The following is a 57,671-nucleotide window of genomic DNA, read 5'->3' as shown; positions in this document are numbered from 1 at the left end:
AACGCTGCGCAGTCTGCTTCTGTTCACTGTTGTGATAAAAAATGGCAGGCCGATACTGTGGGCCTCTATCAACAAACGAGCCTTGATCATCTGTCGGATCAATGTGGCGGAAAAAATGATCCAATACATTTTCGTAGCTGACAACTTGCGGATCAAAGGTCACTTGAATCACTTCAATGTGGCCCGATTTTCCTGATGAGACTTGTTTATAGGTAGGGTTTTCAAGGCTGCCACCCGCATAACCAGAGACAACGCTAATGACACCGTTGAGTTTTTCAAGATCAGATTCTGTACACCAAAAACAGCCCCCAGCTAATGTCGCGATTTGCTGATTACCAATGCTGGGCATGGTTTTAGGCTGAGTTTCTGCTTGGCTAAATAGCGAAAACAGAATAGGAACAATAAGTGCTATTGAGAATATAAAGGGAGTAAAACGTTTCATAACCGACCTTACTTATTTTTTATTGATACTGGTAAAGAACGGTGAAAAGCGCAAAAAATTACAGAGAAAGAAAACAAATAGCGTGAAGAAAACCTTTCTGAGCCCGAAGATTTGTGCTCAGAAAGGTTAATTTCGAACAATAATATCAGGTTAGGCCGATGATATTTCCTTTAGAATCAATGTCTAAATACATGAAGGCGGGTTTTTCAGGAAGACCCGGCATGGTCATCACGTTGCCGCATAGCGCATAGATAAAGCCAGCACCCGCACAGAGCTTTAATTCGCGAATCGGTACATCAAAACCTTTTGGTGCGCCTTTAATCGCAGCGTTGGTTGAAATTGAAAGTGGCGTCTTCGCCAAACAGACAGCAAGCTTCCCGTAACCTTGCTCTTGCATGTTGTGCATTTGACGTCGTGCTTTATCACTAAAAGTGACGCTTGCCGCGCCATAGCCCTTTTTCGCTACGGCGTTGATCTTATCTTCGATCGTCTGCTGTGCTTGGTATAACGGTGTGAACGTACTCACTTTTTGACACTGCTTAATGACTTTGGAAGCAAGCTCAGTCGTCCCTTCGCCTCCAAGAGCAAAACCTTCACTCAGTGCAACCTCTACCTGGTAGGGTAGTGCGTGAATCATCATTGCGAGCTGCTCAAGCTCTTCTTGGCTGTCTTGTGGAAAGCGGTTAATGGCAATTACGGCGGGTATTCCATACTTACCCACATTTTCAATATGCCATTTGAGATTTTCAAAACCGGACACCAACGCGGCATGGTCTGGCTGAAATAGAGTGTCGGGAACTGGCTGGCCGGGACGCAATTCATACAGACCAGAGTTCGCTTTTAAGCCGCGAAGTGTGGTGACGATAACGGCGCAATCTGGCGCTTTCCCAGATGTCGCTGCTTTAATATTGCACGCCTTTTCAAATCCCATATCAGAGCCAAAGCCGCCTTCTGTTACAGTAAATTCGGCTAACCTTGTGGCGATGTCATCAGCGATAATAGAAGAGTTACCGTGCGCGATATTGGCAAAAGGCCCGGCGTGAATCAGTGTCGGTACGCCTTCTAACGTTTGCATTAATGTAGGTTCAATCGCCTCTTTCATACTGACAGCCATCGCCCCAGCGACTTGTAAATCTTCGGTGGTAATCGGTGTACCATGGTGACTATAGGCGACGACAATCCGCCCAATCCGTTGACGCAGATCGTTTAAGTTTTTGGCTAATGCAAGAATCGCCATCAGCTCAGAAGCCGCTGAAATATCAAAACCATCTTCACGCTCAAAGCCATTGATTGATTTATCCGTTTCATTTCGGCCAACGGTAACCATGCGCAATGCGCGATCGTTGTGATCCATCACTCGCTTCCAAACCACATTATTCGGGTCGATACGCAGTGCTTTCATTGCGGTGCGTTGCTCGAAATCGTCATAACCAAGGCGCTGTTCGTGATAGATCCGGGCATCTATCGCCGCTGCCGCTAGGTTATGCGCCGCTGTGACGGCGTGGATATCGCCAGTGAGATGCAAATTGAGCTCTTCCATTGGTGCCACTTGTGAATAACCGCCGCCAGCGGCTCCGCCCTTAACACCAAAGATTGGTCCCATTGAGGGTTGACGAATACATGCCATCACCGAATGACCCAATTTTGCCATTCCTTGTGATAGGCCGATGGTCGTGACGGTTTTTCCTTCCCCTAATGGCGTTGGAGTAATGGCAGTCACAAGGATTAACTTTCCAACCGTTTGTGTTTGCAAACGTTCAAGGCAACTTAATGAAATTTTCGCCTTAAAGCGGCCTTGGCTGTGGAATTCGCTGGCGGTGAATCCTGCTTTGTTAGCGATAGCCTCTATGGAGGTTAATGAAGTGGCGCGGCAAATTTCAATATCAGGCAGCATAAAACCCTCATTATTTAGTATTGTACGGGTTGGGAAAACGTTTGCGTCGCGATAATAACGTCAAAAAATGGGTTGTAAAGTTATTTAATGAGTGGATTATAAACTAATGTCTGAGCTTTTAGCTCGATTCTTCGTTCTCTTTTGTGTCATTGTCGTTGGGCTCTTTATGGTGATCATCTTCAAGTTGATCACTATCTTGTTGATCATAATGCTTGACGACAAAGGGGGTTAACATAACGGAAGAGGGAAGAAAACGTTTCATATGGATTTCCTTGTTTGTTAGTAACTGAACATATGGTATTGAAACTCGGCTTACACTGCTTTAGCTCTGACGGCCTTTACTCTATAATGCGGCGTTTTTACTAGGCCAACCTTACCTCACTGCGGATATTTTATGATTTCAAAAAACCAACTGAAACTACTTCGTGCTTTAGGCCAAAAGAAACAGCGCAAGGCTCATGGCCTGTTTTTAGTGCAAGGCGAAAAGAACGTATTGGAATTGATTAACAGCCAACTGACGGTGAAGCAGGTTTTTGCCACTGCGGAGTTTATCGCACAAAACCGCGTTGAGCTTAGTGTTTTTGAATGCATTGAGGCCACATTAGATGACTTAACCAAAGCCAGCACCTTGGTGAGCAATAATGCGGCAATCGCCGTCGTTGAGATCCCCGAAGTGACGGTGCCTGAAGCGAAAGGATTGATGATCGCTCTCGATGGTGTTTCTGACCCCGGTAATTTAGGGACGATTATTCGTGTTGCTGATTGGTATGGCATTAAACACATTGTCGCTAGCCACGATTGCGCCGATCCATACAATCCCAAGACCATCAGTGCCACCATGGGTAGCTTTGGGCGTGTTACGGTGAGCCAAGTGGATTTGAGTGCTTATTTACAGAGTTCAAATCTACCTGTTTATGGGGCTTTTTTAGAAGGTGAGAGCGTACATCATACGAAATTTGCAGCAGAAGGGATTTTATTGATGGGCAGTGAATCGCATGGTATTCGTGCCGAAGCGGCTCAATATGTCACCGACAAAATCACCATTCCCGCCTTCGGGGGAGCAGAGTCACTTAACGTAGCAATGGCTACGGGTATTATTTTGGATAACCTGCGCCGCCAACATCACTAGATCAAACCAAGATCACTCGGTCAATAAGTAAAGCTTAAAAGTTGTTGCTTTGGATTGTCGTCAAAAAGCGTGATAACGGATGCCGTGTTTGCGCTTTTTTTATAACGCTAGTTATAAAAAGAAAAGACTACTTCTCTAACATCCCCAGTTTGTTTGGCACGCCATTCCATTTTTCAGCATCATCCATGGCTGGTTTGACTTCGGTTTGCACCGGCCATATATCGGCAAGCTCAGCATTGAGTTCGATGTAAATCTTCTGATCTTCTGGGAGTTCATCTTCTTGAAAGATAGCTTGAGCTGCACATTCAGGAACACATAAACCGCAATCAATGCATTCAATGGGGTTGATCACCATAAAATTGGGGCCTTCGTGAAAGGCATCTGCAGGGCATACCGCGACACAGTCAGTAAATTTACATTGGATGCAATTATCCGTTACGACAAACGCCATGATGATCAGCTCTTAGTTAGTCAAAAATGAAGAATGGGGATAATACGCATCCCAAGTTAAATTTCAACATCCAACGCTATGAATATCTAGCGTAACGTGTGATGAATTCGGGATTTAGTATGACAGATAACGCTATTTCCCGTAAAATGCGCGCCATTGTGAGCGGGCCGCTTGCGGCTTTGGCTAAGACACCGACTAAAACGAGACACCGACATGATACGTTTAACCGAAATTAAACTTCCTTTGGACCACGAGGAAGGGGCAATTTTTGCTGCTATTACTGAAAAACTTGGTATTGCTGATGAACAAGTTCTTTCATTCAATATGTTTAAACGTGGCTACGATGCTCGTAAGAAAACGAAAATCATGCTGATTTACACGCTAGATGTGAGCGTGGAGAATGAAACAGAGTTGCTTGCTCAGTTTGCTGATGATCCGCATGTGAAAGTGACGCCGGATATGGAGTACAAATTCGTTGCTCAAGCGCCAGCGAATCTTACTGAGCGCCCAGTGGTGATAGGCTTTGGCCCTTGTGGTCTATTCGCAGGACTGATTCTTGCTCAAATGGGGTTTAACCCAATCATTGTCGAGCGTGGTAAAGAAGTGCGCGAACGCACCAAAGATACCTTTGGTTTTTGGCGTAAACGTACATTGAATACTGAATCTAACGTGCAGTTTGGCGAAGGTGGAGCGGGAACTTTTTCTGATGGAAAACTCTATAGCCAAGTGAAAGATCCTAACTTCTATGGTCGTAAGGTCACTACAGAATTTGTCGCTGCGGGCGCACCTGCTGAAATCATGTACGTGAGCAAACCGCACATTGGCACGTTCAAATTGGTGACCATGATTGAAAAAATGCGTGCCAAAATTATCGAATTAGGCGGTGAAATTCGTTTTAGTACTCGTGTTGATGACATTCACATCGAAGAAGGGCAAATTACCGGGCTTACGCTGTCAAATGGTGAAGAAATTAAAACGCGTCATGTTGTCCTTGCGGTCGGTCATAGCGCACGTGATACCTTTGAAATGCTGCATGAACGTGGCGTTTATATGGAAGCCAAACCCTTTTCAGTAGGGTTCCGTATTGAACATAAACAATCAATGATTGATGAAGCGCGTTTTGGTTCGAATGCGGGTAACCCCATTCTTGGCGCGGCGGACTACAAATTGGTTCACCACTGTAAGAATGGCCGCACTGTTTATAGCTTCTGCATGTGCCCCGGTGGCACGGTAGTGGCGGCTACTTCTGAAGAGGGGCGCGTTGTGACCAATGGCATGAGCCAATATTCTCGCGCAGAACGTAATGCTAACAGTGCGATTGTGGTGGGTATTGATCCTGAACGTGATTATCCCGGTGATCCGCTAGCGGGCGTGCGCTTCCAACGTGAGCTTGAATCAAGAGCTTATCAACTTGGCGGCGAAAACTACGATGCGCCAGCACAAAAAATTGGTGACTTTTTACAAGGTCGTGATCCGAGTGCGTTAGGTGATGTCGAACCCTCTTTTACACCCGGCATCAAGTTGACAGATATTTCAAAAGCGTTGCCTGATTTTGCTATTGAAGCCATTCGTGAAGCGATCCCAGCGTTTGATAAGCAGATCAAAGGATTTGCCTCTGAGGATGGTTTGTTAACTGGAGTAGAAACTCGCACGTCATCACCCATTTGCATTAAACGGGGTAAAGATTTCCAAAGCATCAACCTGAAAGGCTTTTATCCGGCAGGTGAAGGTGCAGGTTATGCGGGCGGGATTTTATCAGCAGGCATTGATGGTATTAAAGCGGCCGAAGCATTGGCGCTTTCTATGGTTAACGAAGCTGAAAAAGCATCATAATTTGCAATATTAAGCATAAGAAAAGGCTCATTGGAGCCTTTTTTATTACAGGGACGATTAGATTCGTTATCAAATTGAATTTTAAAAGTTTCTTCTGATAGAGATTATCATTTAACTAAAAACAATCTAAACTAGCCCGAACATTATGAGGAGAGATCATGAAGTACGACTGGATTTTATTTGACGCTGACGAGACCTTGTTTCATTTTGATGCTTTCAAAGGTATGCAGCTGATGTTTGAGCGCAAAGGAGTGTTGTTTACTGAGCAAGATTTTGCGCAGTACCAAGAAGTTAACAAACCACTGTGGGTCGACTACCAAAATGGTGATATCACGGCGGCGCAGTTGAAGCATACTCGTTTTGCAGAGTGGGCAGAAAAGCTCGCGACGACAACCACGGAATTAAACAGCGCGTTTCTTGAAGCCATGGCTGATATTTGTACTCCACTACCAGGAGCAAAAGAGTTATTGGATGCCCTTACAGGTCGAGCGAAACTTGGCATCATTACTAATGGTTTTACCGAACTTCAAGCGATTCGTTTGCAAAGAACGGGGATGAGTGAATACTTTGACCACGTGATTATTTCAGAAGAGGTTGGTGTAGCGAAACCTGATCACGGGATTTTTGCCTACGCGTTAGACAAAATGGGCAACCCTGCTAAAAATCGTGTATTGATGGTAGGAGATAACCCGCATTCCGATATTCTAGGTGGCTTGAATTTTGGTATTGAGACCTGTTGGCTAAACTCTACTGGCGCAAGTGCTGTTGAGGGTATTGAGCCACACTACCATGTGCGTTCATTGCACGAGCTTAAAGATATTTTGGTCGCATAATTATTTACAATGATGTGGCTTGGGGTGTGGAGTGATGATATCGACCTCCACACCAACAAATCGATTCGTTAGCGGTTGAATTCACCGTCACGCTCAGGTTGATAAACTACATCAAGAATCTCAATCACTCTTTCTCTACCACCTGGCATTGGCCAACTGAGCTGTTGACCAACAGCTAGGCCCAACAATGCACTGCCTACTGGGGCAAAAACAGAGATATCTTGACTGCTTTTCACTTCATGCGGATACACAAGATTTTTTTCGATCACTTCATCACTGTCGATAAACTTGAAGCGTACGGTCGAATTCATGCTCACCACATTATTTGGCATCTCTTGTGGGGCGACAATGGTGGCTCTATCCAACTCAGCCTCGAGCTTTTCTAACTCTGGCGTTAGTTTAGGCATGCCATCCAGTAATGCGGATATTCTGTCCATATCAAGGCTTGAAACTAAGACAGGTGCTAAGTTTGACATTTTTAATACTCCAAAAAGAAATACCGCCCAAAAGCTAGGCGGTATAAAAATTAACGTCAATGTTATTGCGATTCAGGCTATGACATTAATCTTGTTCGACATAGAATGCAAATAATACGGTATCAGTTTGTTATGAATTTAGCATGCACGTATTTAGGCTGGGAGTGGATGTTGTGCAGTACGTAAAAATTAAAGATGTGATTGTTGAACAAATCGATGCTGGCATGCTTGCCCCTCGTCAAAAATTACCCCCTGAACGAAAACTTGCAGAGTCGTTTAATACCACACGCGTTACCCTGCGTGAGGCTTTGTCTCTGTTGGAAGCGGATGGCAAGATCTACCGAGAAGATCGGCGAGGTTGGTTTATTTCTCCCGAGCCGATACGTTACGACCCAACCCAAACTCTGAATTTTACCAACATGGCTTTAGCACAAAACCGAGTACCAAAAACGGAACTGATGATGGCAAAAGCGCTATTAGCCAATAAACAAGCATCGCTCTTATTGGGATTGAAGCCGTTTTCGGATGTTTACCAAATTGATCGTGTGCGTTATTTAGAAGATCGCCCCGTGGTCTATGTGACGAATTACGTGCGCCCTGAATTGTTTCCCAACTTGCTGACTTTCGATTTGTCTCAATCACTGACGGATATTTATCGCGACCATTTTGCCGTGGAGTATCAAACAGTCCGTTATCGAATTACCACTAGCTCTTTGCTTGGTCATATGGCGCAAGCGCTACGCGCTACATCAGGCACTCCGGCGATGGTCGTTGAGCGCATTAATTATAATCAACAGGGTGAACTGATCGATTGTGGCATCGAATACTGGCGACATGACGCGATTTGTATTGAGTCGTTAGCCAAGCTAACCGTGGCCCGCTGAGGCTATGTCCGTTAAAACTAGGTCCGTTAAAGCTAGGTCTGTTAAAGCTATGTTCGTTGAAAATTGAGCGCATTCAATGAAAAAGGCGACCTCTATTAAGTCACCTTTTTACTGTGTTGTTGCTGTTTATGACTGAGTTTGTGCATCCGTTTGTTTGAGCTGTTTATGCCCATCTTCACTGACGCCACGTTTCCAGTAGCTGCTGATATAAATATAGTCTTTCGCTATCTCTTTTTCATTGCGAAAATACTCTCTTAGCGCGCGCATGGTATCAAATTCACACGCACACCATACCGAGCCATTCTCACCCAGCCAATTTTTCTCGATAACCGAAGTCGCCAAATTGGTGCTGCTGTCTTTCACTACCCAAGAGATCTCTATGTTCTCCGGAGCCTGTAGTGCCTGTTTGTCATCCACATGCTCAATTTCAATTACTGCATAACCTTTTGCATCACGCGGTAAGCGTTTTAATTGAGCTGCAAGGGCAGGGATCGCGGTCATGTCAGCGGCTAAGAAAAACCATTTCCCATTGGGATTCAACCCTTGAGCTTTACCTGGGCCAGCGATTGAAATCGTATCGCCAATGGCCGTATGCATCGCCCATCTGACTGCAAATCCACACTGCTTATCTTCCGCCTCATGCCGTACAAAATCGATTTCAATGCGGTTGTTGGTCGCATCAAAACTTCGAATGGTATAAGTGCGCATTATTGGGCGCTGATCAGGGGTTAACCGTGACAAATCAGTGCCACCATCTTCACTAAACAACAGCTTGATATAATCGCCTTCGTTTTCAAGTGTAAAATGCTCAATTGAGTCACCCTGTAACGTAATGCGTTGCAGGGAAGGCGAAATCTGCTGACTACCCACAACCGTGAGTGGATAGAAAGAGCGTTTAGGTTCTGTTTCTTTTTTCATTATTCTCTAGATTACCGTTTTGTCTTTTGTAGGTATAACCTTAAACTGAGTGCTCAATTGATTCAATGATAATAACTATCATTTACGTTATTTTACTTTGAAGAGATGGGAATATGTAACTTTGCAGATAAAAAGCCCCATACGCATAATGGTATGAGGCTTAATAATGCTCACATTTTGCTGATGTTTAAACTTCGTTAGGTGCAACTTCTGCAAGTTCATCCCGTTCGTTCATTTTTGATGCTTCAAGCATTTTTCGAACAACCAATGAAGCAACGATGGCCACTGCTACCATCACTACGGCTAAGATCGTGAGCATTTTAAAGTAGTCGCCATAAACGCTTTGGACGATATGCTGACTGATCACTTGACCTTTTTCTAATGCGATGGAGGTTGAGAACACCGCACCCACAATGCCACTTAAGGCGATGGCGACTGAAAAGAGGCTAACCGAAAAGTTTTCGATGTGCTTGGGAGCCACTGACAAAATGAAGGCTACTACTAAACTACCAACAATGACTTCCGCAAAAGCTTGGAAGAAGTGGATCATCAAAAAGACTTCTGGTCTGATGACAACATCAGCACCAATATTCATGACTGCCATGGTTAAGATGCCAAATGCAATGGCGGTAAAGATGAATGCAAAGCCAATTTTAGTGGCTGTTGAAAAATTAATGCCTCGCTTTTCCAGTGAAGAGAAAGTCATAGCAATGACAGGCCCAGCAACAATGCACCACAGTGGGTTCATCGCCATTGATGCTTCAGGAGCGATTGGGATTAATCCAAATAAGTCACCACGCATCGTATTGATGGTTACCATGGTCATGGAGGTCATCATTTGCCCGTAATAGACAAAGAAACAGGTGGTGAGCACCGTCATGATAAGAATAGTGCCCATTTTCAAGGTATCGGATCGATTCGCTTTAAACATCAAAAAGATGAAGTAAAAAATGGCAGCCGCACCAATGGCATAAACGATGTTTTGACCGATGTCCATATTAGAAAACATGAAGAAAACTAGCCCAACCATCGCGCACGATACTGCACAAAAGGCGAGCCAGTTTTTCACGCTTACGGGAGCTTGATCAATCTCAGCTGCAGCATTCACTAATGATTTGTTAAACACAATTAAAGTGGCAAAGGCGAACGCTGCCAAAATGGCTGAGAGCATAAAGCTACCGTGAAAACCGATCACTAAAACAAACATCGGGAATAAATATTGGCCAAGTAATGCCCCCACATTGTTTACCGAATAATTGACAGGGTAACAGTTTTCAAAATGTTCTTGGGAGCTAAAAGTGCGTTTATATAAACTGGGGTAAGAAGGAGACATTAATCCGCGTGCGTAGCTCGCTAAAGCGATGCCTGCTAATGCCATCGCGACGTTGGTTGTTGAGGCACCCAGCACCAGTAGTGTGTAACCAAGAGCAAAAGCGCCGTAGGCAATGGTTAATGAACGATAAGCGCCAAGGAACTTATCGGCAATAAAACCACCAGCGATCGCAAAAAGGGGGCCAATGGATGAAAATGCTCCTACCACCATCATGGTATCGGCTTCGTTATAATCCAAATCTTCTAGAAAAAAACGGGTTAGGATAACCATTACCCCGTAAAATGATAAGCCAAACATCATTTGGCAGAACATCATTGATTTATTGAGTTTATTCCACATATTAATCTCTCCATGCAGTGGATATTTAGAGTTTATTCCTGTGGATTTTATCATTGGTAGTTATAAATAAATTGAAACAATTATCGCAGAAACCTTACTTTATACACGAGCATTTCTAATGCGTGGCTATCGTTTGAGTAATGTTTAAAAAGTGATTGTTTATTTTATTTTTTGACTCAAGCACTATGCACATGTAGGAGTATTTACGTGTTACCAAACCATACGTTTTAATACTGCTGCTTTCTTGATGTCGATTGCTATGACACAAGTTTTATGGTGGCTGGAATGGAGAGAGAAAAATAACGATGGTAGCCGAGCATCTTTATATCGTATTAGGTAAACGACTTGTTGATCAGCAATTAACATTAGAAGGGCGTAGCCGTGTTGATGGCCTCGTTAAGGCGTTACAACGTCATGACATCGATCATAGTGTCATTGCTTTATGCGGTGGGCTCACGCTAGGGCAACAGATTTCTGAAGCGAAGGCTATGTATCATTACCTTCAATCGGAGCTTACTCGGCTCAATGTGTCACTTTCGAATAACCGCATTTTGCTGGAAGAGTACTCAACCAGCACGGTAGAAAATATCGAAAACGTCGCGTTAGAGCTGCAAAAAAACGGTGACATTGACACACAAAAAACATTACCTGTCACTTTCATTTCTAACGACTATCACTTGCAGCGTATTTTTGAAATTCAGCAACTAATGGATGAACAAGGGTTACTGCGAGTGCTAAAACAACGCTGTGAAATGATGGGGATCACGCTGGCTATTTCACCGGATCTGCACGATCACCTAGCGGTGAAATACCCTTATACGTATTTAGCCGCGGAACTGTTTCTATTGGTCGATCAACTAACGACTTACCGTGTCTATCTTGAAGGTGTTGTGGCTGGCTCATTTTTGCGCGATCTCACGCAAGTGAGAGCCATTCCTTACCAAATAGCATATGAGGCTATTTTAGCGATCAACCATAAAATCGCAGACAACCCAAAGTGGGTTTTTGTTCGCTGTCTTACGGATTTATTGATGCAGTGTATCAATGCCACAAAGGGGGCGTTAAATGTCAGTGAGATTCAACCCTATCTCATTTTGTTCGACAGCAACTTAACGTTATTGAATCGATATCTTGATCCTGAAAACCCGTGCGTCGGACGCTGGTGGCGTCAGGGATAGTAACAAGCGAAATAGATGAATCAAAGAGACCCCGCAATGCGGGGTCTTTGCTTTTTAGTCAAGCGACTTATTTCCTGACCAAAAACCGTTTTGAACAAAACAACGTGTTAAGCCGTTTCTAACGTACGCTCTTTGACCACGCTTAGACGCTCGCCATAAATTGGACGTAGTGCTGCCAGTACATGGTTACGAGTTAGCATACCGACAAACTTGCCATCTTCAAGGACGGGGAGATTTTGTGGTTTGTTCACTTTCATGCTTTTTGCGCGCTCTTCTAAAGAGAGTGAGCTAAAACGGGTAGCAATACCCATGCTGCTAGTAGGGTATAACTGTTCTTTATCGATGCATAAAAACTCGGCGATATCAATCAGACGGTCAGATGCATCGATGGCGATAACATCGCGGCTCATAAGATCCACCACTTTTTGCCCTTCGGTAGGGAGGTAGTCTTGGCACCATAAATCCACCATGACATCGTGAGCTGAGAAAAATCCGACCAAACGACCAGCCACATCAACCACAGGAGCACTATCGAGCTGGTTATCCAGCAACATATCAATCGCTACTGCGGTTGGCATTTCCACGCCTAGAGTTACAGGTTGGGTGTTCATAATGTCTTTAACTGTAATTGTTTTATTCATTTTCGTTTCCTTCACTGACGTAATTGTTGCTGTTTCCGTAATAGTGCTAATGTTTGCGGCTTTAAGTTGTGGACGGCGGAAAATAGACCAGTTGGCGAGACCAACCAACACAGCACCGCCGACAATATTGCCCAAAGTCACTGGGATAAGGTTTGCCACCACAAATTGATGAATGTTCAAATCTGCGTAATGAGTGGCACTGATACCGATCTGCTGCCAGAAGCTCTCTGGTGCAAAGTTTTGAATCACAATGCCTAAAGGGACCATAAACATGTTGGCTACGCAGTGCTCGAAACCGCTAGAGACGAACATCGCCACAGGCAAAATTGTCATTGCGGCTTTGGTCATTGCATTGGCAGAGCTAAACGTTAACCAAATCGCAAGACAAACCAGTAAGTTACATAGCACCCCAAGAGAAAATGCTTGAACAGGTGTATGGTGTAGTTTGTGCTGCGCGATGTTCAGCGCATTCAACCCCCATTGACCATCATCCAACTGATAGAGACCAGCCCCAGTAACTAAAAGCAGTAAGAACATGGCACCAATGAAGTTACCGATATAAACCTTGCCCCAAATGGATAACATTTTGCTAAAGCTGATTTGTTTATTGGCCCAAGAAATGCTCGACAATACGGAACTGGTGAACAGTTCACCGCCACAAATCACGATTAAAATCAGCCCCATGCTAAAGGCTAAACCACCCGCTAAACGACTGAGCCCCCAACCTGCGTTAGCACTGCCTGTCGTGACAGTGATGTAGAACAAAAATGCTAAGCCGATAAAAGCACCTGCCATAATGGCAAGGCTCAGTGTCATACCGCTACTTTTCTTGGCTTTGCTTAATGCAAATTTCTCGGCTTCTGCCATCATCTCAATCGGTGAGAACAGCTGTTTATTTTCAGAGTAGGCTGCTGACATACACGCTCCCAAAGCTCAATTTCATAATTACCTCCCAAGTTCAAACAAAGCGTCATGCCTTGCTTCCCATACAGACTAACGAACGAGTCATGAAGTAGTAAAATTGATAATTTTTAGATTACTCATCAAATGAATTGATATGAATAAATGAAAGAGTAGAATGAAACCGTTTGCGCATATTAACTCCCTTGAAATTAAAGGTGTGGCGCGCAGTAGATGAAAGCTAAATAGGAAAAGCAGTGCGGTATTCACTCAAACAATTAGCAGTTTTCGATGCTGTTGCCGATAGTGGCAGCGTCAGTCAAGCTGCGGATAAATTAGCGTTAACTCAATCCGCGACCAGTATGTCGCTAGCACAATTGGAAAAAATGTTAGGTCGCCCTTTGTTCGAAAGACAAGGAAAGCAGATGGCATTAACTCATTGGGGAATGTGGCTTAGGCCGAAAGCGAAGCGTTTATTACAAGATGCTCAGCAGATCGAAATGGGCTTTTATGATCAGCACTTGCTTAGCGGTGAAATCAGTATGGGAGCCAGCCAGACCCCTGCCGAGCACCTCGTTCCAGACCTTATCAGCATTCTTGATAACGATTTCCCAGAGATGCGTATTGAGCTTGGTGTGAAAAGCACCAAAGGGGTGATCGATGGCATCCTCGACTACAAATATGACCTTGGTATCATTGAAGGTCGATGCGATGATAACCGTATTTCCCAAGAAGTGTGGTGTCGAGATCACCTAACAGTGATAGCTTCGGCTCATCATCCTTTTGCCAAATGTAAAACGGTGAGTCTTGCACAGCTTGAACAAGCCAAATGGGTGTTAAGAGAACACGGTTCTGGCACTCGAAATATTTTTGATAGCTCGATTCACCATCTTATTTCCGATTTAGATGTGTGGCGAGAGTACGAACATGTTCCTGTGCTACGCAGTATGGTTGCGAATGGTCCGTACTTAACTTGTTTACCTTACCTCGATGTAGAACGCTTTATTGAGAATGGCCAACTGGTAGCGCTCAATGTGCCTGATCTGAATATGGAAAGAACGTTGTCGTTTATTTGGCGAGCAGATATGGCTGAAAACCCGTTGGTTGAGTGCATTAAGCGTGAAGGACTGCGCATGATGAAAGGACGACCAAGCGTACTTTAAGCTTGTTAATCTTGGTTATGATTTACTTTGTTACTTCTCAATATGGGGTGTGATAAGTGAAGCTATTGAGTGTTCGCATTTAGCATCATGTCACACACCCTCATCACCTAATCTAACGCTCATGCTCGATTAAAAAGCACTTCAAATGTGTTGATTTATCGTTTGCGTCAACATTTCAATGAAATAAGTGAAATCATTGCATTTATTTCATGACTTAGGTCACTAGTCATCCGTGGTTGAAGCTTTTAATATCGGCACTTGATTTATTGATGTCGCTATAGCAACGGCTTGTTAAATGACAGGCAGATAGCGGCTAAATGAGGGCGCTATGAGCACACTATTTGCAATTTCACTAACGACAGGCATTCTTTCTGGTGTTTGGGGCTGGATAGCCGTTTCGTTAGGCTTACTATCATGGGCTGGCTTTTTAGGATGTACGAGTTATTTTGCCTCTCCAACCGAGGGTATTAAAGGTCTTGCAGAAAGTTTGATAACTAATATCAGTGGCGTTTTTTGGGCAATGGTCATTATTCATTCATCCAGTTTGGTGAGCTTGGATATTTTGGGTTACGTTGTCACTGCGGTAGTGGCATTTTTAATGTGCATTCAAGCGTCGAAAGCGTGGCTTGGTTATATCCCTGGAACCTTTATTGGCGCTTGTGCCACTTTTGCTGCGGGTGGTGATTGGCAACTGGTTATTCCATCACTTCTATTCGGTGGCATTTTTGGCTTTGCGATGAAAACAAGTGGTATGTGGTTGCATCAACGATCTAACCAGCCAACGCTGAGCGACAGCGCAACTGTTGAAACGCGTTCTAAATCCTCAACTTGTTAATTTATGTTTAAGACTAATGCTGGTGAAATCTGCATTGGTAAAGGTTACCCCCAATTGATCCGTATCGATTCATCAAAATTGTTGATATACCCATTCAATATAAGATTAGTCACATATAGCGAAATGGAAATGATACGAGGCACACAATCATGTGTGCCTTTTTTTACGTGTGGCCATTGGCCATCGTAATCACGCGTTTTAGTGTCCAGCGCAACAGTACAGGAATAAAGTCCACACCTTGTTGTTCACAATGGGAAACGATGGCAAGCGCCAAATCAGGTTTCGCGTGTTTTTTCAGCACACGTGTGACCACTTTTTTCGCAGGGATTGGATGATCGTAAGGTATTTTAATCAAATCTTTGAAGAAGTGTTCAAAGCCATGAGAGTACAGAAAATGTTCGATATCTCGATCGGGAAGTTCGGTTAGGCGGTGTCGTTCTTGATCACCTGTCAGCATACCGCGTACCGTTGACGAATATTTTTTGCCAGCGGGATCGCCATCAGTCACGACATGCCAATCAATGCCAAACGCTTTCGCCACTTTAATTAAGGACTTCAGACCAGACTGAGCAAATTCGACAATTTGTACTCCTTCGGCGGCTAGATTATAGCCACACTGGCGAGCCAGCTCACTAAACAGCCACACCTCAGTTTCTCCTTCAACCAACAACCAGCAGCGAGCAAAAAGCACCCCTGAACGATGAAAACGAATATGAAAACCGATACGTCGTAGTTCGTCCTTACTCAATCCACGAGAGATCATCGAATTTGCAATGGTACGGTCAGAAGTACGCACCAAACGCCGAATCGAATGAAGGGGAACAGAGCCAAGCAGATCACCACTGTTCGTTGTGAGAATTTTCTGCATGGGTAATAGTTGAAGTAAACTCCAAGCGCGCGCCAGATGAGTAGGGTGCAATCGACCTTCGGGATCTTCGATAATCAGCAGCGGCCTAGCGCAACGTCGTAGGTCAGTTGGGCCTTTGGCTTGCAGATAAGCATTGAGTAAGCCCATCAACAGCAAACGAGTTTGCTTATTTTTAGTCTCTTCAACAAATTGGCTTATGTTTTTATCGGCGGTTGGGCTGGAATAGACTAAGCTGTCACGTTGCTGTCTTGGGTTTTTACGTGTCTGACTTTTGAATGAAAAATAGTGATCAACTAATACATTCATTGAGTTAAGGCTACTTCTCATCTCGCCTTTGTTGACATGTCCAGGAATGGCCAGTAAACGACGACAGGTATTATCAATGCGTTTTTCGGCGCGAGAATTTTTACCGTTACCATTGACGAAAGGTCGCTCGAAACGCCGTGAATCTTTCAAACGGATCACTGGGTGTAAGCTCATCAGCTCTTGCGCTAATTTTTCGGAATGATGCAGCGGTAGTGGATTGCCTTCGAGGTCTAAAAACAGGTAGCGAGTGGTAATATCATATCGCTCACGAGTGGCACTGATGCGATAGAATATCCGTTTCGTACCCGTTTCATCTTCAACCCAAATCGGCCTCAGCTTACGATAACGGCCGGATCGAGATTCATTTTTGTCTGTAGAAACAAAGCTTAAGACAATTTGTAAATGCTGAGTTTGAGGATGAGCGATAGAGTAATCGACGTGGAAATCTTGCATTTCAAATTGATAAGGTACACCGTTGGCTGGTAGCACTACTGATAAGGCGTCCAACAATGAGGACTTACCCCAAGTATTTTCACCGATCAATGTGGTGAGTTCATCAAAAGCGAGCGATAAACGTTTGATTCCTCTGAATCCGGAAATTTCAATTCGCTCTAGATGCATAGGCAGACTCCTTTTATAACTCAACGAGTTAGCTTCTCGCTGAGTCTGTTTTTCTTTAAGCATAATAGAAATTATGCAGATAAGTAGGCTGCTGGCTCACATATCAAGTGTTTATGTAGGGTCAGCCGAATGAGACAAAGGCTACAAAGCGTGATGAGGTTGACTTAGCGTAATTATATTTTCAAACTCGTTTCATAAAAGTCACGATTCTGTCATGATTCTTCAGCTAGGATAGAGTGGAAAAAGAAGAGAAAGATAAATGATGCATAAAAAGAATAGACCAGCATCAATTATGCTGGCACACATTAATGACACTCATTCATATTTTGAACCGACATCGCTGCAATTGACTCTCCACATCCAACAGCAGACTTTAACACCGTATGTAAGTGCTGGCGGCTTTGCACGAATTGCAACACGAGTTCAGCAATTGAAAGAAGATGCGGCGCGTATGAAGCGAGCCTTTGTATTTTTACACGCTGGGGATTGTTTCCAAGGCACGCTCTATTTCTCGCTATTTAAAGGTAAAGCCAATGCGGACATGCTCAACGCATTGAATCTTGATGCGATGGCATTAGGCAATCACGAACTGGATATGGGTAATGAACCCGTTGCCCATTTTGTTAAACGTATTCAATTTCCATTGCTAGCTGGCAATTGGGATCTTTCCAATGAAAGATCGAATAAGCCTTTTCCAATAGCCGGTAGCTCGCAAGTGATAAGTTATCAACCTCAAGGTAAATACGCTCGCTGGATAGAAAAACAGGCTGGTGATGAAACGATTGCAATTTTCGGCTTGTCACTCGATAAAATGGCTGATATTGCCAACCCAGATCTCGATACTCCATTTATTAACGCTATCCAAACGGCAAAAAATACGGTTGCTGAAATACGCGCTAAAGGGATCAACAAAATTGTTCTACTTAGCCATTTAGGTTATGAAGCGGACATTGAGCTCGCACAGCAAGTGGAAGGCATTAGTGTTGTCGTCGGCGGGCATAGCCACCGATTACAAGGTGATTTTAGTGCACTAGGGCTGATGAAAGATGATGAGTATGGTTTAAGAATTAACGACACTTATGTCGTCCAATCCGGTTATCATTCTTTGAGCTTAGGTCATTGTTATATCGACTTTTCAGCCGATGGCAAAGTGGACAAATTTCAGGGTCGTAATGAACTGTTACTTGGCCGTCGTCTATTTCTTGATGCCAGCATGAGCGAAGCGGGCACCGATAACACCCATTTAGCGGCGTGCGAATTTTTAAGCCAGCACCCTAATGTGGTGGTGTGTAAGAAAGATCCGCAGGTCCAAGGAATATTGATCGATAAATACATGCCGCGAGTACGTCAGCTGCAACAAAATATTATCGCACATGCTGATCGTTTCTTAAGACACGTCAGAATTCCTGATGAAACTGGGCCGAGTGAGTTGGCTCCTTTGGTGGCTCAATCATTCGTCTATGCCATGCGGCAAAGAGGGCACCCCGTGCAGTTTGCAATACATAACGCTGGTGGAGTCAGAAACTCGCTCAACGCCGGACAAGTTTCGGTGGCAGACATTGCCGGAAATTTATTGCCTTTTGCCGTTCCTATTGGTGTCTACCGAGTGCAGGGAGAAACCTTAATTGAGATGCTTGAAGGGGCAATTAATAATGCGCTGGGCAATGGGGTCGACGGCACAGGTTCTGGCAGTTATCCTTACACCCACAATCTCTCGTTTACTTATGCCGCCGATCGGCCTGTAGGACAACGCATCACAAATGTGTTGTTATTTGATGAGCAAAAAGGTTGGCAACCAATTGATCTTAATCGTTATTATTGTGGAACCTCTTCGGCCTATACCATGAAAGGCAAAGAGGGATATGATGCGATACTGAAAATGAAGGGAGAAGGTTTTGTTTCGAATGTGTCAATGGCCGATGCGTTTATTGAACTGCTGACGGAAAAACCTGAAATACTTAACCACGCAGGAACTCAACTCCAACATCATTATCAGTAACTCGGTTTGACATAAATTTACTGGCATAGACTTTGCTTTTTAACTTTCAGTCTTAACGCATCTTCAACCCGATGAAGGTGCATGAAGATGTGAAAGGGGAAAGTATAATGTGGATTAGAGATTGGTTAGATGCTGCTGTCGTCGTTGCTTGGGTCAGTGCATGGTCTGTATTGGTGTATTTATTACCACTGGCAGGCGTATAAAAATCTAAGCTAAAAAGGAGCATAAATGGCTCCTTTTTTTGATCACGGCTATGGACCTTTGCATCCAATAGGCATAAAATCCGCGCTGATTGGGGAGTAGTCGCCTTTGTTTACTTATCGTCACCTCGTTAAGCGCATGCTTATCCGGTAAGTATAAATAGCCTTCTGTTAAAAACGGAATGCTTATTTCGACGAGACCAACGCATTCAGCTCTGTTCATTATGAACAGCGGTTTTTGTTTGCGGAAGGTTTCGATCGGTTAATCCCATCTTATCCTTCCGCCTTTGGAGGATATATGACCCCAACAACCTATCTCAGCTTTGCAATTCTGACTCTATTTCTTGTTGTTATCGATATTTGGCAAACCCGTGGCGGTAAAGTCACGATCACTAAAGCGGCCGTTTGGAGCGTGATTTGGTTTATGCTGGCGTTTGCATTCGCCGCGAGTATCTATTTCTTTTGGGATAGTTACGCACCAACCAGTTCATACAGTGCCGAAAAGGCGACGATCTCGTTTATTACTGGTTACTTGTTAGAAAAATCGTTAAGTGTTGATAACTTATTCGTCTTTGCGATTATTTTTCATCAATACGCAGTCCCAGAGCATTTACGCCCGCGGGCTCTATTGTGGGGAGTGATCGGTGCTTTGTGTTTACGAGCGGTGATGATTGTGATTGGTGCGCAGCTGCTTGAACAATATCATTGGTTACTTTATGTGTTTGCATTATTTCTTATGTGGACCGGTATTCAACTTGCGCGTGAGAAAGGCGATGAACAGCTAAACCCAATGCCGGAGAAGCTGATTCGACGTTGGTTCAATGTGACGGATCATTACGAAGGGAATGCTTTGGTTGTGAGCCGCAATAAGCAATGGTTTGTGACTCCAATGATGATTGTGATTGGCGTGATTGCTTTTATGGATGTCATGTTCGCATTAGATTCAATACCGGCTATTTTTGCCGTGACCCGCGAACCCTTTTTAGTGTTAGCAGCGAACGTGTTTGCGTTACTTGGTTTGCGGTCTTTGTACTTTGTGTTGCAAGGGATGATGGATAAGTTTATTTACCTAAAACCAGCGCTTTCCTTCATCATGATATTCATTGGTATTAAGATGATGCTAGTCGGTTCTGCGTGGGAAATTCCGACACCAGTCTCACTGGGTGTACTGTTAATCACTATGATTATTGCGGTGTTGGCTTCTGTCTATAAGCAGAGAAGTCCATTACCTGCTACTAATAAGCCATAATATAAGTAAACGGAGGTAAGTGTTTGACAATACTTACCTCTATTTTTTTATTTATCCTTTAGCTAACCGACGATAAAAAAATTAATGTGAAAATTTTGTAAATAATCGGTATTTTTGTTTTTCATTGAGATTTAAATTCGCCAAATCAAACTTAATGTGAATAAGTAGTCGATTATCGTGGATAATAAAAGCATGCGTTGTTATAGGTTTGTTTCATTAGAATAACTAATTTGAATGTGGAAAATTTGTCATTTTTTAACCAAAAAAATATCACCTAGAATTCATTTCAACAAAGTAAGTTACCGAATTAACAGAGAGGCTATCATGGCACAAGCAATGAATATGGGTACGATTACAGCACCTACCTCTATGGATAAAAAAACCTACGCGGTTAACTTCAAAGGATTGATTGCACATTTAGTTGATATTCTGTTTGTCGACCACAGCGAACCTCGCAGCTACTACGCGAATAATTTGTCTGGTCACATGCAGAAAGATATCGGTTTATACCGTTAATTCAATGTGTAGAGATGTAAAAGCCGACGGATTAAATCGTCGGCTTTTTTGTATTTAAAATTTACTAGTTTCACTGCTCATGAAAACAACGGTTTCCGAAAAACAAAGGCGCAAACTAAGTTGCGCCTTTGTTTTATTCGTCAATGGATATTATTTTTTGCGACAGTATTCAGCAATGATATACATCGATTGGCCATTGGCTTTACCAGAGATCAACTTAGGATCGTCGCTTAAACTGATACCGCGAACCACAGTACCCTGTTTAATGACTTGGCTTGAGCCTTTGATAGGGAGATCTTTAATGATGGTTACGTCGTCGCCTTTTTTCAGTTCTACGCCATTCACATCACGAGGCTTTTCTGCATCATCATCCATACCAATTTCAGCCCATTTTGCAGCTTCTTCTTCAAGATACATCATATCAAGTAGGTCTTGAGCCCAACCCTCAGTGGCCGCAAGGCGCTTAAGTTGACGCCACGCCAGTACTTGAACGGGTTGCTCTTGGCTCCACATGCTGTCGTTCAAACAACGCCAATGGTTCACATCTACTGTTTCTGGGTTCTCAATTTGGCCTTTGCAGACATCACACAACATAACGGCATGGTCAACAGTAACCATAGTGTGTGGCGCTACCACAAATGGAGCTAATGGAGATTCTGATGAACAAAGCTCACATTTTGATTGGCTGCGTTCAAGTAAAGTTGCTTCAGTAGACATAGTACCCACCTTGTAAAAATATGTAAGCGCGTATTATCCACGTTACGACTGGAATTAAAAGGGGAGATGGCAAAAAGCTTGGTATTCGTGAGGGAATTGAACTAAGTCATCGTCAATAGTAAGAAAATGGGCATCGTGCTTTACGCTGTTATTGCTCAAAGGCATAATGAACGCCGTTTTTATGTTTGTATGTAGGTATCACTGTGGAACTCCTTTCCGCTCCATTTTTAGGAAAATCACTTCGTCTCGAAGGTTCAATGTCAGGCTGGCAGCAACTCTATTGGGATAATCAACTGGTCGCGCAATGCGATGCGACAGGGAATATCGAGGCGACAACGACCCATAGATTTCAGTTGTTAAGTGGTGAAACGCCGATCCAGTGTGAGCTGAATGTCGAGCTGAGTTGGCAGCCTTTTAAACTTCGTTATCAGGCATTAGTCAATGGTGACATTGTCACGCAAGGTGAGCGTTCAGAAAAAGACATTGAAAAACAAACACCATATAGCCCGCCAAAGCCGGAGCGACGTTTTAGCCTTATTGGTCTAGTCTCACTTGGTATGAAAGCACTGAAAAGTGCCAAGCTGATTAAAGTTGTTCTGGCGTCAGCAAGTATCGCAGCCTATTCGTGGTTATTTTCCTTCCAGTTTGCTATGGCGCTTATTGCCTGTTTGGTGTTCCATGAATTTGGCCATATCAAAGCGATGAAGTATTTTGGTATGAAGACTAAAGGCATTTATCTCATTCCATTTCTTGGTGGCTTGGCATTAAGTGATGAAAAAATCAATACACGTTGGCAAGATGTAGTGATCTCAATTATGGGGCCATTTTTTGGTTTGCTGCTCTCGGTAGTGCTGGTTGTCGTGTACTGGATCACAGGAGAGATATTTTTTGCCGGCCTTGCTGTTTTTAATGCCTTTCTCAATCTCTTCAATCTATTGCCTATATTGCCGCTTGATGGTGGTCACGTGTTAAAAAGCATCAGCTTTTCTATGAACAGCACTTTGGGGATTTCGTTGTGTGCTCTTGCGGCGATCGCTGGTGTCATTTTGAGCTATTGGCTTGGATTAACCCTGTTCGGCTTTTTATTGATTATGGGCAGCATTGAAATTGTAATGGAATGGAAGCAGCGTCATCAAAGTCATTTGCTACCTCTGAATCGATATGGACAAATTGTAGCTTCACTTTGGTATGTCAGTTTAGTGGCTGCGCTTATCGCTATTATTTGGGGTTTTGCAACGACAGGGGATGAGCTGCTACAACTACCATTACGCATTTTAGGTACTTGAGTCGGTACGTTGACACTTGTAAGCCATGTATCAGAGCACTTTTTGTGCTCATCTTTAAGCGCTTAAATGACATCTTTGTATGAAGAGGCTTCTTAGCACCGATAAACTGCTAATGACAACACTGCAGTTAATATTTATGAGCGATCGGATCTGTCTCGAAAATGTTTAGTTGGCAGGATCTCAATCGCTGGAACTGACTGATTACTCGCTGCAAGTTGCTACCTTTTAAGTATAGAATGAATCTCTTTTACGATGAATGAGACAAAAAAGCATGGATATTTGGAAGAAGCCTATCGATTTAATAACGTTAAACGCCACCTCCAAAAACACCTTGATAGAGCATCTCAATATTATTTATACCGATTATACTGATCACTCTTTGTCTGCGACCATGCCTGTTTGTCACTTTACCCATCAGCCGCTTGGTATGCTGCATGGTGGCGCCTCGGTGGTACTTGCGGAAACCTTAGGTTCAGTTGCCGCGAATTTCAGTGTGGATCAAGAACACTATTGTGTAGGGTTAGACATTAATGCTAATCATGTCCGCGCCATGCGAGAGGGGATGGTTATAGGAACAGCGACACCTATCCATCTTGGTATTTCAACGCAAGTATGGCAAATCAATATCACTGATGAGCGCGAACGTTTGGTGTGCACCAGCCGTTTGACGGTCGCAGTACAAAAAATTCGTAACCGTTCTCAAGCTATCAAGGTTGATTTATAAAATGGTGATTGAATTTTCAGGTGGAAAAATCATCGTAACACCCCATGAATTAGTGGTACGAGTATTGGGTGATCTCGCCATCACGCTACAAGCCCAAGCCGATGCTGTTCAGCTCATTGGGAGAGGGGCGAATGTCATCTCTGTAAATTGCTCAGAAAGTAAATGGTCGATTAAGTTGGACAACGAAGAGCAAATTCAGAAACTTTCTCAACAACTCGGCTGTAATATTCTTTAAACAGTGATTAAGACTATTGCATAACCAATATAAAATGAGGAAACTATCTCTGTTTTTTATAAACTGAGATTTCCTCTTTATGAGTAGCCCACGACTTCGCGTTCAATTTGAATCTTTATTTGAGCACTTTAACGGCCAAGATGTTGGTGTCCAGCTAGAAGAGATCACCGAGATCCTTTTCTGCACACGCCGTAATGCGCGTATTGTTCTAAATAAAATGGAGGATGAAGGCTGGATAGAATGGCGTCCTGCGGCGGGGCGTGGAAAATTATCCGATCTCATTTTTAAACGTAGTCGCAGTGATGTCAGTGAAAACCTTGCGCGTCGATACTTAGATGAGGGTAAAATTGGCCATGCATTTTCAGTACTGGATCAAGATGCTGCGAAACTGACGCAAGTGATCCAAAGCTATCTTGGTGTTCAGCATCAAGAAGGTCTGCAAGTCATACGGTTGCCTTATTATCGCCCGCTTTCAATGCTAAACCCGCTAAAATCCATGCGTCGATCTGAGCAACATATCGTAATGCAAATTTTTAGTGGATTAACGCGGCTAGATGAGTATGAACAGCTGCAGCCAGATCTCGCACATACATGGGAATCGGTGACAGCAACACATTGGCGTTTTTATCTTCGCCCAGGGGTTCGTTTCCACAATGGTGATTTGCTTACCACCGACGGTGTTATCCAAAGTTTGTGGGAATTGCGATTTCTGAACTTATTCTCCCATCTTGATAGGATCAGCTCGCCCTCCAACTGGGTTATCGATATCTTTTTACAAAAAGCGGATAGTCGCTTACCGCTTCTTTTATCTGAGTCATGTGCCAAGATTTTACTACCAGAGTCCAATCGTAGTGATAATTTTGATTTAATGCCGATTGGTACTGGCCCTTACAAAGTCATTTTAAATGATGAAAAACGCTTAGTTTTGCAAGCGTTTGATGGATATTTTGGATTTAGACCTTTGCTCGACCGGGTCGAAGTGTGGGTGATTGACGAAGTACATTCTTCGATGGTTTTTCCTAGCTTATCGCATCCGATAAAAACAAAGCGAGGTTCATTTACAGAAGACGTGGATCTTGACCCCGGCTGTACTTACTTGTTACTCAATAGAAAAAATGGCGTCGCCGCGGATGTAAATTGGGCTCGCTACCTTACCAATAAGCTCAGTACTCTCAACCTATTTCGTCAATTACCAGAAGACAAAGTGGTCGAGTTGGGGGTGTTACCTGCTTATGGCCTGAAACCGGGCTGGTATCATAAGTCATCGGGAGATGTTGCCGCTACACCGCCGGGCGAGCGTTCGATCACCATTGCATATCATGCTCAACATCCTATGTTTCCAAGCTTAGTGAAAACAATACAACAGCTGTTAAAAGAAGATGGGATTTCGGTGGAGCTTGTTAAATATGATTTGACGGTTGAAGACACCGATGCTGTCGATGTTTGGGTCAAACCGATGGGAATTGCCAACCATAGAGAAGATGCGTTAGCAGGATGGTTACTTGATTACAGTGATATCGAGCATTTAAGCCGCGCTGAAGATTTTTCGTATTGGTGCCAGTTAGTGGATGAATGGCGCGCTGATCCACACGCCATATTTCCGGCCAAAGAGATTGGCAAATCTTTGATAGAAAAACAGCAAGTTATCCCGATGTTCCACTGTTGGCTAGGGATAAGCAAAGATCAATGTGGTGCATTACAAAACGCGAAATGCAACGCATTAGGCTGGTTTGATTTTAGCAATGTTTGGGTTAAACCAGAGTTATAACAAATCACAGTGATACCCAAACAACGTAGAGTTACAAGTAGGCGGCTTGTCAGTGGCCGATAAAATAAGCTAAGACTAAACAGTAGAATCTAAATTATCCGTTGTTGCCGTCATTTCTGGCGGCAACAAGTATCAGGAATTATGACGTTGGTTTGATTACGCCGCAGCTAACAACTTCTGCTGATGAGCCAAGTATTCATCGTACGTTCCTTGGAAGTAGACCAACTGTTTGTTTTTCACATCAATGATCGAAGTGGCCAGCGAAGAGACAAACTCACGATCGTGGCTAACAAAAATCAGTGTCCCCGTGTAGGACTTTAACGCGTTATTGAGCGCTTCAATCGCTTCCATATCCATGTGGTTGGTTGGCTCGTCCATGATCAGCACGTTGATATCTTGCATCATTAGTTTGCCAAATAGCAGACGGTTCTTCTCACCACCCGAGCAGTTTCTTGCTTTCTTATTCACATCATCAGCTGTAAAGAGTAGTCGGCCAAGAATGGCACGCACCATCAAATCATCATGTTTTACGGTGCGCCACTGCGAGATCCAATCAAAGATAGTCAGATCGTTATCAAAATCGATAGTACTGTCTTGAGGGCAATAGCCAATTGAGGCGTTCTCAGACCATTTCACCACACCTTGGTTGGCCTGCAGCTCTTTGACTAAGCAGCGTAGAAAGGTCGTTTTACCGACGCCGTTTTCACCAATTACCGCCAAACGCGAGCCCGCCTCAAGCAGCAGATTACCACCGTTGAAGAGCTGTTCATCGTCAAAAGCGTGGCCGAGATTTTGTAGTTCAAGTGCAAGACGATGCAGTTTCTTACCTTCACCAAAATCAATCGAAGGACTGATGCGGCTTGAGGATTTCACTTCATCAAGCTTGATCTTGTCCATTTTTTTTGCGCGTGAGCTAGCCTGTTTTGCTTTTGAAGCATTGGCACCAAAGCGGTTAACGAAGTCTTGCAGTTCGTTGATCTCGGCCGCTTTTTTCGCGTTGCCAGAGAGTAACTGCTCTCGAATCAAGCTTGACGCTTCAAGAAAATACTCATAATTACCCGGATAAATACGCAGTTCACCGTAATCAATATCAGCCATATGGGTACACACTGAGTTCAAAAAGTGACGGTCATGGGAAATAATGATCATGGTGCATTTACGCTGATTAAGTTCTTCAGCCAACCAACCAATGGTGTGGATGTCTAAGTTGTTGGTTGGCTCATCGAGCAGCAAAATATCTGGGTTGGCAAACAAGGCTTGCGCCAACAAAACGCGCAGTTTCCAACCAGGAGCCACTTGTTGCATCAAGCCAAAATGAAACGATTCCTCAATACCCGCTTTTAATAAAATATCACCCGCGCGACTTTCGGCGGTGTAACCATCCATTTCAGCGTATTCGCTCTCAAGCTCGGCGACTTTCATGCCGTCGGCTTCGCTCATCTCGGCTAATGAATAAATGCGGTCACGCTCTTGCTTGATCTCCCACAGTTTACGGTCACCCATAATCACGGCATCAATTACCGTGTATTGTTCGAACGCAAACTGATCTTGGCTCAGCACACCCAATTTTAGCCCTGGTGTAATGGAAACGTTGCCTGAGCTGGGAGTTAACGCACCACTCAAGATCTTCATGAACGTCGATTTACCACAGCCGTTAGCGCCAATCAAACCGTAGCGATTGCCGTTACCGAATTTTGCAGAAATGTTTTCAAATAAAGGCTCAGCGCCAAATTGCATGGTGATATTTGCGGTAGAGATCAAGAGAGTTTTCCTAGGTATTGAGTTTAGCGAATCAGTGATGTGCAGACGCCAAATCAGCAGAACATAAACAATGGTTAAATAGGCGGCGAATTATACAGAGTTATTACAAAAAGAACAGATGTGAGAGATAGCTCACAGACGGAAATTGCTCAACGTCGAATTGCCTATCGTTATTGGGGAGAAATGGGTGAATAAAAAACACGCTTCACCACATTTTACAGAATGCAGGCTAGTATATGCGCATTCACTTTTATCATTAAAGGGATTTTAACAAGGTGCCACCAGCTCACTGTAGCCCGTTTGATTATCAAATTCTCGCTCAAACACTAAGTCAGGGTAGGAATGTAAAATCAGCTCTGCGGTAGTATTGACAAAACAACCATCCAAAAGATGACCACCGATCACTTTGCCTGTTTTATCTGCAACCGCAATGTGCAAGTGTTGATGAGATGCGGTTAGCGTGCCAATCAAAGAGACAATTTCAAATGCATCAACAAGGTGTAGCTCTGAAGATCCATCAGCGAGGCGGATGCGCACTTCAGATAGGCACCCGACACAAGAAGCGATGTTACCCGCTTGTATATTCTCTTGCTTTATCAACGCGGCAATGAATTGCTTTAAATCGTGGCCTTTTATTAAGCGAGACACTGTCACTTTTATCATGGAGCATTTCCCTTAAGCAATATCAATAACGATTCTAAGGCAGCATTAATGTCGTCATAACGCTTAGCTTTTCCCATTACACGAATTCCTTGCATCTGGACCAGTACCAGTTTTGCTAATTGATTTGCATCCAGCAATGTACCAATTTGTTTTTGCTCCTGGGCGTTTCGTAGTGCGTGACTAATAACGGCTAGTAACTGGTCAAAAAGTTGTTGGCCTTTTGCTAACACATACTCATCTTGCCCTGCGTGTTCAATCAGGGCGTTTTGCATGAAGCATCCCGATGAACTTGTCTTTTGCAATTTTGCAAATTCTTTAAGAAAAGCAGTCAATTCTTCAAACGCTGAGTTCGTTTGGTTAAGTTCAGCAAGGTGAGGGAGTGGTACTGATACCAGATATTTATCCAATGCTTCGTAATAGAGCGTTTTTTTATCACCATACGCATTATAAAGGCTAAAACGGTTAATTTTCAGCGTATCAATTAGATCGGAAATGGCGGTATTGGAGTACCCTTTTTTCCAAAACAGATCCATTGCCACAATCAGTTTTTCCTCTCTATCGAAATTACTTTTACGAGCCATAATTAAGTTTCTCTACAAAAATTGTTGACTGATCGTTTATAAAACACTTAAAGTTTAACCTGAACGATCGTTCTGAAAAAGCATTGAAAGGAAATAAGATGAAATTGTATGAATTGGCTGCAACGCCTAGCTGTCGTCGGGTTAACATATTTTTGAAAGAAATAGGCATTGATATCCCTCGCCAAGTTATCAATGTAAGGGATGGTGAGAATCTTTCTGATGAATTTCAGTCGAAAAGTATTACTAGGAAGATTCCCGTATTGGAATTAGATGATGGCACCACTCTTTGTGAGAGTATTGCTATTTGCCGCTATTTCGATCATTTAGTTAACCATAAGCATTTTCTCTTCGGCCAAACAGCTCTAGAACAAGCTAAAGTTGAGATGTGGCACCGAGTGGTTGAATTTCAAGGGCTTTATGCAGGATTCCAAGCATTTCGAAATATTTCAGGTATCTATAAAGACCGAGAAAATTGCATTGTTGAATGGGGGTACGAAAGTCGAAACCGTGTTGGTGCATTTCTGCCAATCCTAGATAAACGCCTATCAGAATCAGAATATCTTGCAACCGATGCGTTCACTATTGTAGACATCACGGCCTATATTTTTATTGAGTTTGCAGAAAATGCATTAGAGCTTACAGTATTAAAGGATTACTCAAATATTGCTCGCTGGTTTAAATCCGTTGAGCAACGTCCATCATTTCACCGAGGAGCCTAAGAATGATTGAACTGTATACCGCCGCAACGCCGAATGGTCAGAAAATCTCCATTGCATTAGAAGAAATGGGGCTGCCATACAAGGTCAACGCTTTTGATCTTTCAACCAATCAGCAAAAAGAGCCTGAGTTTACGGCCATCAATCCGAATGGACGCATTCCCGCAATTGTAGATAAAGATAACGATGATTTTCCAGTATTTGAATCTGGGGCAATTTTGCTTTACTTGGCAGAAAAAACGGGAAAATTTCTGCCCGTAGATCCGAAAGCCCGCTCTCAAGTGATCCAATGGTTAATGTTTCAAATGGGAGGCGTAGGGCCGATGATGGGACAAGCGAACGTCTTCTTTCGTTACTTTCCAGAAAAAATACAACCTGCCATTGATCGTTACCAAAAAGAAGGGCGACGTCTATTTGAAGTCATGGATAGCCAATTAGAGCATCACCGTTATCTTGCGGGTGATGAATACACCATCGCCGATATCGCAACATGGCCATGGGTGAGAATTTACGAATGGAGTGGCATTAATATTGACGGGCTCGAGCACCTACAACGTTGGTTGGCGGAAATCGCGCAACGCCCTGCAGTGATTAAGGGGCTTACCGTGCCACCACCAAGTCAAGAAAGCGATGAACAGCGAGCGGAACGCATTCAGAAAATGGTGACAAGGTAACCTGAGTGATGTGTGTATGACAAAACGGTGGGCTTATCAGTTCAGTTGAAGTATTTAACTGTGGTTCCTAATTTGTGCATTTAGCATTACACTGCGTGAAAATTCGTGATAAGAAAAACGTAATGATTAACGATAAAGACACATTAGAAAACGAAGAAATTGAAATAGAGGCGATTGGTATTGAAGTTTCGTCGCAACCTATTGAGCTTTATAAGGTGCTAAAGATTGCTAACCTAGTGGATGGTGGCGGGCAAGCAAAATTCCTGATTAGCGATGGTTACGTGGCAGTCAATGGAGAACTTGAAACTCGAAAACGACGTAAAATGTACAATGGGGATTTTCTTGAATTTAACCAGGAGTACTACGTTGTATTGTGTGATCAACCCGTGACTGAAGTACCTGAAACTGATGTGACGTCGGTAGTGACAGCAACAAATATGCCTAAGCCGAAGCAAAAGGCGTCAAAAACCAAACCGGCTAGAAATAAGCCGACGACCACAAAGAAAGAGAACTCCGATGCACCTAAAAGCAAAGATACTGAAAGTGGCCGTAACTCAATAGACTTTTTCTAATTTTCTGTTTTTTAATGATCTGATAAATAGACGGGAGCGATATGGCTCCCGTCTTTTATTCAGCGCCATTCGTCATTTGTCGTCGAACCGCTATTTAACCCATTAGGATCATCATCAAAAGGGTGTTGTGCCTTATACAGTAACACTTCCAACTGATGTTCTAACTGATTGACTGTCTCATAGTCACCTTCAGAGCAGGCTACATAAATTTGTTGTTCTAGTGCTTCAATGCTGTCGCGTATGGTCATTTGGCACCTCTCATCTCACCCATTAAAGGTGACGTTTATCTGTTTTCAAATCTATTGTAGTCAAGTAAACCAGATTCGACAGGTTGATTTTTTCGATACCATGCATGAACTTTATCGCTGAACGGCCAAAACTTCGAAGAACTGCGGCGAATGGCGAACCTATCGAGCAACTTAACGTAGTCCTGCTCATTTTGCATTTTACTCAATAGCATCACCAATTCTGCGATCTCGTGTTCATGCAGTGACAAATAAGCAGAAGGGTAACTGCCAATGACACCTCTCACTAGAGTCAAATCATCATTCGCTGGGTCACGGTTGCTTTGTTCATCAAATAGACTTGAAATATTGAGATGGGCGTTATTGTGTAACAAAGTGAACAGTTGATCCTCTCCGTTTTCAGCCGTGATCATCAACATCATAATTTGTGGCACAGCCAACAACCCTTCACCTTTGATCTTATTAACGCTATTTAACATCTGTTCACTACGCTTTGAAAAACCAGTGTCAATTATCGAATAACGATTTGATAACACAGGTTGAAGCTCAGACTTCAAAAGATCAAACAACTCAGATTTTGGATCTTGCGTGTGGTAAACAATACTGGTCGGTTGATCAAAAGGGGCAACGTTACGTTGCAAAAAGTCACTGAGTTGAGTGCTTTGATTTTGATACCAACTTGACTGCTCTTGGTGCCTTATCTCTCTAGGCAACAGAGAGACAAAATTACTTTCACCTTCAAGACGCAGAAAATCCATAAACATGCGAGTAATGAGCTGGTGGCCGAAATTGCCGTAAACATCAAAACCCGCCACCAGTAAATAATGGATTCTTTCTAGTAGGGCATAGTCTAAAACCCATGCTGTTTTGGGTTTTTCTCCCACCAAACCTTGCACTACCGATGCACTATCGAAATGCCTAAAAATAGTCAGTGCCGCATTCGGGTTATAGCCATCACCCATCCACAGTACATCCGTGGTTAAGTTCTCGCCATTTTTGAACCACTGATTAGTAAATTCAGACTTTGCTTTCAAATAACGTGCTTGTTGATGCGCATAACGGACCCAATGAGTAATAGGCAACGTGTTACTTTCCAACTCGCTTGGCAGTTTTAGATTCGCGGCTTGCGATCGATAAAATTGATTCACTTCGGGTAAATCAGCTTTCTCTGGGTCTAAAAAGAACACCCAAAAATGGTCGTTAATAACATTCAGGGCTAGCTGGCCACGACACACTGGCCCTTTGATGAAAGCCATGATGGTGTTTTGAGCATTGTCTAACATAAATCGAAAGCGTGCTTTAACCGGAAGGGCATCAAATGCCGTCATCGGATTGGCGGCAACTTCAATATCATAGCTAGGCAAAACCGAGACTTGATAATTAGGCCGAATGAACCATGCCTGCCAATCATCTAGACGTTTTTTATTCAACGCATAGGGTAAATGAGTTTTATCTACGATACTGCCTTGCTCAGGGATCAAACGGTAGTAGACGCGTTCTACACCAGGATTATCGTAAGGACGCCTTGTCGCAATTCGGTTAACAGGCTCGCCCGGGGGCGTTGTCGAACGTATCAAAGTGAAAAATCTAGGCTGACCAGCAAGTTCAGAAAAATAAAGGTGAGAAAGAAAAAGATGCTCGTAGATATAACGAGCCATTAACTGATTCTTTGCTGTACCTTTATTTAAAAAGTTTTCGTATTGCGCAACCGATTTCTCCTGATCAGAAGTGAGCGGAATATGGCCATTCATGATTGCGCCATCTCTTAGCCACGTGAGTAGCGTATTGTATTCAAGAGGGCTAAGATTTGGCATGCCATAAGGCATTCCCCACGTTGGGTGATCTTGTTTGTACTGTCCGTACTCTTCAATTGTTGGACAAACTTGTTCGCGATCTATCGAAAAATCAAAACCTTTTAGCTGATCTTGTTCTGGTAACGGATGTTCCTCTTTTTGCATTAATAATTTCGCGACTAATCCTGCTTCTAGATTCGCGGTAGGCGTTTGAGATCTCTCGTTCAGCACAGGATGAAAACCAAAATCTCGCCACTGCTCTGTGTATTGTGCATCTTCAAACAAACGGGTAGGAGCCGACGCCGTCAGGCGCGTACCATGATAAACCAACGCTTTACTGGCTCCACGATCAATCCCTTCAACTGAAGACATTTTTAGCTGGCAGGGTGCATCATAACAGGCGTGACAGACCACGCAGCGCTGATCGATGATGGGTTTAACATCATTTAAAAAGAAAGAGGCTTCTTTTGAATCTACTGGCGATTGTCTTGACTGAACGCTTGCTTCACCAAACAGTTGGTCATAGTTCAAGCCCGCATACATTGCACATCCTGAAAAAAACACGATGCTAAGAATAATAAGTCGATGAAAAGACATAACATGAGAAATTTAGGAATATTTGTCCCAATTAAAGCAAAGATTAACAAAATGCACCACAAAACGATGAAAATAGCGCATTAGGGATGATAAATCGCCCGAGTGGAATAAACTCCACAACTGAACGCACAATGCTCAATTTAGGGTTATAAGACGAGTATACGGTAGACTCGCATTGGCTATACGCATTTAATAAACCCATTGAACCCGCTATAGTTAAACGAAGAAAATTTTGAGGAGTCAAAGGATGAAACTCTCGATATCAGGGAAGTTGCAATTAAGTTTTTTATTGCTGGTGGTGCTTCTTATCATTTCGACCTTTTTTACCTATCGCAGTATTACGCAAGTCGAAACTCACACCAATTCATTGCTGCAAACGGATCTGCCAACCGTGAATACTAGCCGAAATATTCAGCAGTCGATGCAAGAGGTTATTTCAACGTTACGCGCCTATTTATTGGTGGGTTCTCAAAGTGCAGTGGGTGCAACGCAACTGACAAAACTTGAAACTATTATTGGACAGATGGACAAAACGGTACCGGTGTTAGAAACGCTGATTCTCAGTGAGCAATACACCGCGATCATAAGCGAATGGGCAGCAATCAAAGCGCATATCCAAGGCATCGTATTACTGAGCCAAAGTGAGGATAATTTACCTGCCCACACATTATTCATTAACGAGGCCGCCCCCATAGCAGAAGTTGCCCTTGACCAGTTACAAGGGCTGATTAACGACGAGTCGACTAACAAAGAAGGAGGGGAGCGGAAACGTCTCTTTAAATTGTATGCTGACAGCTATAATTCGTTAGCTAATGCACTGGCATCGTTGCGAGATTTCTTACTGTATGCGAAGCCTGAACATCTCGAAAAATATCAAGACCTGATTAACTCTCATAACCAATCTGTTGCTGAAATTGTGGAAAAGTCCTCTTTGCTATCGGATGATGAACAGAGTCTTTGGTCATTATTTAATGAGATGCAGCAGCTTTATTTCCCACTCGCACAGCAGGTGATTGCAATACGCCAATCTGAGCAATGGAACGGCGTCAATCAAAAAATGGCCACACAACTTATGCCTGCCGTAGATAAAATGACTAACCGTCTTGAAGATGTTATCGCCACTCAACAATCAAAAGCAGAGCAAAGTGGCGAAAGGATGAGTCGTAGCATTAGTAATGTGATTAACGTGTTATTTATCATGATTGCCGTGACTGTTTCAGTTGCTGTTTTGCTTTCCAATTACTTAGGTAAGAATATCGGCCGCAGAGTGAGTCGAATTGGAAAGAGAGCCGAAATTATTGCGGCAGGAGATGTCTCTCAACCAGCACTTTTGTGTGAAGGTAGCGACGAGCTATCTCAGCTTACCGCCGCGATAAACAATATGAACAACTCACTGCGAACGATCGTTCAGGGAGTCAGTACCAAAGCGCAACAGGTCAGTCAAAACATGGATGAGCTTCTGAACTATAACTCAAACACTCGGCAGCAAGTACAGCAGCAGCGAGCAAGTATTGAGCAGGTTACAGTACGTTTGAGCGATGTGGCGCAGTATTCTATGGCGACCGCAGAAAAAGCTGAACAATCTACGCAATCTCTTTTGTTATCACAAAATGAGCTCAAAGAGGGAGCCTCGGCGCTAGAACAAAATAGAAAAAGTATTGATAAGCTTGATCAAACCATACAAAAGGCAACGCAATTGGTGCTCGATCTTAGTCGAGAAAGCGAATCGATTGGGCGTGTGACCGAAGTAATAGAGGGATTAGCGGAACAAACTAACCTTCTGGCCTTAAATGCGGCGATTGAGGCCGCAAGAGCCGGAGAATATGGACGAGGCTTTGCTGTGGTAGCGGATGAAGTTAGGCTGCTGGCGACTCGAACCACTCAATCAACCACAGAAATTAACACTATTATAAACGCCATACAGTCAGCGACTGCGGCTGTGGTCAATGAAATTAACATGAGTCAGAACCTTGCCAATGAGGGTGCGGCGCAGACCATCCACGCCTTCAACAAAATGATGGACGTACAAGGAAAAATAACGGCGTTAGATAAGGAAATGCACCAGTTATCCTCGGCGGCCGATCTGCAACAACAATCAACACACCAAATGACTCAATTCATGCAAGAAGTTGTCAATTCGGTGGAAAGTGTGGCAAGTATTAGCCAAATCTCAAACCAAACGTCAGCGCAAGTAAAAGATAATGTCACTGTACTCAATCAAGAAATGGAAAAGTTCAAAATTTAAACGCAAGAGTAGATATTCAATTGAGTTAAAAATAACCAAAAGCACACAAATCTCAACCAATTGAATTTACTTTGTTTATTTACTGTTCGCTTGAACGGGTTTTGATAAAAAATGGGTTTTCTTTTTTGCTAACTGTGGCATAGTGACAGCGTCAATTCGGTGCGCGGGCATCGTATAATGGCTATTACCTCAGCCTTCCAAGCTGATGATGCGGGTTCGATTCCCGCTGCCCGCTCCAATATTCTCGTATTTATCCAGTCTACTAGAAACAAAAAATCCACCCTAGAAAGAGTGGATTAGAGTCGTTCTTTTTAAAAATTTAAACGGGACTGACGCTTTCTGCTTGTGGCCCTTTTTGACCATCAGTGATTACAAAACTCACCTTTTGGCCATCGACTAAGTTGCGGCGCCCTTCACCCGTAATAGCGGAAAAATGTACAAATACATCTTTGCTGCCATTATCTGGGGTAATAAAGCCAAAACCTTTGTCTTGGTTGAACCACTTTACAATTCCGTTTACTTTTTCACTCATAATCTTACTCTTGCTATGTTGTTTTGACGTTGCGAAACAGTTGCAACATGAATAACTTAACCAAAGTATTTTGCACAATCTAATGAAGTTTCTGTGAATGTGATGTACGCCTTGTTGAGTATCAAATTTTGCGATTTCTATACCAAAATGTGATGCATTAAATCAAGGTAACTGTTCATACTTCAACTCTATTTCTGCCGTTTTGTTTAGCTTTATAGAGCGCTTGATCCGCAATTTTTAACACTGCTTCAGGTTTTTCTGAGGCGTAGCTATCAGCAACGCCAATACTAACCGTAATAGAGACAAGATTTGATGGTGTTTTCTGCTCACGCTTCTTGGAACCGAGCTTATCGTCTTTTGGTCTGTCTTCTGCGTTCCTAATGACCATTTGGTACTGTTCAATATCTTTGCGAAGCAAATCTAAGTAGATTGCAGCTTGCTGTGCATTTTTTCCTTTAAATAGGATGGTAAACTCTTCACCACCGTAGCGATAAACACGTGCGTTTCCTTGAGTCAACAATAAACGGCTAGCAATCAACTTAAGCACATCATCGCCAGTGTCATGACCATAGTGATCATTGAACTGCTTAAAATGGTCTATATCTAGCATCGCTATCGCATATTTTTTGCCTAAGTATTTGATGTCAAGATCTAAGGCGTGGCGACCTGGGATACCCGTTAAGCGATCAATAAATGCCATTTTATGGCCCGCCGAAATTAGATATAAGATCAATAAAACCCCGGCTAGAGAGAAAAGTGTGCTTGAGATATAACTCACGTGGAAAAAAATAAAGGTGACGGAGGAGAGTAAAATACTGGCGTAAATGCTGGTGTCTAAGATCTGGTTTCGCGTGAGCACAAATATTGCGGAGACCCCAATTAATACCAAGAGGTACATCACCAACAAAAATGGCAATTTCGATATTTTCGGTATAGTTACTAAAAAAACTTGGCTAAAATTCTCAAATCCGCCATCACTGACGTACATCAAAGTAACAACGGCCCAAAACATTAACAGCAGCAAAATAGCGATGTATAAGCCATAAGTTTTACTCAATACAGTAGCATTACTTCCTAACGCATAAGGTACTAAACACAAAACGGGTAATAACAAACTTAATAACGAAAGCTCTAGCAAGGTTGTTCCCGTAGAAAGGGGCATCTGTAAGCGCCACTGGATGATTGCGTAGGCCACCATCATCGCTGTCGAGATCATAGCCAAACGCCCTTGCTTAAAAATGTGTCCTAATGCGATTGCTACCGTGAAAAGAATATAAGGCAGGTTACTAGCGAAGCCAATATTGGCGCTAGTGATCAGAATGACGTTTTCCATCCCCAACATAATGGCTATTAGCAACCCTATTGGGAATAAGAATCGAAACCAATGAGATGATACAAAACTTGTCGGCATTAATAATACAAATATGACCTTTGTGGCATTTAAAATTAAAATTGATAATAAGGCCCATAGCATACTTTTATTTAATAGATTGCCAAGCTTTTTGCTAGACTTACTAAATGAAAGCGAGCACTTGAACAAAGTTTAGACGACAACGCATCTAAAAGTTGTATAAAATCACCAAGGTACGCTAAGTTGTTACTGCTAAGTTCTATCTAAATATTTTGATTAGTACGAAGAGGAAGGAGTGTAAGGATGCAAATCAGTGTTGATGTACATAATTACATGGAAACACTTGTCGGACGCGTATTGGCTGAAGATAAGTATGTAAATCACTATGATAATGAGCAGCTTGCCGATCTCGCTTGCTTATCCCTTGCTCAATTGAGACCGATCTATATTCGATACGACATAGATTTTCTCTCTGCGCTACCTGAAGAAAAATTGGTCATACTTAAAGAGAATGCACAAGTTGCCGTTGAATCGGCGGAAAGCATGATCGTTAATGATCGACGTAGACACAGAGAAGATGATATTCCTATCATTCTAGGCCAATTGCGCTTTGACGATAACTTAGAACTAGAGTGGTTCGAGAAGCCGATTATTGAAACAAACAAGTCTTAAAGGAGTTCTTGTGGGATTTTTTTCTCGTTTATTTAATCAAGGGTCAGGCAATGACTCAAAAATGAAGTTTTTGGATCCCATTGAATATAAAGGTTTTTTAATTTACCAAGATGCAATGTCTGAATCAGGGCAATATCGTGTCGCTGGTAAAATTAGTAAAGATGTTAATGGTGAAATATGTACTCACCGTTTTATCCGCTCCGATGTCGTAGCTAGTAAAAGCGACGCTGATGAGCTTATGCTTAAAAAAGCAAAAATGCTCATCGATCAGATGGGCGAGAAAATCTTTTCCTAACATCGTCCAACTTGATAAAAATCATAATGAATATCCTCATTAGTCGATACCCTTATTCATTGAGTAAAATACATGGCTAATATCCTGTTTTTATAGAGCTTTGTGATAAGTGGTTCGACCTCTGCTTTGTTTGGATGTCGTTGTGTTTTTGTCTTTCACCTATGACAATCACTCATTACTTAACCTTATATGTAATAGCATTTTGTATTTTTATTACAAACTGCTTGCAGTTATGCTGGTGGTTAGATAAAAACAGAATAATCATTGTGCCAATAGTCAAGGAATAACTATGCAAATTGGTGTACCAAAAGAGACCCTTACGGGTGAAACACGGGTTGCAGCTTCACCGAGTTCGGTAGCGCAATTAATCAAACTAGGCTTCGACGTCTCCATTGAAACTCAAGCTGGGGTTTTAGCCAGTTTTGATGATGCGGCTTTTGAGGCGGCTGGTGCCACGATTGTTTCGACACAAGATGTTTGGAATTCAGACATTATCTTGAAGGTCAATGCGCCGATTGTTGATGAAAAACAATCGATTGATGAGGTTGCTTTGATCAAAGAAGGGGCAAGCCTAATCAGTTTTATCTGGCCTGCACAAAACCCAGAATTGATGGAACAGTTATCAAGTAAAAAAATCAACGTGCTGGCGATGGACTCAGTGCCGAGAATATCCAGAGCACAAGCTTTAGACGCTTTGTCATCAATGGCTAACATTGCTGGCTACCGCGCTGTTGTTGAAGCTGCACATGAATTTGGCCGCTTCTTTACAGGGCAAATTACCGCAGCGGGCAAAGTCCCGCCGGCAAAAGTACTGGTTGCTGGAGCTGGCGTTGCTGGCCTCGCTGCTATCGGTGCCGCAGGAAGTTTGGGGGCAATTGTACGAGCTTTTGATGTTCGCCCAGAAGTAAAAGAACAAGTTCAATCAATGGGTGCAGAGTTTTTGGAAGTCGATTTCCAAGAAACGGCTGGTTCAGGCGATGGTTACGCCAAAGAGATGTCTGACGACTTTAATAAAAAGGCCGCTGAACTGTATGCAGCGCAAGCTAAAGATGTCGACATCATTATCACGACGGCTTTGATCCCTGGACGTCCAGCCCCTAAGCTGATCACCAAAGAGATGGTCGACAGTATGAGCGCTGGTAGCGTGATCGTCGATCTTGCAGCTGCAAACGGGGGGAACTGTGAATACACGGTTGCCGATCAGGTGATTACAACCGCCAATGGTGTGAAAGTGGTCGGTTATACTGATATGGTTGGCCGCTTACCAACACAATCCTCTCAATTATATTCAACAAACATCGTTAACTTGCTGAAATTGTTATGCAAGGAAAAAGATGGATCCATCAACATTGACTTTGAAGACGTTGTTTTACGTGGTGTGACGGTCGTGAAAGAAGGCGAAATAACGTGGCCAGCACCACCGATCCAAGTCTCTGCGCAACCGCAAGTCAAGACCGCACCAACTAGACCTGAACCCAAAAAACAAGAACCCGTTTCTGCGACGAAAAAAATTACTGGCTTAGTTGCTGCCGTTGGCGCTTTTGCTTGGATCGCATCGGTCGCACCTGCGGCTTTCTTAAGCCATTTCACCGTTTTTGTTTTAGCGTGTGTTGTGGGTTACTACGTCGTTTGGAATGTTACTCATGCTTTACATACTCCTTTGATGTCCGTTACCAATGCAATTTCCGGCATTATTGTGGTCGGAGCTTTATTGCAGATAGGTCAAGGGAGTGGTGTGGTCACTTTCCTCGCGTTTATCGCTGTTTTAATTGCAAGCATTAACATCTTTGGTGGTTTTACAGTCACCAAACGTATGCTTGAAATGTTCCGTAAAGACTAAGGGAGTAATATATGTCTGCAGGATTAGTACAAGCCGCATATATTATTGCTGCTATCTTCTTCATCATGAGCCTTGCTGGATTATCAAAGCAGGAATCAGCAAGAGCTGGTAACTACTATGGTATAGCGGGTATGGCTATCGCACTCATCGCCACTATTTTTCGTCCAGATGCGCAGGGCTTAGCTTGGGTATTGCTGGCGATGGTAATTGGGGGTGGTATCGGTATTCATTATGCTAAAAAAGTAGAAATGACCGAAATGCCCGAACTTGTGGCTATTCTCCACAGTTTTGTGGGCATGGCTGCGGTATTAGTGGGTTATAACAGCTATATCGATGCGCCAATTGTACTCGATCACGCTGAACACGTGATTCATTTGGTTGAAGTGTTCATTGGGGTATTTATTGGTGCCGTCACCTTTACAGGATCTATCGTCGCCTTTGGTAAACTGCGTGGAATCATTTCGTCGTCGTCGCTCAATCTCCCTCATAAGCATAAGCTCAACCTCGCGGCCATTGTTGTCTCCACATTATTAATGATTTACTTTGTTAATAATGGTGGCAGCATGTTTGCATTGATTATTATGACTCTGATAGCGTTCGCGTTTGGCTACCATTTGGTGGCTTCGATTGGTGGTGCAGACATGCCCGTTGTGGTATCGATGCTTAACTCCTATTCAGGTTGGGCAGCGGCAGCGGCTGGCTTTATGTTAGCGAATGATTTGCTGATCGTAACCGGAGCACTGGTTGGTTCTTCAGGTGCCATTCTTTCTTACATTATGTGTAAAGCGATGAACCGCTCTTTTGTTAGTGTGATTGCCGGGGGCTTTGGTCAGGATGTGACTATCAGCGCAGACGTTGAATACGGTGAACACCGTGAAATAAACGCTGAAGAAGTAGCCGAAATGCTGAAAAACTCTAAGTCAGTGATCATCACTCCAGGGTATGGCATGGCAGTAGCTCAAGCACAGTATCCTGTTCACGAAATCACGGAGAAGTTACGTGCACAAGGCATTAAAGTTCGCTTTGGTATTCACCCAGTAGCGGGACGTTTGCCTGGCCATATGAACGTACTGCTTGCTGAAGCAAAAGTGCCTTATGACATTGTGTTAGAAATGGACGAAATAAACGATGATTTTACTGAAACGGATACGGTTTTGGTGATCGGTGCAAATGACACAGTAAACCCAGCAGCATTAGAAGATCCGAACAGTCCGATCGCCGGAATGCCAGTGTTGGAAGTATGGAAAGCGCAAAATGTCATTGTATTCAAGCGTTCAATGAATACTGGCTACGCAGGTGTACAAAACCCTCTTTTCTTTAAAGATAATACCTATATGCTTTTTGGTGATGCAAAAGAGAGTGTAGACGCCATCTCAAAAGCGTTATAGCATCTACGATTAAGATAATGAAGAAGCCAGCAAAATGCTGGCTTCTTCTGTTTTTGAGCAATCATTATTGACATGGATATAACACGTGCAATGTATTATTAGTTAATAATGTTATATAGTTTTTAATCTAAACCATTAATGAAAATAAAACTTGTTTAAAGCGATTAAGACCTACTTTTGGACTATTTTAGTTCTAATACCTATTCAAACCTATGCCGATTCGTTGCCAGAACGCATCGACCTTTTTGCATCGCTTTTTGATTATAGTACCGCTGATGTAAGTTATGATATCCGTACTTTGCAGGTTGATTATCCAACTCGCTTATTGACTCCCGAATCAATGTTACCGCAAACGGCTGAATACCCTTTAAAAGATCTACAGTTGTTATACAAATTATCTCAAAGCTGTACAGGTAAGTTGCCGCTGAGCCCACTCATAACAGAACCATTAGTCTTCACGAGAGCTATCTGTAAAGGATCTCAATTACCGTCGAAATGGTTTGCGAGAAGCGCTTTGATTCACCCAGGAGGTGGAACATATGCGGCTCGTTATGTGAAAAAATACCCTGAGAAATTTGTAGAGTTGCAACAATATATGCACATACGAGAGCGCACCAAGGCAAGTGTGGATTCTTTGCTTGGCCGCATCCAAAACATGAATGAAGATACGATCTTAGCACTTATATCAGGTGCAACCATGTTTGTAGAGAACAGCGATCTTTGGCTGAGAAAAGGGGATATGTATTACGTTTTTAACGAAGACGTATGGTTAGACAACGCGAGTAAAGCAGGACTCAGCTATAGCATGGCCTCGGAAAATTCGACCTGTTTTATTCAAAGAGGCAACATTTGTTGGAATGTTGAAGATCATTCCAACGTGTTACGGATAAGTATGGTAATTCTTGTCCTAGCTAACATAATACTTGTATTAGGCTGGTCCCTTTATCGTTGGAATTCAAAACGACAGGAAATGAAAAGTCGTATGTTGGTGCTGCAGATTCTTACTCACGAGCTCAGAACACCCATTGCAAGTCTATCGCTAACCGTTGAAGGATTTCGGCGCGAATTTGAAAGGTTACCATCAACTGTTTACGATGAGTTTAGACGGCTATGCGAAGATTCCAGACGTTTACGGCAACTGGCCGAAGCCAGTAAGGATTATTTACAGTCAGAGAGCAGGCCGCTTGCAACAGACTGGGTACCTTCCGTTGAAGAATGGTTACAATACAAAGTGGAAGAAGAGTTTCGTGAAAGCATAGATCTTGTTATAAACAAAGATATTGCAGCTAAACTGAATGTTTATTGGCTTGGGACATGCATCGATAACTTAATTAGAAACGCAGTAAAATACGGTGTTGCTCCAGTTACGTTAGAGGTAACAACTAAACAAAATTCAATCACGATCAAAGTTACAGATCAAGGTCTGTTAAATCATCGAGATTGGAGAAATTTACGTAAACCTTTTGTCAGCAAAAGTGGCTTAGGTTTAGGTTTGACTATTGTAGAATCAATGGTAGGTCGGATGGGTGGTAAGATGACACTCGCAGGACCGCCAACCACATTTATATTGGAGATCCCCTGTGAAACAGACATTGCTTCTCGTTGAAGATGATAAAAACCTTGCCGATGGCTTATTAGTAAGCCTTGAACAAGCAGGGTATGACTGTTTACATGCAGAAACTATTGCAGATGTTAAACAGCATTGGGACAGTGCAGACTTAGTCATCCTCGATCGCCAATTACCCGATGGCGATTCTGTTCAGTATTTGCCAGAATGGCGTAAAATAAAAGAGTTGCCAGTAATTCTTTTAACCGCACTTGTTACGGTCAAAGACAAAGTGGCCGGATTGGACGCGGGGGCAAATGATTACTTAACCAAGCCTTTTGCCGAGGCTGAATTATTTGCACGAATTCGAGCCCAGCTTCGTTCACCAGAATCAGAAGGGCAGGATGACACGAAAGTGGTTACACCCAATCTTGTTATTGATAAAGCCACAAGAGAAGTTTTTTTTAAAGAAGATTCAATTACCTTAACGCGTACTGAATTTGACTTACTCTTATTTTTAGCAAGCAATCTCGGGAGAGTGTTTACGCGTGATGAATTGCTTGATCATGTATGGGGTTATAACCACTTTCCAACGACAAGAACCGTAGATACCCACGTGTTGCAATTGCGCCAAAAACTTCCAGGCTTAGAGATTGAAACCTTACGCGGTGTTGGATACAAGATGAAAGCGTGATGCAGAAATCTCGTTTACTATTGGTAGGCATAGCATTTGTGACTATTCCTACCAAAGCACAAAATGTTGAGTGGTTTGATCAAATCACACCGCTTACCCAAGCGCATCAGAATCTTTTAAATAATAATTTAGAAGCAATGTTTAACTCACTTGTCGAAGTGTGGCAGCTTGAACATAACAAAAACATTCAGAGCCATCTCAATGAATTATTATTACAATCATTAACCGTTGATTGCGGTAAAAGTTTAGACAAAAAACCACTCCCCGAATGGCTTAAATCAATCACCATTAATAGGCAAGAGATCCAGAGCCCAGGAAGAGATGCATTTCATGTTGATATAGAAGTGGACGCTGAAAAACCACTTGCTGATATTAGACTGGCGCAGTGGGTCGATAAAAGTTTATCAACCGATAGTGTATTAACGACCACTTCGAGTGACAGCGTCACTGGAACGGCACATTACTTAAAGCGTTATAATCTCAATAGTAAAATTACAATGGGTTTATACCGTCTTGATATAACAGCCAAAGATCAGCAATCTTGGAGCGCATGGATTGTGCTTGGTGAACCCAAAGCAAAGCAAATTGTACGTTGGGCTTCGAAAGATCAATGGCAAATTGAAAAAAAAGCGCTACTCAATCCATATTGCCCTTTACCTGAACTCAATGTATCGCTGTATGATTACATCGATGGAAAATACTCTGAAATATGGAGTCAACGCTACGAGTCTGAGTATCCTAATGAACTTGAAATCACTAATTTAGCTGCAGACCGTTATGTACTAGCGGTATCAATGACTCAACAACGTTGGCAAGGGCCGATTATCATTGAGCAATCTCAAGTAATCAGTAAAACCTACGATGTTTCAGTAGATGAATAATTAAAGATAATAGACAATATGCCGTTATAGACATAAAGGAAACGACACGTTTATAACATTATGAAAAATTTCATTAAAATACTCCCACTTGCAGTCGTACTTACACCCTCTTTCAGCTTCGCAGCCAATTATGCAATAGAGGCGCGAGGGGATGCGATGGGTGGTGTAGGGGTTGTATCTGCGAACTTTCTCACTGCTCCATTTTATAACCCTGCACTTGTGGCTATTTACCGTCGTAACGATGACGTAGGTATGATCGTTCCCAGTTTCGGGATTTCTTATAATGATGAAGACCACATGGTCGATGATTTAGACAGCATTTCAAACTTCATAGAAAAAAAAGATTACACAAATACTGAACAGCTGCAGAAAAGTTTAAATAATTTACAAAATGATAAACTAAAAGCCGAAATTGGCGGTGTTGTCGCCTTTGCCATTCCTAACCAATTTATAGCGGCTAATTTATTCGCCAAAGCCTATACCGAAACGTTTGTCACTCCTGATATTTACAGCGGCGAAAATACTGCGTCATTAACTCCAGAGCTACAAACTATCGAAAACGCAGAGCTCAGCGCAGTGAACGCTGTTTCCGTTGGGGTAACAGAAGTGGGTTTCTCGCTAGCCAAGTACCAAACATTTTTAGGCCAACATATTGCCTTTGGTGTAACACCTAAACTTCAACGCATCTACACCTATGTATATTCAGCAAGCGTAACCGATTACGATATCAAAGATGCACGCGATAATGGCCAAGGTGAAACCATGTTCAACCTTGATGCCGGCGCATTGTGGTTTTATGGGCCTTTAAGAGTTGGATTTTCCGCAACCAATTTAGTCAAGAGAGACATTCAAACTCAATCTTACACTAAGAGTCTTAAGAGCCAATTCGGTAAAACACGAGACATCAATATTGGCTACGCATACCAAATGAGGCCACTTTATACAGTAGGCGTAGGCATTGTTGCAGACTATGCCACATTAAGCGTGGATTATGATCTTAATGAAGAAGAGCGCTACACTAATTTTAATGACAATACACAGATGATTCGAGTAGGTGGTGAAATCGATATCATGCGTCAGTTAAAATTAAGAGCAGGATATAAGAAGAACTTAGCATACGATAATGTTGATGGAACAATCACAGCAGGGGTAGGGATCTCACCTCTCAATCTCTTCCAACTGGACATTGGAGCTAGCTATACAAACGATAATGCGATGGGAGCTTACATAAATTTCCTTGCTAGTTATTAACTCGATCTCTATAGTCAGGCTCCTAATCAACCGGAGCCTTTTTAAATGTTTGATGATATTCCAACTTTATCTCACCAAGAACAGCAAGAAGCTGTTGAGAAAATTCAACAACTAATGGCTCAAGGTATCAGTACCGCAGAAGCCATAAAAATCGTTGCATCCCAAATTAGAGCAGAAAAATCTGCAGATAAAACGAATTAATTCTCAACCTAACTATTTCCATTGCATAAGAGCGTTCACTCATTAGTGGACGCTTTTTTGTATCGAGAAAACCCCTAGCTAGGCTGGGGGTTCCGTAAAGCTTACGGCTATAAGTCAGTTATAACCCCTTTCAATTTGATAAAAACGTCTTGTGGTCTGGCAACTGTAAGAGTTAATTAAGAATTGAAAGGGGGTCCCAATTGGGACGAAGAGAGCTTAGCGCACACGCGATGGAATTGTAAATATCATGTAGTTTTTGCACCTAAGTACCGAAGGCCGGTGTTCTACCAGACTTCGCCGGGATATCATCCAAATGCTCACCAACGAGCAAGTGGGTAGCGTATATTCTCGAGTGTTGGTGCTTTCAGCGATGTTCTGTTTAACCGGTTTTGTAGCAAAACTTGGCCATTGGTCTAAGTATTTGAGTGAACTTAGCTGATCAGATAATTTAGTTCCATGATTTAGGAAATAAAGCCATTTTATGTAGGATTTTTCTGGGATTATGAGTTGTCTATTGTCTGCTTTTACTGATGGTTATATCGTTAAGTGAATGAAATCTAGTCTAGGAATCTCGGAATGATAACCAATAACATAAGTAATGCTCAACTCAGCGGCATTGAGCAAAACGCTCCTCAAGTGGGTCCCCAAAAAGTCGAGGCTTACCTTGCAACGATTAAGAAAGCCCAAAAAGACCTTGAAAAAATCGATCCTGCCATTGCATCAGTCGATGAGCAATCAGCAGATTCTGAAGTACTGGCTATGGTAGCGGCTCATCAAAAACAAGTTGTCCAGTCTATGGTGGGTAGTAATCCTGAGGATGCTATTGCATTGACACTAGCGGCTGGTATCGAAGCATGCAGTGCTCGACTTGAAGCGATACAGCAGCAAGCTATGGGCTTAGGTGTATTTGTAGATTCCATGGAAGCGATGTGGGAAGACATATCAAAAACATCACCATTAACAGGGTATGCGTTAGAAGACGCTTTTCAACTAGTGCTTATGGATGTATTGATCCACATTGACGATTACAATTTAACAGCGGATGAAAAAGATGCCCTTCAACGTTTTATGGAGTGTGGCGGTTCAGGGATGCATGGTTCTCATGAAAACTATGATCAAAATGAATTTGTTGCTGACCTTCCTGGACTTTTTAACAAAATTCATGCCCAGGCACCCAAGGACAGTTTTGCTTATACAATTACTGATTCTATGAAAAATAATTCTGGTTGCCCCGGGGCTTTAGTAACGCAATTTCAGAATAATTGGGGTACTGCTAGTGAATGGTATTCTAACTGGACTAATGGCATAGGCGATGTCTCTCCAATTATGCGTATGGCATTACTCTCTAGTGTGCTGACTGATTCATCTGTGGAAATCTCCAGCGACGAATATAATATGTTTCTTACTGGTAGCCTGTCTGATATTGATACCTTTATGAACGAAAAGTACGGTAAAAATACCATTGAATACATTAACGAGGATCTTGCTATGTGGAACTATTACTTCGATCCTAGTGAGAATCCAGTTACCGGTTTTGGTATGAATTTCCATTCTTCTAGTGGAATGCAGGTAGACTACTTCACTGCATTATCAGAGAATTTACCTTCTCGACCTCTCACCGACGAGGAGCTGAAAGAAGTCAACCGCATCGGTGATCAGGTAAGAATGCTGCAAGAGACTCTCAAATATTGGTTGCAAATTTGCCGAGACGAGCTAGTGGCCATTGCACGTAACATCTAGTTCAGAACGGTCCATTAGGTCGGTCGAAATAAAAATGGGTTGTGGCATCTGAAACACATATACACATTCATGCATTCAAGAGGGACTGCCAACGCGTGGCGGCTTTAGCGCAAGTGTTTACAGTGGGTTTTTGAGTTCGGCGGTGCGTTGTTAAACACCGCTGTAGCTTCAAGTAGGAAGAGAATATAACAATCTAGAGTTACGGATGTGATGAAAATTACCATTTTTCTGTATTCACGCTCTTTTTGAACTGAGTCGCTAAAAACGTTAGCAATACGTTAAAAGCTGTCTATATTTTTCCAGTCTGCTAGAATCGCGTTGTTTATATTTTAGCCTTTAATTTTACACACTTATCGAGGTTTTACATGGAGCTTGGATTAATCATCGTTTTTATCGTGGCTGCAGCGGTCATGGTTAAGAAAGAGATGTCAGAAAATAAGAAATAGACTCACTCATTGATAACTTTTCTACCCCTTTTTAAATGAATGTGTCTCAAAGCCAGTATTAAACTGGCTTTGTTATTTCTACGATTTTTGGTTCCAAACCAGTTCTCCTCGTCTATTTTCCATCCCGTCAGAGATACCACAACGATGATAAATAAGGCATACTCGTTATTGCATACTCACTGCAATTTCACCAAAGGATGTCCATTTTGCAAAGTCCAATTACCTTAGAAGCGCTTCATATTTTAGATGCGATTGATAGACGAGGCAGCTTTGCTGCGGCGGCAAATGAGCTAAGCCGTGCACCATCATCGCTGAGTTATCAGATCCAAAAATTGGAACAAGATTTAGATATCACTATTTTTGACCGTTCAGGGCATAAAGCGACGTTTACTGAAGCCGGCTTGCTCATTCTTGAGCGGGGTAGAGCCATTTTATCGGCGACAGAAAAATTGGTGAATGACGCAACCTTGTTAGCGAATGGTTGGGAACTGGATTTGACGGTCGCATTTGACGGTATTATCCCTATTCATAATTTTTTCCCAATGGTTGAAGCGTTAGGTAATGTCAGTAAAACACGAATCCGTCTTCAAGAAGAAATTTTAGCGGGGTGTTGGGAGTCACTTTCAACCGATCGAGCCGATTTGCTGATTTGCCCACGTATCGATACGTTACCACAAGATGTAAAAGCAGAAACCATAGGAACTATGTCAATGGTTTGGGTAGCGGCCAGCTCGCATTACGTGCACAAACGAAGCGGTGCATTTGATGAAGAAGCAAGGCAAAAGTATCGAGTGATTGCGATTGCCGATACCGCGCGTGACCAGCCTGCAATGAGCGTGAATATTTTGCAAAAACAACCGCGTTTGACGGTAACTAATTTCAGCGCAAAATGTGCCGCTTTAGTGGAAGGGTTAGGCATTGGCACATTACCGAAACAGATAGCAGAACCATTGATCGCCGCAGGTAAACTGAAAGCAATCAGCGGATCTGAAGAAAAATCGATGCAGATCATTATGGCATGGCGGCGTAATAAAATGGGCGAAGCAAAGTCGTGGTGTGTGCAATACCTCAAGAAAAACTGGACGCTAAGTTAAAATTTTGGGCGGATCGCAGTGATCAAACCTGATCGCTACGGCTTTATTCTGGTTTATTTAAGATCAAAACCATATCTGCCGTCCCATCTTCGAAATGCACTTCAATCTCAAAACCTAATTTTTGCGCTAGCGTCAACATGCCTCGGTTGGTTGGCATGGTCATGCCGGAAATTTGTAAGGTTCCTTTCAAGCGACAATAGTCGATGATTTTTTGCAGCAAGATTTTACCCAAACCTTTTCCTTTTAAATCAGAACGGATCAAGATGGCGAACTCAGCATCGCTATTCTCAGGGTTAATGAGTGCCCGTGAAACGCCAATAATACTCTCTTGATCATTGGTATGATCCACTGCGACAAAAGCCATCTCTCGGTCATAGTCAATTTGAGTAAAATTGGCTAAGGCTTCATGGTTAAACTCGCCGACATCCGAAAAAAAGCGTTTATACAAATCTTCTTTTGATACGTTACGGATAAACTCTGCATGATGCGGCTCATCTTCGGGCAAGATTGGGCGTAAGGTAATGGCCGAGTTGTCCTTTAGGAGCATATTTTCTTCAAACTCACTTGGATAGGGGCGGATAGCTAATCTACTTTGTCCGTCGCCTTGGTAATCTTTTAGGACTAAGTTGGCATCCAATATGGTGAATTGATTACCATTGGCTAAAACCGGGTGAATATCTAATTCATCTATTTGTGGACATTCAATAATCATCTGCGAGATACGAACTAAAAACTCAGATAACCCATCAATATTCATTGGCTCTGGTAGTTTTTGCAGCCGAATTTTCCCGCTGCGTATTGCTCTGACAATCAGATAACGAGCGAGCGTCATATTCAGTGGGGGGAGTGCGGCGGCGGCATCGATTGATTCATCCCATTCTGAACCACCTTGTCCCAGTAAAATGACCGGGCCAAAGGTTGTATCAGTAATCACTTTGATCCTGAGCTCTTCGCCGCCAGCGAGCTTTGCCATTGCCTGAACCAATAACCCATGAATATTAGCGGAAGGATACGAGATCTGCGTGCGATCCAATATCGCTTGCGCTGCGCTTGCCACTTCGTGGCGGTTGCGTAGATTGAGCATCACGCCTTGCACATCTGATTTATGCGTAATATCGGGCGAACGCAATTTCACCACGACTGGGTAACCAATTTGCTCGGCAATATGTACCGCTTCACTGGCATCAGAAGCTATCCAAGTTGGTAATACATTAAAATTAAAATATTTAAATAACTTACCTATTTGGTGTGTATCAAGGTGACGGGTAGGGTGTATGCCTAGTTGCTCCGCTATCCATTGCTGCGCGCTGTGTATTTCTGATACATGGACGGGTTCTGCGGTTGTCGGCGTTTCCATTAGTTGTTTTTGATTTCGACGGTACTCGACTAAGTGCATGAATGCCACCACTGCACTTTCTGGCGTTCGATAGGTTGGGATGCCCGCTTGGGTAAATATTTGTCTAGCCGGGCGCGCGGTAAGTTCTCCTGACCAATTGGTTAGGATGTTAAAACGTTTATGGCGAGGGTGCGCTTTAATGGCATCGACCACCGCTTGAGCGGTTTGTTCAGACTGCGCAATCGCAGATGGGCTGTGCATAATGAGAATGGCATCGGTTTTATCACTATCTAGCAGCACATTTAGTGTATTAACGTAGCGAGTATGATCCGCATCACCCACCATATCGACCGGATTACTGTGAGACCAACTTTTAGGCAGGCACTGATTTAGTTTTTGATAAGTAGACTCTTCAAGATCGGCAAGCTTTCCGCCTCGATCTAACAAGGTATCGACGGCCATAATAGCTGGCCCGCCACCATTGGTAATAATAGCAAGACGTTCACCTCGTAATGGAACGGAGTGAGTGAGTGTTTCAACAGCGGCAAAGAGTTCATGGGTATTATTCACCCGTAACATACCCGTGCGTTGAATTGCGGAGTCATAAATAATGTCGAGTGTATTGTCTCCACCAGTATGTGCTTGAGCCGCTTTACGTCCAGCAAGCGTTCTTCCTCCTTTTAATACTAAGATTCGCCGGTTACGTGACGCGGCACGCGCTGCCGACATAAAACGGCGAGCATCCTTAATCGTATCAACATAAAGCAAAATGGCTTGGGTGTGTCTATCCGTGCTCAGGCAATCAAGCAAGTCAGAGAAATCGATGTCGCTGGCATTACCAAGAGAAATAAATGCTGAAAATCCGATCTCTTTGTCATTTGCCCAATCTAAAATCGTGGTACAAACCGCTGCAGATTGTGAAATAAAGGCAATGTTACCTTTTAAGGCTGTGACAGGAGAAAACGAAGCGTTGAAATTTAACCAAGGTAGGATCAGCCCTAAGCTATTGGGGCCCAAAATGCGCATTCCTGCCGATTTTGCAATTCTAGAACATTGGGCTTGGATTTCGACTCCTTGAGCATCTTCAGTATACATATCAGATGAAAGTACGATGACGGAGCTGATGCCTTTATCTGCCAATTGCTTAAATAAGGTGACGTTGCGTGTTGCGTGCGTGCATAAAATCGCAATATCAGGGACGATAGGCAGAGATTCGATACTTTTGTAGGCCAATACGCCACAGACGGATGGATAATAAGGCGTGACAGGCATAATCGCACCATCGAAGCCTCCTTGAAGTAGGTTCTTCATCACGATATTGCCAGCACGAAGCGAGCGCACTGATGCACCAACAACCGCGATCGATTTTGGTTTCAGGAATGGATTTAAATTGTTCATGTTGATGAACCTTTCACTCACGAATTACCGTTAGCTTAGCGAACAAATGCTATCCTTGTTCACTATATTGGTTTGATTGTGATCATTACGTCGTGAGACAACTGCGACTTTGTGCCATAAATCACAGTACAAGGGTATATAATCACAAAGCGAGCTTGATTCTGAGCGTCGCTATCGGCATGATTTATAGTAATTTCTACTTAAGGCGTTGAACAATTCATGAAAAAAATCACAATTGTCGGTTTATCAGTGCTTCTGGCTGCCTGTGCATCTGATACATACATTACCGATGTCACCTCTGAAAGCCATCGTGAAGAGTACAAAGTTGCTCCGGTTCAGCAACCAGTAGTCGCTCAAGAAGGCATGGCTACTGGAATTTCTGAGAGCAATGTCGAAACGAATGTGGTGAAGATGTCTCCTAACGATACAGAGAAAAAAGTCGTTAAGATGAGCCCTCAAAGCAAAGCCGCAGTAGCGCTCATTCCACCGACAGCTAAACAGACAGCAATGAATCCGCGTTTTGGCTACACCATTCAGGTCGTTGCTGTTGGATCACAGAATAAAGTTGATCAGTTTGCCAGTAAACTGCCCAATTCTGACGGCCAACCTATTTGGGAAAATTATAAAGTAGTGAATGGAACCAAGTGGTACACCGTACTTTATGGTGACTACGCAACTCGTGCCGATGCTGTTGAAGCAATTAAAACACTGCCAACCGAGTTTCAAGCAATGAAACCTTTTGCCAAAAGTATTGATACCATCAAAAATTCGGAATTTCCGACACTCAATAAGTTAAACTGATTCTGGATTTTATCGCGAATAAATGATCAAAGGGGCTTATGCCCCTTTATTGCTTATAACTTAGCCTGTTACAACAGTAAAAAGGTTTTCCTTGGCTAAAACCGTGTAACTTCACACTGAATTGATTATCATGATTTATAGTTTATTCGTCAGCAGCATGGACAGATTTTAATGACTCAAACAACAATCCTATTATTATGTGGTGGCGGTTCGTCAGAACATGAAGTTTCACTTGTGTCAGCCAACTATTTACAAGCACAACTTGAAAAAACAGAAGGTTTTCAAGTTATTCGCGTCGAAATGCGACCCGATGGTTGGTACAGTGAAAAGGGCGATCTGAGTTTCTTAGACACGAATGCTGCAACGTTGAATACCAATGGTGTTGCCGTCAATATCGATTTTGTGGTTCCTTGCATTCATGGTTATCCAGGGGAAACGGGCGACATTCAATCGATGCTCGAGCTGGCTGGCATCCCATATTTAGGTTGTGGTCCAGAAGCCAGTGCTAACAGTTTTAATAAAATTACATCTAAGCTTTGGTACGATGCGCTGGGTATTCCTAATACACCTTATCTTTTTCTTTCAGAAAATAATGCACAAGCGCATCAGCAGTGTAAGCAGGCTCTGGAAAAATGGGGAAGTGTGTTTATTAAAGCGGCGAGACAAGGCTCATCTGTTGGTTGTTACAAAGTCACCGAGGTTTCCCAGCTCAACAGCGCAATCGATGCGGCTTTTAGCTACTCGGAACAAGTTCTGGTTGAAAAAGCAGTGAAACCTAGGGAATTAGAAGTTGCCGCTTATCAGCTTGATGGTGTTTTATATCTTTCTAAGCCGGGTGAGATCATCGCACCAGAAGACGCATTTTATACTTATGAAGAAAAATACAGTGCGGCTAGCCATTCGATGACTGAAGTACAAGCTCAGAATTTAACCAGAGATCAATTAGAAATGATAAGTGATTGTGCTGCTAGGGTTTTTACCCACATGAAGCTTAGGCACCTTGCACGTATTGATTTCTTTTTAACCCCAGAGGGAAACATTTATCTTAATGAAGTTAACACCTTCCCTGGCATGACTCCCATTTCAATGTTTCCTAAAATGTTAGAGCATAATGGGCATAGGTTTCATGAATTTCTAGCCAATTGCGTGACAACGTCACTCAATCAAAAGGTTTAATGACCTTAAATTTCATCTGTTCACTTTCTGCAATGTCGAGTTTACCAATGTATTGAGCTGGCATTGCAGGGCTTAACCATCGTCCAAATTGCTGAATATCTTGAGTTTTATAACCTTGTTTAGCCAGTTCTTGAGCCGCACCAACACGGGTTGATTGGCCTGAAAACCTCAAGTCAAATATGCCTAAACGTTGCCCTGCATGACGTAAGATACGGAAAATAGACGCATCATTTAAAGATCTATTTGAAATATTGCCATGGCGATCGATTGAACAAAACACAATGTTCGACTCTTTATTGAGTAATTGTAGCCACTTTTTAAGTGCAAGAGAGGCCGATTCAGAAAGATAATAATCGACATTTCCCACGATGATCTTCATTTGCCCATCCACAGTTAAGACTTGTCCTGTACTTAGTTTTTTAAGCTCACTTCGTTTCAAAGCACACTCAAACATCACATAATAGATTGCAAGATCGCGGATATCCTTTTTGTTAGGTGAATGAATAAGTTGTATATCTAGTGCTAATAAATGTTTTTTCGTTAACGGTGTCGCTTGCTTAGCATCATCACCTTTCTCTCCTTTAAGACGAAACAAAGAAAGTTGAGTGAGTCGGTTTTGTGTGGGGTCTTTCATCGAAAGTAGGTGATGGATGATACCAATGGTGACCATGTAACGCCTGATAGTCGCGTATTTTCTCACACGAGCTTCCGTTTCGATAAATTGCCTAACAGCTGTTGTTGAGCCAGGAAGAGGAGTAACACATCTTATTTTGCAAAATGTAACAAAATGATTCCAATCTTTAGTCATGGCCAAAGCGGAGTTCTTCGAATATTGCCAATGTGTCAAATGTTGAAATTGTTCAAAGCAAACTGTGTCGGAAAATTCGGTAACCTTTTGTTTTAAAATCATAGGATCTGTGATGAGAGGGATGTTTTTTTTCATCTTGATGCACTATAACAATATGGTTTATCGATAAATATACTTGATAACGGTGAAGATACAATTATTATTTAACTAACCTATAATTAAAAAGACCAATAACATATGGCTATAGCGACGTATCGAGGATTTACCCTTACATCTGCGCCTAACTCTACAGATATATGGCAAGTTAAGATCAAAAACCATGTTTTGACTGGTAACCTTGCGGCAGTTAAAAAAAGCATAGACTGGTGGTGTGATACTGCCTCTATCATTGATCCTAGAGAGTTCAGTGCGGTAGGTAAGAAGAGAGAAGCTCCAAATGGTAAACAAGAGCAATTTGGCGGCTTTACACTGAAGAATGATACAGGTGAGCTCAATGGGTGGTATTGCTTTTTCAATGGTCGCTTAATCAAAGGTTCAAAAGTGGCTATTCAAAAACATATCGAAGCTTATTTGCTTGCAAAACAGAAAGCAGAACAATTAAAGAAGTAAATGATTTATGACACTTGTATATTCTACGGATTTAGGCCGTATCAAAGCTGAGCCTGAAGTTATAGAACGCCCTAAAGGAGATGGAGTGGTTAGAATCCATCGTCAAACAAAAGGGCGAAAAGGGAAAGGCGTGAGTATCGTGACCGGCTTGGATTTAGATGATACTGCACTAAAGCTATTCGCGGCAGAAATCAAGAAAAGTTGTGGGTGTGGTGGCTCAGTAAAAGATGGTGAAATAGAGATCCAGGGTGATGCTCGAGACAAAATTAAAGCTTATTTAGAAAAGAAAGGTTTCAGAGTTAAACTAGCCGGAAATTAACGTATTAATAACTATAAAGTGAAAGTGAGAGAAGGTAACTTATTGATTTATGGTTACTCATGAACCTAGTAAGCAAACCAAGTAATTTAACATAAGATATATAATACGCACTTTAGTATTATTAATTTCAGTAAATTCAATGGGATAAAAATCACCATAAGTATTATCCCATACCATCAATTGCATCAGCTTGCCGTTTTTTATGACTAATATAGTCAGTTTTATCTAAGTACAGCCGCGAATGAAATTGGCAAACGTTTCTAACGTGACTATTGTCTACCTCAAACTTACGGGCTATCTCGCAGAAATTTAAACCCGCCTCGGCTAGCTCTCTAATGAGCTCAATATCCTCGTTAGAAAGCTTAACTGTTGGTGCCGTCTCTGCGATTTTTCGAAATGACACGCCAAGTTTACCAGCGCGAACCTTAACCGAGTCTCGACTACGGCCAAGAACCTGAGCAACTTCAGCAAATGACATTTTGTCTTGGTTGGCAATAATAAAACGATCTTCTTTTTTAGAGTAATGTGATTTTTCCCAGTGCTGAGCCGCTCTCAACAATACATGCAAAGGAACACGAATGAATGGTACCTCCTTGTCATCGTCTAAAAAGACTAAAAGCTGAACGTCTTCGTGACCTCTACGAGTAAACCTTGCCTTATGAGTTGGTCTAGATAACTGAAGTAATTCAAAATCACCTAAGCCGAGGTGATGAGTTTTGTTTGGGTCATATATCGATACGCTAGCCATAACGCGTCCTTACTAGAGCTATGTACGGTGTATTCTCCAGCGACATAAGGCGGTTGTCCTTCTTCTAGGGATAGTTTCATTTGAACCGGAAATTTCCCGCCTAAATAGGCATAAGCGGTTTGTTCATAAATAGTTCTAGAGGGTTTGCCTTCTTTACCCGGTATTGTACTTGTTTGAAAATTCTCATTTTCTTTGAATATCTCAATTTTAATCATGTGGTGCTCTCTTTATGCTACAGCCTTAAACGGCATGATGTTAGATCTGGAAACAACAGGGAGTTGATACCAGTCAGGGATAGAAAGTGGTTTAACCTCGATAACTTCTGAACGCTTGAGTGTGGGACACATACGACTCACATCGAAAGGACGGGAAATATCGATACCAATTTGTTTCAGTCGAGCCTTATGTTCATAGAACTGAGATTGATTTAAGATCTCTCGTAAATCAGAGCCATGTTGCCACATGGTGAAATAACTTAGCGTTGTATTGGCTTTACGGAGCGTATCAACCGCGCCAGCTTCAACAAGTTGATGCGCTATGGATTGGTGAGTGTCATGTGTACTAATTCAGACCTGATCTGACAGTTACCCACTTTTCGACTTGGTGCCTGTCAGATTATATCTGGGCTAAATTCTTTTCAGCCCAGATTGGCACGTTTAACAAGATCTAGTAATGTAGGGTCAGGAGCTCGGTTCTTTTTCCGACTAGGTGTACCGTAGCATTTGATTATAGTAACATCTTGGGATTTTGTTCGGTGTAAATATTTTTGGCTATTTGCACATTCAATAAGCTGTAGATGTTGTTCAGTTACAGATTTAGAACTAACCTCACGGTGTTTCTAATAGCGGAAATACATTGAGCAAAACTAATTTTAACATTCGAAAATGTTTTCCCAAGGTTAACAAGACTTGTCAAACCATTATTAAATATAGGATGCATAAAAACTCCATTCAGTGACTC

54 protein-coding genes, 1 tRNA gene and 1 pseudogene (1 of these 56 cut by a window edge) are annotated in these 57,671 nt (G+C 42.6%); 34 read left to right on the top strand and 22 right to left on the bottom strand.

All coding sequences use genetic code 11. The features are described from left to right. From msrB to DD616_RS00295, 3 genes are all read right to left on the bottom strand, one after another. Positions 1–442, bottom strand: partial view of a peptide-methionine (R)-S-oxide reductase MsrB gene (msrB, locus tag DD616_RS00305; RefSeq protein WP_208871528.1) — the beginning only. 692 nt of this gene lie to the left of the window's left edge; only the first 442 of its 1,134 coding nucleotides appear in the window; the start codon lies at positions 440–442; its stop codon lies off the left edge, out of view. A gap of 145 nt (positions 443–587) precedes the next feature. Beyond that, entirely contained in the window at positions 588–2,336 is a 1,749-nt protein-coding gene (locus DD616_RS00300; protein ID WP_208871527.1) for a formate--tetrahydrofolate ligase, read from the bottom strand. A 118-nt stretch (positions 2,337–2,454) separates the two neighbouring features. After that, positions 2,455–2,598 carry a hypothetical protein gene (locus tag DD616_RS00295; protein WP_013867835.1) on the bottom strand — a complete coding sequence of 48 codons (144 nt, stop codon included), beginning with the start codon at positions 2,596–2,598 and terminating at the stop codon, positions 2,455–2,457. A gap of 132 nt (positions 2,599–2,730) precedes the next feature. On the opposite strand from DD616_RS00295, the gene DD616_RS00290 reads away from it, so the two are divergent. Further along, entirely contained in the window at positions 2,731–3,465 is a 735-nt protein-coding gene (locus tag DD616_RS00290; RefSeq protein ID WP_047688384.1) for an RNA methyltransferase, read from the top strand. A 127-nt stretch (positions 3,466–3,592) separates the two neighbouring features. Here DD616_RS00290 and fdxA read toward each other — a convergent pair whose 3' ends face one another. Continuing rightward, complete coding sequence (gene fdxA / locus DD616_RS00285; protein WP_010318513.1) at positions 3,593–3,916, bottom strand: ferredoxin FdxA; 324 nt, start codon at positions 3,914–3,916, stop codon at positions 3,593–3,595. A gap of 213 nt (positions 3,917–4,129) precedes the next feature. Here fdxA and DD616_RS00280 point away from each other — a divergent pair, with 213 nt between their 5' ends. Together DD616_RS00280 and yjjG are read left to right on the top strand one after the other, a co-directional pair. Then, positions 4,130–5,749 (top strand): NAD(P)/FAD-dependent oxidoreductase, encoded by a 1,620-nt coding sequence (locus DD616_RS00280; protein ID WP_038171574.1) that lies wholly within the window; start codon positions 4,130–4,132, stop codon positions 5,747–5,749. 158 nt (positions 5,750–5,907) lie between these two features. After that, the gene (yjjG, locus tag DD616_RS00275) at positions 5,908–6,582 is read left to right on the top strand and encodes a pyrimidine 5'-nucleotidase (protein WP_017045536.1); all 675 of its coding nucleotides are present in this window, start codon (positions 5,908–5,910) and stop codon (positions 6,580–6,582) included. 68 nt (positions 6,583–6,650) lie between these two features. Here the strand turns inward: yjjG and rnk are convergent, their stop codons facing one another. After that, entirely contained in the window at positions 6,651–7,058 is a 408-nt protein-coding gene (gene rnk / locus DD616_RS00270) for a nucleoside diphosphate kinase regulator (RefSeq protein ID WP_026027712.1), read from the bottom strand. 173 nt (positions 7,059–7,231) lie between these two features. Here rnk and phnR point away from each other — a divergent pair, with 173 nt between their 5' ends. Beyond that, on the top strand, positions 7,232–7,942 hold the full coding sequence (gene phnR / locus DD616_RS00265; protein ID WP_208871526.1) for a phosphonate utilization transcriptional regulator PhnR: 711 nt from the start codon (positions 7,232–7,234) through the stop codon (positions 7,940–7,942). A gap of 126 nt (positions 7,943–8,068) precedes the next feature. Here phnR and DD616_RS00260 read toward each other — a convergent pair whose 3' ends face one another. Together DD616_RS00260 and DD616_RS00255 are read right to left on the bottom strand one after the other, a co-directional pair. Continuing rightward, positions 8,069–8,860: a siderophore-interacting protein gene (locus DD616_RS00260; RefSeq protein ID WP_094164972.1), complete on the bottom strand. Its 792-nt coding sequence runs from the start codon at positions 8,858–8,860 to the stop codon at positions 8,069–8,071. A gap of 187 nt (positions 8,861–9,047) precedes the next feature. After that, positions 9,048–10,532 carry a peptide MFS transporter gene (locus DD616_RS00255; protein ID WP_026027790.1) on the bottom strand — a complete coding sequence of 495 codons (1,485 nt, stop codon included), beginning with the start codon at positions 10,530–10,532 and terminating at the stop codon, positions 9,048–9,050. 305 nt (positions 10,533–10,837) lie between these two features. Between DD616_RS00255 and DD616_RS00250 the strand changes: the two genes are divergently transcribed. Beyond that, on the top strand, positions 10,838–11,710 hold the full coding sequence (locus tag DD616_RS00250) for a YdcF family protein (protein ID WP_208871525.1): 873 nt from the start codon (positions 10,838–10,840) through the stop codon (positions 11,708–11,710). A 107-nt stretch (positions 11,711–11,817) separates the two neighbouring features. Here DD616_RS00250 and focA read toward each other — a convergent pair whose 3' ends face one another. Continuing rightward, a complete protein-coding gene (gene focA, locus DD616_RS00245) occupies positions 11,818–13,269 on the bottom strand; it encodes a formate transporter FocA (protein WP_094123444.1) in 1,452 nt (483 codons plus the stop codon). A gap of 239 nt (positions 13,270–13,508) precedes the next feature. Between focA and DD616_RS00240 the strand changes: the two genes are divergently transcribed. Both DD616_RS00240 and DD616_RS00235 read left to right on the top strand, forming a co-directional pair. Continuing rightward, positions 13,509–14,414: a LysR substrate-binding domain-containing protein gene (locus DD616_RS00240; RefSeq protein ID WP_013867825.1), complete on the top strand. Its 906-nt coding sequence runs from the start codon at positions 13,509–13,511 to the stop codon at positions 14,412–14,414. Between the two features lie 328 nt (positions 14,415–14,742). Next, positions 14,743–15,249: a DUF1097 domain-containing protein gene (locus DD616_RS00235; protein ID WP_019281895.1), complete on the top strand. Its 507-nt coding sequence runs from the start codon at positions 14,743–14,745 to the stop codon at positions 15,247–15,249. Between the two features lie 163 nt (positions 15,250–15,412). Here the strand turns inward: DD616_RS00235 and DD616_RS00230 are convergent, their stop codons facing one another. Then, positions 15,413–17,044 carry an ATP-dependent endonuclease gene (locus DD616_RS00230; protein WP_026028965.1) on the bottom strand — a complete coding sequence of 544 codons (1,632 nt, stop codon included), beginning with the start codon at positions 17,042–17,044 and terminating at the stop codon, positions 15,413–15,415. 259 nt (positions 17,045–17,303) lie between these two features. Here DD616_RS00230 and DD616_RS00225 point away from each other — a divergent pair, with 259 nt between their 5' ends. The 3 genes from DD616_RS00225 to DD616_RS00215 all read left to right on the top strand — a co-directional run bounded on the left by DD616_RS00225 (position 17,304) and on the right by DD616_RS00215 (position 21,008). After that, positions 17,304–19,043 (top strand): bifunctional metallophosphatase/5'-nucleotidase, encoded by a 1,740-nt coding sequence (locus tag DD616_RS00225; RefSeq protein ID WP_208871524.1) that lies wholly within the window; start codon positions 17,304–17,306, stop codon positions 19,041–19,043. A 498-nt stretch (positions 19,044–19,541) separates the two neighbouring features. Beyond that, entirely contained in the window at positions 19,542–20,492 is a 951-nt protein-coding gene (locus DD616_RS00220) for a TerC/Alx family metal homeostasis membrane protein (protein WP_170935153.1), read from the top strand. A gap of 324 nt (positions 20,493–20,816) precedes the next feature. Beyond that, the gene (locus DD616_RS00215) at positions 20,817–21,008 is read left to right on the top strand and encodes a hypothetical protein (RefSeq protein ID WP_017042819.1); all 192 of its coding nucleotides are present in this window, start codon (positions 20,817–20,819) and stop codon (positions 21,006–21,008) included. A 150-nt stretch (positions 21,009–21,158) separates the two neighbouring features. Here the strand turns inward: DD616_RS00215 and DD616_RS00210 are convergent, their stop codons facing one another. Next, complete coding sequence (locus DD616_RS00210) at positions 21,159–21,725, bottom strand: PhnA domain-containing protein (protein ID WP_026027787.1); 567 nt, start codon at positions 21,723–21,725, stop codon at positions 21,159–21,161. A gap of 203 nt (positions 21,726–21,928) precedes the next feature. Between DD616_RS00210 and DD616_RS00205 the strand changes: the two genes are divergently transcribed. From DD616_RS00205 to DD616_RS00190, 4 genes are all read left to right on the top strand, one after another. Then, the gene (locus tag DD616_RS00205; RefSeq protein WP_026027786.1) at positions 21,929–23,011 is read left to right on the top strand and encodes a site-2 protease family protein; all 1,083 of its coding nucleotides are present in this window, start codon (positions 21,929–21,931) and stop codon (positions 23,009–23,011) included. A gap of 271 nt (positions 23,012–23,282) precedes the next feature. Continuing rightward, entirely contained in the window at positions 23,283–23,735 is a 453-nt protein-coding gene (locus DD616_RS00200; protein ID WP_010320753.1) for a hotdog fold thioesterase, read from the top strand. A gap of 1 nt (position 23,736) precedes the next feature. Beyond that, positions 23,737–23,970: a DUF3389 domain-containing protein gene (locus DD616_RS00195; RefSeq protein ID WP_029189958.1), complete on the top strand. Its 234-nt coding sequence runs from the start codon at positions 23,737–23,739 to the stop codon at positions 23,968–23,970. A 79-nt stretch (positions 23,971–24,049) separates the two neighbouring features. After that, on the top strand, positions 24,050–25,738 hold the full coding sequence (locus DD616_RS00190) for an SgrR family transcriptional regulator (RefSeq protein ID WP_208871523.1): 1,689 nt from the start codon (positions 24,050–24,052) through the stop codon (positions 25,736–25,738). 156 nt (positions 25,739–25,894) lie between these two features. Here the strand turns inward: DD616_RS00190 and DD616_RS00185 are convergent, their stop codons facing one another. From DD616_RS00185 to DD616_RS00175, 3 genes are all read right to left on the bottom strand, one after another. Beyond that, on the bottom strand, positions 25,895–27,499 hold the full coding sequence (locus DD616_RS00185; protein WP_208871522.1) for an ABC-F family ATPase: 1,605 nt from the start codon (positions 27,497–27,499) through the stop codon (positions 25,895–25,897). Between the two features lie 267 nt (positions 27,500–27,766). After that, positions 27,767–28,162, bottom strand: a complete 396-nt coding sequence (locus DD616_RS00180; protein ID WP_208871521.1) for a PPC domain-containing DNA-binding protein — start codon at positions 28,160–28,162, stop codon at positions 27,767–27,769. Beyond that, positions 28,159–28,743, bottom strand: a complete 585-nt coding sequence (locus DD616_RS00175) for a TetR/AcrR family transcriptional regulator (protein ID WP_208871520.1) — start codon at positions 28,741–28,743, stop codon at positions 28,159–28,161. The genes DD616_RS00180 and DD616_RS00175 overlap by 4 nt, the downstream gene beginning before the upstream one ends. 98 nt (positions 28,744–28,841) lie before the next feature. Between DD616_RS00175 and DD616_RS00170 the strand changes: the two genes are divergently transcribed. The 3 genes from DD616_RS00170 to DD616_RS00160 all read left to right on the top strand — a co-directional run bounded on the left by DD616_RS00170 (position 28,842) and on the right by DD616_RS00160 (position 30,705). Continuing rightward, the gene (locus tag DD616_RS00170) at positions 28,842–29,462 is read left to right on the top strand and encodes a glutathione S-transferase (RefSeq protein WP_208871519.1); all 621 of its coding nucleotides are present in this window, start codon (positions 28,842–28,844) and stop codon (positions 29,460–29,462) included. A 2-nt stretch (positions 29,463–29,464) separates the two neighbouring features. Then, on the top strand, positions 29,465–30,133 hold the full coding sequence (locus DD616_RS00165) for a glutathione S-transferase family protein (RefSeq protein WP_013867809.1): 669 nt from the start codon (positions 29,465–29,467) through the stop codon (positions 30,131–30,133). A gap of 122 nt (positions 30,134–30,255) precedes the next feature. After that, entirely contained in the window at positions 30,256–30,705 is a 450-nt protein-coding gene (locus DD616_RS00160; protein WP_237293084.1) for an RNA-binding S4 domain-containing protein, read from the top strand. A 59-nt stretch (positions 30,706–30,764) separates the two neighbouring features. On the opposite strand, the gene DD616_RS00155 is transcribed toward DD616_RS00160, so the two are convergent. Beyond that, a complete protein-coding gene (locus DD616_RS00155) occupies positions 30,765–30,953 on the bottom strand; it encodes a hypothetical protein (RefSeq protein WP_013867807.1) in 189 nt (62 codons plus the stop codon). Between the two features lie 35 nt (positions 30,954–30,988). Continuing rightward, a complete protein-coding gene (locus tag DD616_RS00150; RefSeq protein WP_208871517.1) occupies positions 30,989–33,340 on the bottom strand; it encodes a fatty acid cis/trans isomerase in 2,352 nt (783 codons plus the stop codon). Between the two features lie 247 nt (positions 33,341–33,587). Here DD616_RS00150 and DD616_RS00145 point away from each other — a divergent pair, with 247 nt between their 5' ends. Then, entirely contained in the window at positions 33,588–35,585 is a 1,998-nt protein-coding gene (locus DD616_RS00145; RefSeq protein WP_029189957.1) for a methyl-accepting chemotaxis protein, read from the top strand. 163 nt (positions 35,586–35,748) lie between these two features. Then, positions 35,749–35,823: transfer RNA gene (locus DD616_RS00140), tRNA-Gly, on the top strand. A gap of 81 nt (positions 35,824–35,904) precedes the next feature. On the opposite strand, the gene DD616_RS00135 is transcribed toward DD616_RS00140, so the two are convergent. Both DD616_RS00135 and DD616_RS00130 read right to left on the bottom strand, forming a co-directional pair. Beyond that, positions 35,905–36,117, bottom strand: coding sequence for a cold-shock protein (locus tag DD616_RS00135; RefSeq protein WP_013867804.1), 213 nt, complete (start codon positions 36,115–36,117; stop codon positions 35,905–35,907). Positions 36,118–36,292: 175 nt separating this feature from the next. Next, positions 36,293–37,657, bottom strand: coding sequence for a GGDEF domain-containing protein (locus DD616_RS00130; protein WP_208871516.1), 1,365 nt, complete (start codon positions 37,655–37,657; stop codon positions 36,293–36,295). A gap of 114 nt (positions 37,658–37,771) precedes the next feature. On the opposite strand from DD616_RS00130, the gene DD616_RS00125 reads away from it, so the two are divergent. From DD616_RS00125 to DD616_RS00070, 11 genes are all read left to right on the top strand, one after another. Further along, on the top strand, positions 37,772–38,140 hold the full coding sequence (locus DD616_RS00125; protein WP_013867802.1) for a late competence development ComFB family protein: 369 nt from the start codon (positions 37,772–37,774) through the stop codon (positions 38,138–38,140). Between the two features lie 10 nt (positions 38,141–38,150). Next, positions 38,151–38,435: an HlyU family transcriptional regulator gene (locus DD616_RS00120; RefSeq protein ID WP_208871515.1), complete on the top strand. Its 285-nt coding sequence runs from the start codon at positions 38,151–38,153 to the stop codon at positions 38,433–38,435. Positions 38,436–38,724: 289 nt separating this feature from the next. Next, positions 38,725–40,275: a Re/Si-specific NAD(P)(+) transhydrogenase subunit alpha gene (locus tag DD616_RS00115; RefSeq protein ID WP_013867800.1), complete on the top strand. Its 1,551-nt coding sequence runs from the start codon at positions 38,725–38,727 to the stop codon at positions 40,273–40,275. A gap of 11 nt (positions 40,276–40,286) precedes the next feature. Continuing rightward, positions 40,287–41,663 carry a Re/Si-specific NAD(P)(+) transhydrogenase subunit beta gene (pntB, locus tag DD616_RS00110; protein ID WP_013867799.1) on the top strand — a complete coding sequence of 459 codons (1,377 nt, stop codon included), beginning with the start codon at positions 40,287–40,289 and terminating at the stop codon, positions 41,661–41,663. A gap of 151 nt (positions 41,664–41,814) precedes the next feature. Next, positions 41,815–43,269, top strand: coding sequence for a sensor histidine kinase VxrA (gene vxrA, locus DD616_RS00105; RefSeq protein WP_017046913.1), 1,455 nt, complete (start codon positions 41,815–41,817; stop codon positions 43,267–43,269). Continuing rightward, on the top strand, positions 43,244–43,903 hold the full coding sequence (vxrB, locus tag DD616_RS00100; RefSeq protein WP_208871514.1) for a response regulator transcription factor VxrB: 660 nt from the start codon (positions 43,244–43,246) through the stop codon (positions 43,901–43,903). Before vxrA ends, vxrB begins: the two co-directional genes overlap by 26 nt. Beyond that, positions 43,900–44,784 (top strand): DUF2861 family protein, encoded by an 885-nt coding sequence (locus tag DD616_RS00095; protein WP_094163307.1) that lies wholly within the window; start codon positions 43,900–43,902, stop codon positions 44,782–44,784. Before vxrB ends, DD616_RS00095 begins: the two co-directional genes overlap by 4 nt. A 60-nt stretch (positions 44,785–44,844) precedes the next feature. Beyond that, positions 44,845–46,035 carry a conjugal transfer protein TraF gene (locus DD616_RS00090; protein ID WP_208871513.1) on the top strand — a complete coding sequence of 397 codons (1,191 nt, stop codon included), beginning with the start codon at positions 44,845–44,847 and terminating at the stop codon, positions 46,033–46,035. A 45-nt stretch (positions 46,036–46,080) separates the two neighbouring features. Beyond that, the gene (locus DD616_RS00085; RefSeq protein WP_013867794.1) at positions 46,081–46,236 is read left to right on the top strand and encodes a YoaH family protein; all 156 of its coding nucleotides are present in this window, start codon (positions 46,081–46,083) and stop codon (positions 46,234–46,236) included. A gap of 576 nt (positions 46,237–46,812) precedes the next feature. Beyond that, positions 46,813–47,976, top strand: a complete 1,164-nt coding sequence (locus DD616_RS00075) for a hypothetical protein (RefSeq protein ID WP_208871512.1) — start codon at positions 46,813–46,815, stop codon at positions 47,974–47,976. Positions 47,977–48,619: 643 nt separating this feature from the next. After that, a complete protein-coding gene (locus tag DD616_RS00070; protein ID WP_017047920.1) occupies positions 48,620–49,516 on the top strand; it encodes a LysR family transcriptional regulator in 897 nt (298 codons plus the stop codon). A 43-nt stretch (positions 49,517–49,559) separates the two neighbouring features. On the opposite strand, the gene DD616_RS00065 is transcribed toward DD616_RS00070, so the two are convergent. After that, positions 49,560–52,250, bottom strand: a complete 2,691-nt coding sequence (locus DD616_RS00065) for a bifunctional acetate--CoA ligase family protein/GNAT family N-acetyltransferase (RefSeq protein WP_208871511.1) — start codon at positions 52,248–52,250, stop codon at positions 49,560–49,562. Between the two features lie 219 nt (positions 52,251–52,469). Between DD616_RS00065 and DD616_RS00060 the strand changes: the two genes are divergently transcribed. Beyond that, a complete protein-coding gene (locus tag DD616_RS00060) occupies positions 52,470–53,051 on the top strand; it encodes an SPOR domain-containing protein (RefSeq protein WP_013867790.1) in 582 nt (193 codons plus the stop codon). A gap of 171 nt (positions 53,052–53,222) precedes the next feature. Beyond that, positions 53,223–54,227, top strand: a complete 1,005-nt coding sequence (locus DD616_RS00055) for a D-alanine--D-alanine ligase (RefSeq protein WP_019281216.1) — start codon at positions 53,223–53,225, stop codon at positions 54,225–54,227. Here the strand turns inward: DD616_RS00055 and DD616_RS00050 are convergent. Further along, positions 54,211–55,170, bottom strand: coding sequence for a tyrosine-type recombinase/integrase (locus DD616_RS00050; RefSeq protein WP_047691199.1), 960 nt, complete (start codon positions 55,168–55,170; stop codon positions 54,211–54,213). The two genes, DD616_RS00055 and DD616_RS00050, sit on opposite strands and share 17 nt — an antisense overlap. 102 nt (positions 55,171–55,272) lie before the next feature. Between DD616_RS00050 and DD616_RS00045 the strand changes: the two genes are divergently transcribed. Beyond that, positions 55,273–55,644, top strand: coding sequence for a DUF3319 domain-containing protein (locus tag DD616_RS00045; RefSeq protein WP_013867787.1), 372 nt, complete (start codon positions 55,273–55,275; stop codon positions 55,642–55,644). 7 nt (positions 55,645–55,651) lie between these two features. Beyond that, a complete protein-coding gene (yciH, locus tag DD616_RS00040; RefSeq protein ID WP_094146972.1) occupies positions 55,652–55,963 on the top strand; it encodes a stress response translation initiation inhibitor YciH in 312 nt (103 codons plus the stop codon). 163 nt (positions 55,964–56,126) lie between these two features. Here yciH and DD616_RS17280 read toward each other — a convergent pair whose 3' ends face one another. The 3 genes and pseudogenes from DD616_RS17280 to DD616_RS00025 form a co-directional block, all read right to left on the bottom strand. After that, the gene (locus tag DD616_RS17280) at positions 56,127–56,711 is read right to left on the bottom strand and encodes a hypothetical protein (protein WP_231140447.1); all 585 of its coding nucleotides are present in this window, start codon (positions 56,709–56,711) and stop codon (positions 56,127–56,129) included. Then, positions 56,660–56,926, bottom strand: a complete 267-nt coding sequence (locus DD616_RS00030; RefSeq protein WP_208871510.1) for a single-stranded DNA-binding protein — start codon at positions 56,924–56,926, stop codon at positions 56,660–56,662. The genes DD616_RS17280 and DD616_RS00030 overlap by 52 nt, the downstream gene beginning before the upstream one ends. Positions 56,927–56,938: 12 nt before the next feature. Continuing rightward, positions 56,939–57,274, bottom strand: a pseudogene (locus DD616_RS00025) (phage/plasmid replication domain-containing protein); the annotation flags it as partial. Positions 57,275–57,671: the final 397 nt, after the last annotated feature.

It is taken from the genome of Vibrio anguillarum (assembly GCF_003390515.1).
In the GTDB taxonomy this organism is placed as follows: domain Bacteria; phylum Pseudomonadota; class Gammaproteobacteria; order Enterobacterales; family Vibrionaceae; genus Vibrio; species Vibrio anguillarum.
This window is presented reverse-complemented; position numbering and strand designations above follow the sequence as displayed.

Bases quoted from the DNA above. Each gene is read 5' to 3' on its own strand.
- DD616_RS00190 (WP_208871523.1), top strand. From the start codon at position 24,050: ATGAGTAGCCCACGACTTCGCGTTCAATTTGAATCTTTATTTGAGCAC.
- DD616_RS00165 (WP_013867809.1), top strand. From the start codon at position 29,465: ATGATTGAACTGTATACCGCCGCAACGCCGAATGGTCAGAAAATCTCC.
- DD616_RS00170 (WP_208871519.1), top strand. From the start codon at position 28,842: ATGAAATTGTATGAATTGGCTGCAACGCCTAGCTGTCGTCGGGTTAAC.
- DD616_RS00150 (WP_208871517.1), bottom strand. From the start codon at position 33,340: ATGTCTTTTCATCGACTTATTATTCTTAGCATCGTGTTTTTTTCAGGA.
- DD616_RS00085 (WP_013867794.1), top strand. From the start codon at position 46,081: ATGTTTGATGATATTCCAACTTTATCTCACCAAGAACAGCAAGAAGCT.
- DD616_RS00230 (WP_026028965.1), bottom strand. From the start codon at position 17,044: ATGCATCTAGAGCGAATTGAAATTTCCGGATTCAGAGGAATCAAACGT.
- DD616_RS00255 (WP_026027790.1), bottom strand. From the start codon at position 10,532: ATGTGGAATAAACTCAATAAATCAATGATGTTCTGCCAAATGATGTTT.
- DD616_RS00090 (WP_208871513.1), top strand. From the start codon at position 44,845: ATGAAAAATTTCATTAAAATACTCCCACTTGCAGTCGTACTTACACCC.
- DD616_RS00030 (WP_208871510.1), bottom strand. From the start codon at position 56,926: ATGATTAAAATTGAGATATTCAAAGAAAATGAGAATTTTCAAACAAGT.
- DD616_RS00210 (WP_026027787.1), bottom strand. From the start codon at position 21,725: ATGTCTACTGAAGCAACTTTACTTGAACGCAGCCAATCAAAATGTGAG.
- fdxA (WP_010318513.1), bottom strand. From the start codon at position 3,916: ATGGCGTTTGTCGTAACGGATAATTGCATCCAATGTAAATTTACTGAC.
- DD616_RS00215 (WP_017042819.1), top strand. From the start codon at position 20,817: ATGGCACAAGCAATGAATATGGGTACGATTACAGCACCTACCTCTATG.
- DD616_RS00060 (WP_013867790.1), top strand. From the start codon at position 52,470: ATGAAAAAAATCACAATTGTCGGTTTATCAGTGCTTCTGGCTGCCTGT.
- DD616_RS00125 (WP_013867802.1), top strand. From the start codon at position 37,772: ATGCAAATCAGTGTTGATGTACATAATTACATGGAAACACTTGTCGGA.
- rnk (WP_026027712.1), bottom strand. From the start codon at position 7,058: ATGTCAAACTTAGCACCTGTCTTAGTTTCAAGCCTTGATATGGACAGA.
- yjjG (WP_017045536.1), top strand. From the start codon at position 5,908: ATGAAGTACGACTGGATTTTATTTGACGCTGACGAGACCTTGTTTCAT.
- DD616_RS00175 (WP_208871520.1), bottom strand. From the start codon at position 28,743: ATGGCTCGTAAAAGTAATTTCGATAGAGAGGAAAAACTGATTGTGGCA.
- DD616_RS00145 (WP_029189957.1), top strand. From the start codon at position 33,588: ATGAAACTCTCGATATCAGGGAAGTTGCAATTAAGTTTTTTATTGCTG.
- DD616_RS00290 (WP_047688384.1), top strand. From the start codon at position 2,731: ATGATTTCAAAAAACCAACTGAAACTACTTCGTGCTTTAGGCCAAAAG.
- DD616_RS00235 (WP_019281895.1), top strand. From the start codon at position 14,743: ATGAGCACACTATTTGCAATTTCACTAACGACAGGCATTCTTTCTGGT.
- DD616_RS00065 (WP_208871511.1), bottom strand. From the start codon at position 52,250: ATGAACAATTTAAATCCATTCCTGAAACCAAAATCGATCGCGGTTGTT.
- DD616_RS00295 (WP_013867835.1), bottom strand. From the start codon at position 2,598: ATGAAACGTTTTCTTCCCTCTTCCGTTATGTTAACCCCCTTTGTCGTC.
- DD616_RS17280 (WP_231140447.1), bottom strand. From the start codon at position 56,711: ATGGCTAGCGTATCGATATATGACCCAAACAAAACTCATCACCTCGGC.
- focA (WP_094123444.1), bottom strand. From the start codon at position 13,269: ATGTCAGCAGCCTACTCTGAAAATAAACAGCTGTTCTCACCGATTGAG.
- DD616_RS00160 (WP_237293084.1), top strand. From the start codon at position 30,256: ATGATTAACGATAAAGACACATTAGAAAACGAAGAAATTGAAATAGAG.
- DD616_RS00055 (WP_019281216.1), top strand. From the start codon at position 53,223: ATGACTCAAACAACAATCCTATTATTATGTGGTGGCGGTTCGTCAGAA.
- DD616_RS00115 (WP_013867800.1), top strand. From the start codon at position 38,725: ATGCAAATTGGTGTACCAAAAGAGACCCTTACGGGTGAAACACGGGTT.
- yciH (WP_094146972.1), top strand. From the start codon at position 55,652: ATGACACTTGTATATTCTACGGATTTAGGCCGTATCAAAGCTGAGCCT.
- DD616_RS00300 (WP_208871527.1), bottom strand. From the start codon at position 2,336: ATGCTGCCTGATATTGAAATTTGCCGCGCCACTTCATTAACCTCCATA.
- DD616_RS00260 (WP_094164972.1), bottom strand. From the start codon at position 8,860: ATGAAAAAAGAAACAGAACCTAAACGCTCTTTCTATCCACTCACGGTT.
- DD616_RS00200 (WP_010320753.1), top strand. From the start codon at position 23,283: ATGGATATTTGGAAGAAGCCTATCGATTTAATAACGTTAAACGCCACC.
- DD616_RS00045 (WP_013867787.1), top strand. From the start codon at position 55,273: ATGGCTATAGCGACGTATCGAGGATTTACCCTTACATCTGCGCCTAAC.
- DD616_RS00250 (WP_208871525.1), top strand. From the start codon at position 10,838: ATGGTAGCCGAGCATCTTTATATCGTATTAGGTAAACGACTTGTTGAT.
- DD616_RS00225 (WP_208871524.1), top strand. From the start codon at position 17,304: ATGATGCATAAAAAGAATAGACCAGCATCAATTATGCTGGCACACATT.
- DD616_RS00280 (WP_038171574.1), top strand. From the start codon at position 4,130: ATGATACGTTTAACCGAAATTAAACTTCCTTTGGACCACGAGGAAGGG.
- DD616_RS00050 (WP_047691199.1), bottom strand. From the start codon at position 55,170: ATGAAAAAAAACATCCCTCTCATCACAGATCCTATGATTTTAAAACAA.
- DD616_RS00070 (WP_017047920.1), top strand. From the start codon at position 48,620: ATGTCCATTTTGCAAAGTCCAATTACCTTAGAAGCGCTTCATATTTTA.
- DD616_RS00180 (WP_208871521.1), bottom strand. From the start codon at position 28,162: ATGATAAAAGTGACAGTGTCTCGCTTAATAAAAGGCCACGATTTAAAG.
- DD616_RS00135 (WP_013867804.1), bottom strand. From the start codon at position 36,117: ATGAGTGAAAAAGTAAACGGAATTGTAAAGTGGTTCAACCAAGACAAA.
- DD616_RS00195 (WP_029189958.1), top strand. From the start codon at position 23,737: ATGGTGATTGAATTTTCAGGTGGAAAAATCATCGTAACACCCCATGAA.
- DD616_RS00220 (WP_170935153.1), top strand. From the start codon at position 19,542: ATGACCCCAACAACCTATCTCAGCTTTGCAATTCTGACTCTATTTCTT.
- pntB (WP_013867799.1), top strand. From the start codon at position 40,287: ATGTCTGCAGGATTAGTACAAGCCGCATATATTATTGCTGCTATCTTC.
- DD616_RS00155 (WP_013867807.1), bottom strand. From the start codon at position 30,953: ATGACCATACGCGACAGCATTGAAGCACTAGAACAACAAATTTATGTA.
- DD616_RS00075 (WP_208871512.1), top strand. From the start codon at position 46,813: ATGATAACCAATAACATAAGTAATGCTCAACTCAGCGGCATTGAGCAA.